Raw genomic sequence first — 53,198 nt, 5'->3', positions numbered from 1 at the left:
GCCGGCCAGCAGCGCGCCCTCCTCCGTCGTCACGCCCAGCGGCGCCAGCCGGGCGGTGTCGCGCGGCATCACGACGTCAGGCGCCTTGATGCGCACCGTGTGATCCCGCCAGCCGTCGTCGCGGTCCACCCAGGCCACCTCGATCTCCTGCGCCGACTCGCGGGTGGCGTAGTCGACGCGGAAGCTGCCCTTCTTGATGTTGGCCATGTTGATGACGGCCTCGACTGGCTGGTCATCGCGGGCCCATACCACCGACAGCCGGCCCGGGTGGTAGCTGATGCTGCCCAGGCCGGCCGTGGCCATGGCCTCGAGCATGTCCTGGCAGCTGACCATCGAGGTGAAGACGTTGTCGAAGGTGTAGCCTTTCTCGGCGCAGTGCAACATGAAGCCCTTGAGGCCCTCGATGTCGATCTGCCCGTCGGGCAGGCCCATGCCGGCCATCAGCCGACCGGTGGTGTCGAAGATGCCGCGGGCCATCTGCAGGATGTGGGCGCCAGGGTTGCGCGTGCCGGCGACGTTCACCCACCCGCCCGTGGTCCACACCGGTGTCTCGGCCTGGGTGGCCAACCAGCTCACCTCGTCGAGCGAGCCGTTCAGCTGGCCGGTGGCCTTGATGCGGATGCCGACGTGCGGATGGCTGCTGTAGTCGTTGTTGTCGAGCTGGTAGGACTTCAGCGTCAGCCAGTCGATGGTGTTCGCCGCGTTCGTCGCGGTGATGCTCTTGGTCACCTTGCGCGCCCGCACCTCGTAGGTGCCAGCGTTGAGCATGGGCGACTCGAAGGTGCGCCGCAGCTGCTTGGTTGAGTTGGACTTCAGCGTGATGCGGCCCGGCCCGGTCAGGCCGACCCAGGCGCCGGCCGGCAGCGCCCGGTACTCGACGTCGATGTCGAGGGTGGCCTCGCGCATGCTGCCGCTGCTGGACATCTGGTACAGGCTCGCGGCCAGGTCCACGCCCAGCTTGACGGTACCGGCCGAGGAGGTGCGCACTACGTAGTCGCCCGGACCCGAGTCGTCGGACGGCGACTCGAGCGTGCCGCCGGCGATGGTGTCGACATTGCTCCAGTCGAGCAGCTTGCCAGGCGCGCCAGGGAAGCCTGCCTTCGACACCGTCACCTCCTCGTAGGAGCTCAGCGGCGTGGTGCCCACCTTCAGCTCGTCGACGGCGCCGCAGTTGATGCCGGCGTGGAAGCGCACGAACTGGAACTGGTCGTCGCCCTCGAACGAGGAATAGGGCTGCGAGGCGTAGTCCGGCACGACGCGGACCTGGCCGAACACCAGGCCCAGCGGCTCGTAGGGCCGGGCCCGGTTGCGGCCGCCCGACAGCGAGTACTGCGGTGCCACCGACTCGTACTGGGGCCCCCGGGCCTTCGCCGGCGGCAGCAACTTGTTGATCAGCAGCGTGCCGACCATCATGGCGCCGGCGTTGATGAACGCCGCCCCGAGGCCGCTGAAGCCGAGGAAGCCGCCGAGGCCGCCCGCGGCCAGGCCGGTGCCCATGGTGAAGTAGGCCAGCGCGACGAAGGCGATGAACTTCAGCGCGGACTTGCCGGCCACGCGCCGGCACTCGATCAGCTGCCCGTGCTGCGGCCGCGTGCGGTCCCACATCATCCGCGTGACCTGCGCGCCACCAATGGTGATGACCCAGTCGCCCATCGACAGGTCAACGCCGTGGCGAGTCAGGAAGGTGGCCAGCGTCTCGCCCGGCAACAGCTCCGCCCCCCGCGTGATCGACTGCTCCAGCAGCACCAGCGGGTGAGGCGTGACGACAAGATCCATCAGGTGCTTTCGTGCGGCTGAACGTCGGTCCAGCGGTAGTAGCCTTCGACGCGCAGGCCCATGCGCAGCGCGTCGCGCTCGCGCTGCAGCACGCTGGCGCCGGTGGTGGCGTGTGCATGCAGCACCCAGCGCTCGCCAGCCTGCAGGAAGACGGTGCCCAGGTGGAAGCGCTCGCGCCCGTCGTCCTCGGTCTCAAAGTACAGGGCCACGTCGCCGGTGGCCGGCTCGGCGACCTTCTCTGCCAGCTGCGCCGCCAGCCGGCTGATCACTGCAGCCTGGCCACGTCGGCCGCGCGGGTGGTACAGCGGCAGCGCGACGGTGCGCCCGAACAGCTGCTGCTGCGTCAGGCTCACCAGGTGCGCGCAGTCGAAGTGGTCTTCGACGTAGGGGATGCCGACCAGCGCCTCGGCGTCCCGTAGGGTCACGGCGCACGTCATCCCGCGAACAGCCCCGGTGCGGTGGTCGGGTCGAAGCGCATCTTCACCGCCGGCGCCCGCAGTGCGTCGTCGTTGCCCACGACACCGGTGACCGTGGCCACCGTGGCGCTGACGCCCGACAGCGGCGCCGTGAACATGTAGTCGACGACGGTCGGGGACGCCCGGCTCACCACGTAGACGGTGGCCTGCAGCGCGCCGCCGGGCGGCAGCCGCTCCAGGTCCTGGATCAACGCGCGCCCGACGTTGTCGATCTCCAGCTGCGCGCGCGGCGCCTCGCCCTGCACGCTGTTGGGCAGCTTGAAGCGGAACGGCAGGCCGATCCACGACGTGCCGTCGATGACCCAGTCCCTGGTGTCGTTGACGACGCGTGCAGTCTCCATGGACGGGTGCTCGAGCATCAGCAGCACCAGCAGGCCGTCGGGGTCGTTGACCCGCTGCAGCTGCTCACGCGTCGCGGCCGTCACCATGCCGACCTCCAGTACTCGATCCGCAGCACGCGCTTGCTCAGCCCCAGCATCGGCTCCATGAAGGTCAGCTGGCCGATGTCGCCCTCGACGATCCGTGCCTGCACGATGGTGCCGAGCCGCGGGTGCTTCCAGTCGAAGAAGTCGGCGCCGGCGTCAATCTCGTTGAAGAACCAGTCTTCGAAAGCAGCGGCGCGCGCCTTGGTCTCGAAGTAGACAGTCAGCTGCACCTCGACGCGGGCGTCGCTGGCGATCCGGCGCTGCTTGGGAATGCTGCGCTCCATCTCGGACCGCTCGACCACAGGGTCGGTGGTCTCGGTCAGGTCGCGCCAGTCGCAGCGCACGTAAGGGGGGAAGGCGGCCATGGTGGTGCTCAGGCGGAGAACGTGGGCCGCAGGCCGTAGCGGCCCTCGATGGCCTTGCCGACCGGTCCGGAGCCGCCGGCGATGCCATCGGCCACCTGGTTCTGCAGCGCTTCCAGGATCACGTCGATGCCGCCGTCAGTACGCTGCTGCGCGGTGGCCGTGGCTGCGGTACCGGTGTTGTTGATCAGGTTGATCGCCGGCAGGCTGACCTTCACGACCTGCGCCGCCATGGCATGCGACATGCCGCCGCGCAGCTGCTGCATGCTCTGGTCGTGCGGCGTGATGTTGCCGCTCTGGTTGCCCATCATCAGGTACTGCTTGCCGGCCAGGTTCAGCAGCTCGGGGCCCAGCTCGTTCACACGGTACAGGCGGCCGCGCTCCACTGGGCCTCCGCCGGCCTTGGGGCCGCCGAACTTCACGCCAGACGTCGGCAGCGAGTAGTCGGTGCCCATGCTGCCGGCGCCGCTGCTGCCGCCGAACAGGCCCGAGGCCAGGTTGCCGAGGAAGTCGGTCACCCCGCTGCCGCCGAAGATCTTCGACGCTGCGGCGCGGATCTGGATGCGCACGATCTCCGTGATGATCGAATCGGCCAGGCTCTTGAAGCTGAGCTTGCCGGTGGTGACGAACGTGACCAGCGTGTCTTCCAGGCTCTGGAACGTGCGGCTGTACAGGTCCTCGGTCTGGCGCATCACGTTGGCGGCGCTGTCGCGGTAGTTTTCCCAGGCCCGCTGGGCGCCGATTGAGGCGTTCGCTTCCAGAGCGATGCGCTGGTCGAACGTGCGCTCGAAGCTGCGCAGGGCCTTGTCGTTGAACTCGTCGATGATGGCCAGCCGCGCGTTGTATTGAGTGCGGGCCTCCTCCGTGAATTTGCCTTCCAGTTCCAGCGCCGTGCGAGTGGCCTGCAGCTCCTGCCGCTGCTGCGTGTAGCGGTCATCGATCTGCTGGCGGCCTGCAGCGCGCTCGCGCGCACGGTCGCTCAGCCGAATGTTCTCCAGCTCGCGCTGGCCCTGTAGCGTCAGGGTGTCGAGATACTGCTGGGCGGCGATGCGGGCGTCGATCAGGGCTCGGGTCTCGCTGGCCCGCGCAGCTGCGCTTTGCGTCGAAAGCACGATGCCCTTGGTCGTTGCCTCGGCGCGGATCCGCACGATCTCGCTTTCGTTCTTCTTGATCTCGCTCTGGTTGCGGATGCCCTCCGCGCCGCGGGTCTTGTCGGCGGCCAGTGCGCGGTTCTGCTCTTCCATCGCTCTGACCTGCGCCTCTGCATCGAGCCGCACGAATGCCTGCTTGGCGTCGTAGTACTCCTGAAGGCCGGCCAGGCCGGCTGACCTGGTCGCCTCGAGGATCGACTCTGCGTTCTTGTAGGCGTCGGTCTCCGCGCGCAGCGCCTCCTGGATCTCATTGACGCGCGCGGTAAGCGATGCCTTCCGCTCTTGATTCGCCGCGCTGGCGGCGCCTTCGTCCTCGTACTTGGCACGAATCGACGCCAGCACCTTCTCGCGGTCGGCCGCCGAGGCGCCGGAGCGATCGGCGAGCGCATTCGCGGCCGCCAGTTCCTTTGCCAGGCGCGCCTGTTTGGACAGCGAGCCCTCCTTGAGCTTGTCGAAGTCGATCGCGGCCTGGTTGCGAGCGGCCTGGGCGGCCTGCGCCGTCACCACCTGCTCGCCCAGCGACTTCGACTCCTTCAACCGCGCGATCAGTGCATCTTCCTGCTCCAGCTGCTTCTGGAAGCCGGCCGTGGTGCGGAACTCGCCGAAGCTGGGTAGCGCCTTGCCGGCCAGTACGTCGCGGATGCGCTGCGCACGTTGCTCGGCTGCCTCCAGCTCGTCGTCGACGGTCTTCGTGCGACCGATGCTCTTGGCAGCCTCGAGGTACCGGTCCACCGCGGACTTGGCCGCATTCCATGCGCCTTCCAGGAAGCCGACGTTCTTGGCGGCGGTGTCGACGTGGCCGTTGAGCGCTGCCATGGTGATGGCAACGGCCTTCTGCCGCTCGCCCTGATCCTCCAGCGTCTTCACGTAGCGCAGCTGCTCGGCGGTGAGGAAGTTGTACTTGCGATTCAGGTCCTCGGCGCCCTTGCCCACGTTGTCGGCCAGGCTGAGGAAGTCCTTCAGCACCTCGCTGGTCGCCTGGCCCGTGGCCTTGGCCACTAGTTGCACGGAGGCGGCCGTCGCGGTCAGCGCCTCACCCGACAGGCGGCCGCTTGCCACCAGCTGCGCCAGCGTCTCGCGCGCCGAGCCGACGGTGGTGTTCGTCGACTGCGCGATGCCGCGTGCCAGTCGCTCGAACTGCCCCTGCGTGATTCCGGCGGCGTTGCCCGTCAGGGAGAGCGACCGTTCCAATGCGCGGGTCTGCTCAGCGCCCTGATATGCCGACAGCCCCAGCGTGGCCAGGACCGCGGCGGCGCCACCGACGGCGACGCGCAGGGGCGTGAAGACGGTGAGCACAGCGGAGATCGCGCCCTTCACGCCACCGAACGTGCCGGACAGCTGCGAGCCCTGCTGGATCAGCGCTGTCAGCGGGCTCTGGCCGGCCTGGACCTGCACGAAGAAGTCCTGCAGCTGGAAGCCGAGCTGCTGTGTCTGGAAGGCGGTGAGCTTCGTCTGGCTGGCAAGCGCGGCAGAGGACCGCGCGCGCGCTGATTCAGCGGCCGCGGCGGCTGCAGTTGCCGCAGCGGTGCGGCGTGCTTCGGCAGCTTGCTGCTTCGCCGCCTCGATCGTCTTGAACGCTGCGGCCGCCCGAGCCAGCTCCGACTCCGTGGCGCCGCGCTGTGCCAGGTCGAGCAACTTGATCTCGCTCGCGGTCTTGCCGGCGTTCCGAGCTGTCTGCTCTAGCTTGGCCAGGTACGCCTCGACCGAGGCCTTGGCCTTGGCCGCGCCCGCCTGCGTGCTATTTCCCAGCTCGGTGCCGAGCGACTGCGCGGCCTTCTTCGCCTCGGCGATGCTGGCCGTGAAGCCGGTAGCGTCGCCGGTCAGCTTGATGGACCCCGTACCGACTTCTTCCGTCATGGCTTTCCTTTGCCCGCCGCCCTCTTGGCAGCGGCGTGCATGGTTTGGAGCGCGGCGTCTTCAATGACGCCGATCTCCTCCTCGAGCTCTTCATAGCGCTCGGGCGTGAGCTTCATGCGGTCCATCTTGTGGAACAGCACGTTGAAGTCGAGGCCGTAGGGGCCGGCCGGGCCGACGCGCCAGTTGTTCCCCATCCGTAAGAACAGCACCGCGGCCTGCCAGTTGTCGGGGAAGACCTCGACGGTCTTCTCCAGTGCGCGCTGGGCCCGCGCTTCCTCGGCGGTGATGCCGATGTCGAGCGACTCGGCGAGGTCTTGCTCGGTCAGCCCCGGCAGCGCGAGCGCGTGGCCGACCGCTCTCAGTTTCCCAGCTTGGCGCCCATCTGGTTCCTTACGAATGCCTCCACGATGTGCGCAGGAGCCAGCTGGTAGTGCTGCACGAGCAACGCGACTGACTCTGCGTTGAAGGGAGCGTCAATTCCCTCCCAGCCGACCACGATGCTCATCACATTCGCGATCTCGTTGCCGCTGGCCTTCCATGCATCGCTCTCGATCAGCCGGTCCATCTCATCCCTGGTGTGATGCTTGAACTCGATCGTGACCTGGTGCTCGAGCCCGCCAGGCTCAGGAATCTGCACCTTCGCCTTGAAGGTGGGGTTCGGGATCAACTTCAGCATGGCGATCAGGCGGCGTAGCGCTTGAGCTGAGCGATCTGCGAGAAGGTCGCGACCACGCTCATGATCTGGTTGACGTTCAGCGAGGGCTCGCCGTCGAAGCTGACGAAGGTGTTGTAGTAGATCGAGCCGCCGCTGGCCAGCTTGAGCCACAGCGCCCGGGCCAGGCCGTCCTCGTCGGCCGCCGCCAGCACGGCGTTCCACGGCAACGACGGGTCGTCGGCCATGGTGAGTTGCAGGCCCTTGGCGTTCTTGAAGGTCGGGCGCCGGCGCTGGCGGCCGTCCTCGAGGTATACCCACTCGACGAAGTTTTGGTCGCCGCCCGAGCTCTCGCTGCCGGTGACCTGGCCAATCTGCGTCCAGGTCAGGATCTTGCGCACCGAGCCGACGCCGGTGCCGATCGGGTACTTGCCCAGGTTCGTGGTGTCGTAGCCCTCGAGCTGGAAGGTGTTTGCGGCCACGCCGGCGACGCGCGCGATGCGCTCATTGATGCCGAGCCAGCCCGAGGTGATCTCGATGATGTCGCCGTTGGCCAAGCCGTGGCCGGTCGACGTGAGCACGGCCGGGTTGGCGTTGCTGGCGATCGTCACCGGGAGCACCGGGCCGTACGTGGTGGCCAGCGAGAAGACGCTGCCGTTGGGGATCGAAGCGGACATGGTCGCCCTTTCAGGTGGAAGTCGGGCAGCGCCCGGAGAAGAACGAAAAAACCCGCCGAAGCGGGCTGGGGGGAAGCGGTGCCGGCTCTATGCCGGCGGGAACCAGATGCTGAAGTCCTGCCGCGTGCCGAACAGCCCCGTGCCGTCGAGCCATGTGGCCACCATGCCGCTGGCGGTTGTGGCGCGCATGGCGGTGCTGCCGACCAGCGCGGCCCGGGCGGCGCGGCCGATCGCGGCCGCGGTGTCGCGGTCGTCGGCCCACACGTTGATCTGGAAGCGGCCGTTGTCGAGATCCGGTACGGCGCCAGCCATGTAGTCGATCGGCTCGCCGCCCACCTGCTGGAAGGTGATGTACGGCCGCGGCGTGCTGAAGCGCGCGTTGTCCCGGTAGACGCGCTGGTCGACCAGCGGATCAAGCGCCTGGCTGATGGTGTCCTCGATGCTCACCGGCCCGCCTCCGCGGCGAAGCGCCGGCGCATGGCCTCCATGCCAGCCTGGATCGCGCGCGGCAGCGCGGCCAGGGCCGGCCGCATGAACGGCTGGGCCGGCACGAACTCCGGCTCGGGGAGGCGCTCCCGCGTGGCCACCAGGTGGCCATCCTCGTCGCGGTAGACCCGGTTGACCCGCCAGTGGCCGAACTCGATCAGGTGGCCGTGCGGTGCCTTGGCCTTGTTCCAGCTCACGCCATACGTCTTCCGCAGCTCGCTGGACGCGCGCTCGTCGAATGCCCAGTAGATGGCGCCCTGCAGCGTGCCCGGCTCGTGCGTCTCGCCGTTGACGACGACCGGCGCGCCGTCGGCGAGCTTGGCCACGTTGGCCTCCACCTCGGCGGCGATCGCGCTGGCCATGCCGGCGGCGCCGCTGCGCACCACCTTCTCGGCCACCACCGCCTCGAGGCGATCCAGGCTGGCCAACAGGTCGCCCTCGAGCTCGAAGTTGAAGTCGATCATGGTCAGGGCCCCGTCACCAGGTGGGTGGTCAGCTGCAGCCACTCACGCCGGCCCAGCTCGGCAATGTGCTTCACGTCGTGCTGCTGGCCGCGGTACAGCACGCGGTCGGCCACCACGATGTCCTCGCGGAAGCGGACCACCCAGCGAGTGATCGCTTCGGGCACCACCTGGCCGGCCTGGGCCTGCTCGCGGCCGCTGACGTCGCGCCGGGCGGCCCGAACGGTGCAGCGCTCCGGCCATGTGACCGTCTCGCGACCGCCGGCCGTGCGCACCACCTCACGGCGCTGGAGCACGATCTGGCGGTCCAGATCGCGGGCGGTGTAAAGCGGCTTCACGCAGGCGACGCGATGCGGCGGAAGGACGTGCGGCCGATGGTCAGGCAGGCGCGCGAGTTCGCGGCGCCGGCCGTCGGCAGGAACTGCCATGCGCAGCTGCTGACCGTGTAGACCCACAGCACGCCGCCATCCGACACCGTACCGGTCGCATGCGTGGGCGGCGTCGCTCCGCACGTGCCGCCAGCCGCCGTGGAATACGCGCGGCCGCCGTTGCGGCGCACCGCGCCGGCAGCGACCACTTCACCGGCGGTCCACACCGGCTCCGATGCGAGGGAGGGCAGAGTGACCTCCGGCGTCTTCAGCCGCAGCTTGGCGTTTTTGGCAATGCCGTCGTGCAGCGTGGTGGAAGCACTGAAGTCGCGCGATTGGATCTGCTCGCCGTTGGTGGTGGTCAGCACACGCAGCGTTGGGGCGTTCAAGCCCGAGCAGTTGATCAGCTCCACCTCGCCCTCGGCCTGCAAGGTCTGACCGTTCAGCACGCGGCCGGCAACCGAGTTCGTCGCGCCGAGCTGCCAAACGTCTGTCGAGCTGCCCCCTGTCCACGCCAGCACCTGCTTGCGACCAACACCGTCCGACCGATCGGCCGTGCAGACGTAGCCCGTGCCCGTCCCCTGGTTGCGTTGCACAGTCAGCAGGTCTGCGACCCCAGACAGCGCGCCGCTGCCAACGAACGTCCACACGACCGTGCCGTCGGAAGCGTCGCCCGAGGTGTGCGATGGCGCCGTGGCGCCCGTCACACCGCCGAGCGCGGTGGCGTAGGCGTTGCCGTTGGCGATGATGAGCGAACCCGCAGCGAAGGTCGTGCCGGCGACGTGCGCCTTCACGCGGATCGTGCCGGCCCCGAGAAACAGCCAGGTGACGGTGCCGTCCGAGGCGGAGCCGCTGCCGTGCACGGGGGCGGTCGCGCCGGTGGTGCCGGAGGTGGTGGCCTGGTAGGTGTTGCCACCGTTGGTCCGCATGTCGCCAGCGACCACTGCAACACCGGTCGCCCAGGCGGCAGGAGCGATCACGCCCGCGCCAGCGGTCCCGCCTTGGCCGAGGAACAGCGGGTTGTCCCACAGGTTCGGTCGCGCCGTGGTGGAAGAAACCGCATAGGTGTCCGCCGCTGACGAGATGAGCGTGGGGATCGCCGGCACGTAGCGCATCCAGATGTTGGCGATCTCCTCGCCGATGAGCTGCGAGCCACCACCGCCCTGGTGGAAGCCGCTGCCGCCGCTGCCCGAGTCCATGATCCACTTCTGGAAGCTGATCGGCGGGTTGGACGTCGGATCGCCGATCAGGCTCATTGCATCGACGGTGTGAACGTGCGACAGCCGCTGGGGCACGCGCAGGATGTAGTCGCGGACCTGGAGCAGGTTCTGCGAACGGGTGGCATTGAGCGCCACGTAGGGGGCGTACGGCGCAATGTGAATGACCTGTGCGCCGCGCTCGCGCGCATAGGCATAGACTTTCTCGTAGTCGGCGCAGATGGCCGAAGCTGACCGGTCGTCGGCCAGGTCGTTGAGATCGCACATGAAAACAAGCCACGAGAACTTCAGCGGGTCGAGGTCCGTTCGCATGCGTGCCAGGATCTCCGGCATGGTCTGGCCGGCGATGCCCTTGTTGTGCTCCGCGGGAAACACCATCCGCTGCCCAGCAAGGGCATTGGCCCAGGTCAGCATCCCCTGGATGTTGTTGTAGGCGCCGCCGGTGCCGCCGCCGGCAATCGAGGTGTTCTGGAAGATGCGCGAGTCCCCAAGCGCAGCCACCACACGCCCGGCGCGAGCCATCACAGAGTCGGCCTGGTCTGTCGTGAGTCCAGCGAGCGAACCGGCATAGCCCCAGGCCCCTGCTGCCTTCAAGTAGTAGACGCCGGCGGACCAGTCCACCGAGACGTCGCCGTTGGCTCCGGTGCCGCTGGCTGGGATGCCGGAGGCAAAGAGCACTGCATTCGTGCCCGCGGCCAGCGTCACCACGCGGCCCGGCGCGAGCGTCACGGTGCGCGCATGCGTGCCGTTCCACGTGCGGGCCACACCCGGCTCCGAGCCCAGCGTGAACGTCTGGCCGGTGGCCCAGCCGATCGGATCCGCGGCCTCAGCCGCGATCGCGGCGTTGAGCGCGGTCAGGTTCGCCAGGTGGATAGGGATTCCGGTGAGCTTTCCCAGCTGCGAAGACGCAACCAGCGGCATGCCCGCGGGAGTGGCGAGCGGCGAAGTAAGTTGAGGCATGGTCGCTCCAGACGATCAGGAAGTGGTGAACGAGCCGCCGGCCGCGGCGTAGCTTTGGCGGAAGAAGCGCCAGGTGACGCCACCGATGACCGCCGTGACGGTGGAGGTGTTGGGGCTGCTCAAGTCGTCGGCAGAGTTGTTGCCGGACGACGACGCCCCGGCCCAGCCGCCGGTACCGAGGCTGTCGGCGAAGGTGACACCGGCGCTGGACGCGCCAGCCTCGAACGCAGCCCACCCGTACTGTCCAGCGCCTGGCGCCACCGTGAACGAGCCGACTTTGGAGCCGTTCGAGCTGCCGGTCATGGCCGTCATGCCGGCCAAAAGCGCAGCCGGGTCCGTGACGCCTGCCGTGGCGGAGCCCACGCCGAAGCGCGCTCGGCTGTCGGGCGCCGGTGCTACCACCGCGCTCGTCGCGGAGCTGGTGGCCGAAGCGGAACCCGTGGCATTGCTGGCCGTCACCGTGACGGTGAGTGCCGCGCCGAGGTCGGCGTTGACGACCGTGTAGCCCGAGCTCGTGGCGCCGGCGATGTTGGCGCCGTCGCGCTTCCACTGGTACGCATAGCCCGTGGGCGAGTTGTTCCAGCTGCCGTTGGTGGTGGTCAGGGCATCGCCAACCGTGGGCGTGGTGTCGCTGATGACGGGCAGCCCGGTATTCACCGGCACCGCCGCGGCAGCCGTCACGTTGATTGAGAACGTCGCGGCGGTTGCCGTGGCGCCGACGTTGTCGGTGACGCGCACCTGCAGACCTGAGGCAGTACCGGCCGTTGTCGGCGTGCCGCTGATGGTGCCGGTCGAGGCGTTGAGCGTCAGGCCGGCCGGCAACGTCCCGGCCACGAGGCTGAAGCTGTACGGGGCGGTGCCCCCGCTTGCGTTGAAGTCGCTGCTGTACGCGGTGCCGACGGTGGCCGAGGTGGCCGGCGTGCCGCTGATGGCCAGCGCTGCGCCCGCGGCTGCGACGGCGATCGAGAAGGCGCCGGTGGAGGCAGTTGCACCAGCAGCGTCTGCAACCTGCAGCACGATGCCGGTGAGCGTCTGCGCCGTGGTCGGCGTGCCGCTGATCAGGCCGGTGCTAGCGTTGAGCGTCAGGCCGGCTGGCAGCGAGCCGGCCGCCACCGTGTAGACGTAGGGCGCCGTGCCGCCGGACGCCGTGAACTGAGCGCTGTAGGCGGTGCCCACCGTCGCGGCACCGGCCGAGCCGCTGATGGCCAGCTGCGTCGGCGTCACGACACCGTCTGCCACCAGGCCGGCCGGCGCGTACGACAGGCCGGAGGCGCGCGGCGTGATGATCACGCCCGGCACCACGTCGGCGGCTTGCTGGGTGTAGCTGGCGCTGGTGGCGCCGGCGATGGCCGTGGTGGTCCCGTTGACCGTCCGGTACCACTGCCAGCCGGTGGCGGTCCAGCCGGCGGCCAGGTTGGCGGTGGCAACATTTCCGAGTCCGGACACGCCAGTGATGAACACTAGGCCCGAGGCCGCGCCGGCCGGGCTGTTGGAGATGACGTCGTAGGTCAGCCCCGGCGCGCGGCCCACTAGGCCGAAGCGCACGTCGGCGGTGAACGGCCCGAAGGACTGTGCGCCGCTGGTCAGCACGAACTCGCGCTCGCCCTTCCCTTCGCCCGGTTCCTTGAAGTGGGCCAGGCCGGTTCCCGTGAGGTTCAGCGTGGCGCCGGTCGGCAGCAGCAAGCTGACCGACGCGCCGGCGGTGAGAAGTTGTGGCATGTCGGCCCTCAGATGGTGGTGATGCGGAAGGGCGAGAGCAGCGCGGTCTGGGCCCGCTCGAGCGAAGCGCGTTCGTCAGGCGCGTGCTTGTCGTAGAGCAGCTCGGCGCCCAGGAGCACCGCCGACTTGATGCTTTGCGGCACGTTGGCGCGCAGGTCGGGCGCCTGCGGATCCGACAGACCCGGCGGGTAGCCAGCGACATACGTCACCGCGATGGCGTCGTCGCGCGGGTAGACAGTCGGCGCCGCGAAGCCGGTGGTGAACACCAGTCGCGGCACCAGGTCCTCCGTGACGAAGTACTCGGCCGGCTGGACGGTCTGCTGTACGTTGGCCAGGTCGCGGTAGGTGACCGAAACCACCGACAGGAACGGCGGCCGGCGCAGCTCGAAGCCCGCCGAATAGGGCCGCCAGCTGCAGGCGTCCCTGCCCCAGCCGCTCAGCGTCATGCGCAGCGTCTGCTGGACGATGGCACGGCGCAGGTACTTCTCGCACTGCTCGCGCGCCGTGGCCACGTAGCCCTGAATCGTGGCGTAGTCGACGTGCTGCTCAATCGCGTCGGGGTCGGCGTCGACGCGCAGGTGCGTGAACGCCTCCTGCGTCGTCACCGGCTCAACCGCCGGCGGCGTGACGACGACGATGTTCACGACTTACTTCTGCTCGGTGGGCTTGCCCGCCGTGGCTCCACCGTCGGCCGGCGTCTGGACGGCGGCCTTCGACTTGTCGGCCGCGGCGGCGGTGTTCGCCGCCCGGGCCTTGTCGGCGTCGGCCTGCTTCTTCGCCGCCTTGGCATCGGCTTCAGCCTTCGCCTTCGCTTCGGCTTCCGCGGCGGCCGCGGCCTTGGCGTCCACCTTCTCGGCACGCGGCGGCGCCACGCGCTTCGAGGTGGGGTTCTTGGTGTCGTCGGACACCAGCGTGGCCTTGTCTCGCTTCAGCCAGTGGTCGGCTGAACCGGCGGCCATCGAGTAGGTCTCGCCGGCCAGGAGCTCTTCGCCCTCCGCACCGGTCTCGTCGGACTTCATGGTGATCGTCTTCGTGGTCATCGCGGTTCCTTGTGCGGGATGAAGAACGGGGCCCGCAGGCCCCGTGGATCAGGTCGTGGCGCGCTCGCCGTTCAGACGATCTGCACGACCGACGCGAGGTCGAAGTCGGTGGCCGGCTGGTGGCGCGGCACGCCGAGGATCGTGGCCGAGGCCGCCGAGGCCGCGCCGCCCACGGTCAGCACCAGGCGCGCGAAGCGCTTCGTGAAGGGCTTGCTGCGGCCGATGTCGAAGTTCATCAGCGCCTGCTTGTTGTCGCCGCTGGCCTTCAGGATCTGCGTCAGCGTGTTCTGGGTCGAGTCGACCGTGTTGGCGCCGGCCGCGTCGTCGGCGAGCTGCCACTTCGCATCGACGGTGGCGCCGGTGCCGAGCACACCGGTGGCGATGACGCCCAGCAGCTGCGTATACAGCGCCAGGTCGATCCAGTTGCTGTTGTTGGCGCCCACGTTGAGCGAGCCGGGCGAGATGACGCCCGCGATCGCCATGCGCTCGCTGGGCAGGGAGGTGGTGCTGGACATGGTGGTGATTCCTTGCGTTACCGGAGAGGGGACGCAGGGGCCGCCGGCCCCTGCAGGTAGCCGTCAGCGATCAGGCACGCGGGCCGAGGGTGGCGAAGAAGCCGCGGGCGCTGGAACCCGGCTGCGCGCCTTCGATCGGCGCGTTCCACCACGGCTGGCCGCCGACACGCAGTACGAAGCGGAAGGCGGTCAAGTCGTAGTCGAACCACAGGTGGATCGACACGTCGTTCTTGATGCCGCCCGTCTTCACGCCGGCCAAGTAGTTCGTCAGGTCACCGAACACGATGTCGCCCTGGTCTCCCAGCGCCGGCATGGCCTCGCTGTAGAAGATCGGCCGGCCCAGCAGCGTGCCGTACGGTGCAGCCGACAGGCCGCCCGGCGGCATGTACGCCGGCACGGCGGTGCCGGTGCCCGGGAACTGCATGTTCATCAGCTGCTGCTCGACGTCCGCGTTCATCAGCCAACGCGCGTTGCGGCGGGCCGAAGGGGTCAGCGAGCTCCAGAGCTTGGTGATGTTCTGGTAGACCACGCTGTCGGCGGCCTGGCCGGATTCCTTCGCCACCACCACGGTGCCCGGCGACTTCAGGATGCCCAGGGGCATGCCCACGCCGGTGCCGTTGATGATGGCGTCGTTGATCTTGAAGTTGATCTTCTCCGGCGCCTTGCGGTTGACGTAGCTGGCCATGGCCGGCGCGTCTTCGAGCAGCTCGTCGGTCATCGGCACGAGCGCGATGATCTTGTTCAGCTTCACGGTCTTTTCGACCAGCGCAGGCTTCGACTGCTGCTTCAGGCCGCCCTCGGATTCCCAGTAGGCCTGGATGCCACCGGAGGTCTGCCACGGCGTGGTCTCGTCGGCCGGGAAGGTGATGCTGTTGCCCGAGCTGACCTGCTGGTCGGCCAGGGTCAGCAGCGAGTCCTCGCCCATCACCTTCGTCATGATGGTGGTGCGGAAGTCGGGCGGCACCGCGAAGCCGCCGTCGGCACCGACGCCCTCCGAGCCGTAGCTGGTGGGCGCGGCGTTGGCCACCAGCCGCGGGTCCAGCTGCGCGCCCTTGCCAGAGCTCTTGAGCACGGCGTTGGTGAACTCGGCGAAGCTGCGGAAGCCCCACTTGCCGGTATCGGTCTGCCGCGGCGTGGCAAACACGCGCGCCGGCGTGCTGGCCTGGCGCTGGCGCGCGGCCGGCTGGTTGCCGGCGCCCTCGCCTTCGTCGGTGGCCAGCGGTTCGGGCGTCGTGCGCCGCGGCTGCGGGGTCGCCATCTTGTTGTTGATCTGGTCCAGGCGCTGGCGGCGCTCGATGTCGGCTTCGGTCGCCTCGAACTGGGCGAAGATGCCTTCGACCTCGCGCTGCTCGTCCTCGGTGAGGTCGCGCGCCTCCGCGTCGGCCCGGGACTGGATGTTGTTGGCCTGGTCCTTCAGTTCGAGCAGGCGGTCCTGCAGCGATTCGATGGTGACGGTGTCGGCGCACACGATGGCGGCGGCCGACGAAAAGCCGAAGGCCAGCGCGACAGCGATGGCGGAGACGGCCAGTTGGTTCTTGCGAGTCATGGTGGTCCTTTCGACTGACTCAGAAACGAAAAAGCCGCCCGAAGGCGGCTGGGGAATCGCGCGTCCGGCTGGCCGTTACGCGGTGGCGCCGGCGGGCCGGCGTGTCAGGTGCTTGGTGCGCATGTCCATGCGTGCGCACATCGTGGCGGGCAGTCGTGCCTGGCGCTTCAGCTGCTCGGGCACGTTGGTGAACTTGGCCAGCATGGCGAACTCGGCCTTCACGGCCTTGCTGCCGGTCTTCACGTCGGCGAAGCCGCGCTCGACGGCCTCGTCTGCGTTCATCCAGGTCTCGGCCGCCATCCAGCCTTCGATCTTCTTGGCGTCGCCCTTGGTGCGGCTGACGTAGGTGGTCGCGATGGTGTCGCTCACCTTCTTCAGCGAGGCGGCGTACTTCAGCATGTCGTCGTCGTTGCCGGCGCAGATGCCCCAGGCCTTGTGGATCATCATCAGGCCGTTCTCAGCGATGCGGATCTCGTCGCCGGCCATGGCGATGACGCTGGCGATGCTGGCGGCCAGGCCATCGATGTGCACCGTCTTCTTGCCACCCCAGCGCACCAGCTGGTTGTAGATGGCCACGCCGTCGAACACGTTGCCGCCCGGGCTGTTGACGAACACGTCGAGCGCCACGCCAGGCTTGAATTCCTTCAGCGCGTCGTTGACCGACTTGGCGCTGATGCCGTCGCCGAAGTAGTCCTGGCCGATGGCGTCGTAGATGTACAGCTCGGCCTTCTGGCTGGCCGCTTTTGCCCAGAACTTCATGTCGTCGTCTCCACGGCCGCAGCCATTGCCATTGATGCAGCGAACGCCGGGTCGGCGCCGCCCAGGACCTCGGCCGCCCAGGTACGCGCCGCGGCCTCGTGATCGCCCAGGAAGCGCGCCAGCATGTCGATCTGCTTGGCGGCGAAGGCCTCGGCTTCTTCTGCTTCGCCCTCGCGGCGGGCCTGGATGCGCTCGTAGGCTTCGATCAGCGCCTTCGTGCGGTGCAGGTCGCCCGGCCGCGCCGGCGCACGCTTGGCCGCTGCAGGCGCGGGTGCCGGCTCAGGGGCTGGCGCTGGTACAGGTGACGGTGCGGGCGCCGCGGCCGCTGCTTGCTTGGCGGAGTACGCATCGCCCACGCGGTCCAGCGGGATCATGGCGCCCTGCACCATGCGGATGTCGCCGGCCGGCCCGATGGTGTTCTCGCCGAGCTTGCGCAGCACCACGTTCACCGAGTAGATGCCCGAGGCGATGCCGGCGGCGAAGCCTTCGATGCGGCTCTTGAAGTCGCCTTCGCTGGCCCAGTCCAGATCGATCTCGACGAACTTGCGCGGGCCGCGGGGGCTGATCAGCTTGAAGTCGGCCTCCTGCTCGATCTCCTTCACCCACGGCCGCAGCGTGTCGCGGCTGAACTCCAGGCCCTGGTGCTCGATGTTGTTGTTCGTCGCGCGCAGCAGGTGCGCCACCTTGTGCGGCGGCACGCGGAACCAGCGGCAGATCTCCTCGACCTGCTGGTTGCGCGCGTCGACGAGCTGCGCGTCCTCGGCGTCGGTGGTCAGCTGCTGGAAGTCCATGTCGCCTTCCAGGATGCCGACCTTGAAGGCATTGCGTGAGCCGGCGTGCTTGGCGTTGAACTGCTTCTGCAGCCGATCGAACTCGGCGTCGTCGAGGTTGCTCTTCGTCTTGATCAGGCCGCCCAGCTGGGCGCCGTTGCCGAAGTAGGCGGCGCCGAACTGGTCCAGCGCCACCGACATGGCGATGCTCTGGATCGCCCGGCCGATCGGGTCGTCGCCCACCAAGCCCGTAAGCCCGGCGCCGCGGATGTGAAACACGTCAACCGGGTCCAGGTCGACGCTGGCACCGGCGCTGTCCTGCAACACCCGGTAGAACATGCCGCGTTCGTCGCGCATCGGCGTCACGCGGTCAGGCGAGATCGGCCACAGCCCGACGCACCGGCCCGCCAGGTCCCACTGGATCTCGGCGTAGCCGTTGCCGAAGCCGACGGCCGCGATCGCCAGCGCGCGCTTGGCCGACTGGGCCGTCATGTCGCCGTTGGCGCGCGAGTTGAGGATGCGGTGCAGTGCGTCCTCGGGCAGCGCCTCCTTGTTCTTCTCGGATCCGCGCACGCCGGCGTACACGTTCCAGTCGCTGGAGGCCAGCGCCGAGGCGATGGCGTCGATGCAGGCCCATACCGCCGACACCATGAAGGCGGTCTCGTGAGTGACGTGCACGCCAGCGTTGGCCACGCGCACGTGGCGGAAGGTGCTGCCTGGCGACGGCCGCGCGGGGCCGACCAGCAGGGCTGACATGGCCGCGCGGGCCCGGGCGAAGATGCTCATAGCCACCTGACGTTCGGTTTGGTCCGGCGCGCGGCCGGGTTCAGCGACAGCAGCGCCACTGCGGTGAACAGCGCCATCAGCGGATCGATCTTGGCCGTGCCGGCCGTCTGCTTCGTCACCAGGATCGCGTTGCCGCGCGGCTCGGGCTTTGCGTTGCCCACGCACCAGGCCATCAGCGGCCGGCCGGCGTGGCGCAGCGTGTTGGCGGCCAGGCGCCGCTCGGTGGTCTTGATCGGGCCCATCAGCTTCCAGCCCTGCGACACCGCCACGATGCGGCCCTGCTCGACCTTGCGATCGACGATCGCGTCGACCACAGCGCCGATGCCCTCGGGGTCCACGCCCACCTGGTGCAGCACGCCGGCCTTCTCGCACTCCTCGACCACGTCGGCCACCTGCTCGACGTCGTCGCCCACGTTCTCCACGAAGACCAGGTCGCCGTCCTTCGCGAACTGCTCGAAGCGCGAGGCCTCGCTCTTGCGCCGCTCCAGCACCACCTTGTGCGCCCAGGCCTTGCACCAAGCCAGCCACCGGCCGCTGCCGGTCTCCCGGCCCAGCACGCACACGCCCAGCAAGTCGTCCAGGCCGCCGCCGTCGATGCCCACCGTCACCACCTCGCAGCGCCGCAGCACCTCGGCCAGCGGCACGAGAGCAGCGTCTGCGCATTGCTCCCAGAACAGCGCACCGGCCCAGCCCGAGGCGGCCATGGCCATGCCGATCTCGATGTTCAGGTGCTGCGACGCCCAGGTGCGCAGTGCGCCCTCGCCCTTCGGCTCCTCATCGGCGCAGTCGGCGATCAGCCGGTCGATCGAGATGGAACGGCCGACGTTCGGCGTAACGAGCGGCCAGTTCACCGGATCGCGCCACGGCTTCTCAGGGTCCCGCTGCATCTCCTCGGGGAACTCGTACAGGACCGGAAGCACCGCGCTCTGGCGCTTGCCGTCGCGCACCTCGCGCGCCTTGATCAGGTCGTCGCGGAACACTCCCACGGGCGCCTCGTCGCTCTGCGTGGTGATGATGGTCAGGAACGCCTCGGGAAACGGCTGCATACCGCCGCGCAGCTGCAGCATCGCCTTGTCGGCCCGGGCCATGCGACCCAGCACATGCAGCTCGTCGATCAGCGCGCCGACCACCTTCTTGCCGGTGACCACCGCGGGGTCGAACGTCAGGATCTCCAGCTTCGCCTTCGTCTCCCGGTGCACGATGGTCTTCAGGTGATCGCGCACGTGCAGCTTCGCTTCCAGCACCGGGTCCAGCGCGATCGCGCCGGCGATGGCCGAGAAGGCCTCGTCGGCCGTCTTCTGGAACGGCGCCGTCAGCAGGAACGGCGCCCTCGGGCGCTCGTTCATCAGCAGCGCCGTCAGCATCAGCAGCGCGCCGTTCGTCGTCTTGCTGTTCTTCTTCGGCACCAGCAGGAACAGCTCCCGGATCATCCGGGCCTTGGTCACCGGGTCGAGCGAACCGAACAGCGCCCGCACGATGTCGCGGAACCAGTCGCCACCGGCCTCGGCCATCGCCGGCGTGCCGGGCACGTCGGCCAGGCGCAGCCGGTTGAAGATGGCCACCGCGCGGTTGCCCTCGACCAGGTCCAGTGGCAGGTCAGGCACGAGCGATCGCCCGGCCCGCAGCCGGTCTGCCCAGTCCGGGCAGGAGAGGTCCCAGGTCACTGGACGGACGGCGGTGCGGGCGTGCGCCGCAGCAGGTCATCCCAGCCGGTCCCTTGCCCAGCCGTCACCGCGTCGGCCTGCTGCTGCTCCTTCTTGCCCAGCTTCTTCCCCGGCGCCGCCTCGCTGGTGCCCGCCTCGGCCGGCGGCGCCGGCGGCACGGCCACCTGCGGCTCGACCGCCAGATAGGCCTTCGCCGCGGCAGTTGAACCGCGCTTTGCCGCCTGGTACAGGCCCTGTAGCACCTCCATGCGGCGCAGGTTGGCGCCCACCGACAGCTCGGGCTCGAAGTACTTGCGCAGCGTGTCGGTGCCGATGCCCAGCGCCAGCGCGATCTCCTCGTGCTTCATCCCGCCGCCCGCGGCCACGGACACCGTGCGGCGAGCTGCGGCCGTCGGCTTGTAGGCCGGCCTGCCGCGGGGTTTGGACGACTTAATCGGCATGAAACGGTTCCTGGCCCGAAATTCCTGACGGCACGAAAAAACCTACGCGTGAGGGACAGCGTGGTTACCGCCCCCAACCCCCTGAGGATCTGACCCACCCCCAGGAGCCGCAGGCTGGGCGGCGCGGGTCCAGAGCGCGGCGCGGAGGCCCCTACTAGGCCGCAGGCGCCTAGGTCAGAACCGCGCTATCGGTCGAAAGGCGCACGGCCTTCCAACGCGCAAAAGCGCTCGCCGCTCAAGCGCGGCGTCGAGCCGCCGCGCAGATGGCAGGAAGTCCGAGCAACGCAAGCAAGAAGGCGGCAGGCTCAGGCACCGGTGTGATGGCCACATCGCCGTAGAACGTTTGACCATAGCTGCCTCCGAAGAAGCCGCCTTGCCCATCAAAGTCGATCGTGACCGTGCTGCCACCAATGACGTAGATACCGCCAATCAAGTCCACGATCTCTTGATCTTTCGCCTCATAGCGCAAGCAGTACGACATCATTGAAGGCAGGCAGGGGGAGCGAACTCCAACGGGAAAGTGGAAGTAGTCCGTGTTCGGCGGCGAGCCGCCAAGAATCAGCCGCCCAAAATTGATCCGTAGATCCTTGGTCGAAGGCAGGACGCCGATGCCGTCGGTCTGCAGGGCGTCGCTATCGATGCTGAAGCTGCCCGTGTACGTGTCCCCTTCGTTGATGCAGCCCCAATGCGGGTAGAACGTCGTGCGCAGGCCGGGGAACGTGAAGCTCTCGAACCTACCGCAGTCGATTTGAGGTGAGCGTGAGACGCTTGTGACGTCGAACGTGATGCTGTACTGCTTCGCTTCTCCAGCGAAAGCATGAGCGATGAACATCCAGCCTATGGCTAGACAGGCGATTTGCTTCCAGAAGTGCATGAGGTCCCCATGAAAAGAGCGGGCGCCGACGCAAACTTCGTACCGCACGACGCGACAGGCACTTACGAGCGCTTACGACGTCCGGTGTAAAGGAAACCGACGGCTATGGGACTGCGTGCCCGAACCGCCGGCGCTGCTCGCCCGCCGTCTTCTCTACGTGGCAAGCCTTGCAGATGCCCTGCAGGTTGGCGTCGTCGTCGGTGCCGCCCTGCTCTAGCGGGATGCGGTGGTCCACCTGCTCGGAGGCCTGCACCACGCCCTTCGCCTGGCAGGGCACGCACAGCGGGTCACGCCGCAGGATGCGCTCCCGGATCTCGGTCCACCTGCGACCGCGGGTGCGCTGCTGCTCTACTGGCTGGGCGAGTTGCAGCCGTGGCTGCAGCTTGGCCAGCCTCGGCGCCAGCGTCTGAAGTCGGCCTTTCGTCATCGTGCTGTCCAGGTTGCCGACGCCCGCCGCGTTCGCCCACGGAGGCAGGCGCGGTCGTCACCACGTCATCGGCTGCAGCTGTTGATCCCACCTGCTGCGGGGTATCCCCTTAGGCCGGCGACCTGGCGGTCTGAGGTGGCCGAAGCGAGGAAGAGGCCCCGAATCAACAAAGCCCGCACAGGGCGGGCTTGCTCGTGATGCGGGGACGGCTCCGCTGACAGGGGTCAGCGTTGGTCCGCATCCGCGGATGGGCGCGGAGTGTACACGGGCGGGCAGGAACACCGCTGTGCGGGACACACGTTCATCGTCCGATCTATCAACGCAGACTGACAGCGGTGACGTCCAGACGCTGGACCTCTTCCATCAGCTTCCCTATGCTGTTGCGAATGGCTCCTTCGTTCGCCAACTTCAGCCGTTCCGCACCAAGGAACGCATCCGTTGCGCCAGCTGTGTAGGGCGTGCTGAGCGACTGTTCATACACGGCTTTGCCAGTTGCACGCTCATGCAGAACATAGCGGACTGTGGCAGTCACAGTCATGCTGAACCCCATCAACGGCTGCTCGAGCTTCTCCATGTGTGCTGTCAGCAGATAGCGACCAGACTGCCGATTTGCAGCAAGCAGGCCACCATTCCGCAGAGACGTCTCCAGCGCCCGCTCGAAATCACTACTGCTGACGTTGGAGACCCACATGGGATTGGTTTCTTTCCCGCCGGTGACGTCCCGAACTGCGATGTTCGTCTTGAGAGCTTCAGGCATCGGTCGTGACTGTCCTGCCGGGCCGCCAACGGCCATCTGGTCGACGCGTGCGGGGGTAGCGCAGCCAGCTAAGACTGACACGGACAAAGCAATGACGAAGAATTTCATGGCAGTAGTTCGTTGCTCTAAAGCACGGCCGAAGCCGGCGCGGCCGGCGCGGGAGTTGCGATAGGCAAGGCTGCGGGAATCGCTTGCGGAGCCGACGCCGTACCAGCAGGTGCATTGACCTGTTGAACTCCGGCCGTTCCCTCACACTTCTTGACGATCGCGGTCTGCGCGATTGCTTCGTGCTCACCCTTCAGCCGGGCGTACTCGGCTTCCTGTTCCTTTGTTCCTCCAAGTGCGAACAGGGCAGGCCAGAACAAGATGGCGCCGACACCCACTATTGCTTTGTCATTCTGCGCAGCCTGATCGAGCCGTCCGCCCAGCTGCGTCACCCGTTGGTGGACTCGGACGGACTCGGCCGTCAGTTGGCTGCAGTCGTACCCTTGGAACTGCAGGGGCGACACGTACGCTGTAGCGATGTCCTTGGAAGCCGTAGCACAGCCTCCAAGGAGAACTGTTGCGGCTATGAGGGCCGCCGCGCTACGCAGTGCGGCCGGGTTGAAGCGATTCATGAGTACTCCGGTGTGTAGTCTTTTGCCTACAGGCGTTCCAAGGCGGCCGGAGAGTAACTGAAAGTCACCGCATGTTTCTGAAAATTTCGTGGTGAATACTGCGTTTGCGGGGTCCCATGGCGTCTGATAGGAGCCAAGGACGCCCGCCCAAGCCGCGGCCTGCGGATCGCTATGCAATGTCGAGCTTTGGCCTCAGAGCGGCCATGGCCGCCGGACCGGCCACGTTCATCTCGCGCTCCATCTCGGCCACCAGCCAGCGCGCAAGGTGCAGCCGCTCCATGCTGAAGAAGCGGTCGAACAGCAGTCGACCGGTACCGCGGCAGGCAGTGCAGCGCTGATCTCCCAGCGTCGGCGTGCCCCGCATCACCAGCACGCCGTGGCCGCCGCAGGGCTTGCACACGCCATCGCGGTGCCAGGCCAGCACCGCGCGCGCCATGTCGGCGGCCTCGGTGCGCGGCAACTCGATGCGGTCGCCATGCCAGGCCTTGCCCACCAGCATGCCGGCCAGGATGTTCACGATCTCGCCAGCGGCGGCGTTGTCGCCGACGAACAGCCGCTCCAGCGCCATGCCCAGCGGCGTGCGCTTCGCAGCCAGCCCCGCGGCGCCGAGCACGTCCACGGCGCCCTGCACGTCGGACTTGCCGCGGAGGTTGCTGCTGCGGACGGCTGAGGCGTAGCGGTCTTCAAACGTCATGAGGTAATCCTGCAAACACGCCACACCACGCCGCCGAGCTGCACGCGCTCGCCGACCTTCCAGAGCAACGGCGCGGTGTGGCGCCCGTCGTAGCTCAACGTCATCGAGGTCCAGTTGCCCGGGCCGACAGGCTTCATCAGCACCGTCACGTGGCCGGGCCCTTCGGCGCCATGCCCGCTTTCAGCGCCTGGATGCGGTCGAACTCCGCCCTCACCTCGCGGCGCAGCGCCCGGGCGGCCTCCAGGTCCTGCACGGCGGCGGCATCGAGCGCTTCGTCGCGGCGTTTTTTCGGCATCGTGGCCAGGTCGCGGATCTCGCAGCCGCGACAGCCGAGGCGCGTGCCGCCCCAGTGCCAGGTCGCTGCCGCCTTGGTGCAGTCGTGGCATGCGCTCATGCGACTGCCTCGACTGCTGCAGGCGCTGCGACCAGCTCGCCCTGCTCCACCGGCTCCACTGCGGTCTGCACCCAGATCTGCACGCGCGGCGCGGCCGTGTAGCGCTTGCGCACCGCCACGTCGATCACCTGCACGTCGTCCTTCCACACCACGCCGTTGCAGCCGTCGAAGATCGCCTTCACGACGTTGTCAATGTCGGGCTTCGTGGTGGGATGCAGCTCGCCGGCCAGGGCCATGCGTTGCTTCTTCCCGCTCCAGCTCGCCGGCACCTGGCAGTCGATCGCCATCACCACCTCGAGCGGGCCTTCGAGCAACTGCTGCCTGGCCGCGGCCATCGCCTTGCCGGCGGCGTGCGCCACCAGGTTTTCGTAGAAGACAGTCTTTTGCGGCGTGGCCATGCGGCTGAAGCCGCCGATCTTGACGATCTTCGGGCGGCCCTTGCCCTGCGGCTGGCCTGGGACGATGAACACGATCACGCCGGCAACTCCGCCTTCCGCCGCGACGGGTTCGGCGCTGTGGCGAGGGCGAACACGCTCGCCTGCTGCAGTGGCGTCTCGCGCCACAGGGTGTTGTTGCGGATGTCGTAGATCACGCGGTGGTGCACGCCGTACTGGGCGGCCAGTACGCGCGCCGGCGTGTCGCATGCGCGGATGCTCCGGGCGATCTCCATCGACAGCTTGCCTGCGGCGCGGGCGCCGGCGATGCGCTTGGCGTTGTTCTCGGGACGGTTAAACACGCCCTTGACGCGCAGCTGGTCGATCAGCTGCCGGCGCGTTAGCGGCGACAGGTGCTTCGGCTCCAGGCAGGCCGGGTTGCTGCAGGTCACAGCCACCACGCGGCCGGGGGCGATTCGCTTGCCGCTGAGCGCGTAGGCCAAACGCCGCACGTTGACGGTCTTGCCCTCGTGCCAAGCGTAGGGGGAGCCGGTGCCGCCGTTGACCGCCTGCGTCCACAGCAGGCAGTCGCCATCCTGCTGGCAGCGGTCGTGGATGGCTTTCAGCGTCAGGCTGCGGCCGGTGCGAGGTGTCGCGCTCACGCCGGACGCTCCATCGCCTCGAGGTCGGCCTGCATCTGCGGCGGCAGCGCATGGCGCGGGATGATGCTGGCCACGCTGACCGCCTCCTGCACCGCAGTGCGCTCCTGCAGCGCCTCGCGCCAGGCGCTGCGCTGGGCTTCCGTCAACGGCCTGCCGGCCTTTTCCTGGGCCTGCAGGTCGATCGCCCACTGCAGCGGGTTGGCCGGGCCGCGGCCGATGCGACGCAGCTGCTGTGCGGCGTTGCGGGCCTGGTCGGGCTTGGGCTTGGGCATCGGCAGCGCCTGCTGCCGCTCTTCCCGCAGCGCCGTGTTGCACAGGGCGCGGAACTGGCCGGCGGTGGGCGCCTCGCGCTCCGGCAGGTGCTCGAGGCCGTACAGCAGGGCGTCCGGGTTGGCGTCGAGGCCGCCCAGCGTGCGGGCCCAGTCGGCCTTTACGGCCGCCATGTTCATGCCCTCCCACCGGCGCAGAAAGTCGTGGCCATAGCGCAGCGTGAGCTGCTCGAAAATTTGGTCAACCCAGACGGCGGGCAGAGACATCGAAGACCTCCGTGAGTGGTGCTGAGGCTGCGGGCGCAGCCGGTTGAGCGGCCAGGCCTGGCACGGCTGCAGCGATGCGATCGGCTGCAGCCTGCTGGCCGGCGGTAAGGCGTTGCGGCAAGGCGCCGCGGTGGAGCTGCCCGGCGAGCTGCTTGGCGTCGGCCCGGCGGCCCGCGACGACCTTCAGCACGTAGGCAAACGGGTCGTTCTTGTCCCGGGCGCTGGGCACCGCATCGACGAACTCCTCGACGGTGGCGCCAGCAGCCAGAAGCGTCGCGAGCGTCGGGTGGCTCGGGTTCGTCGACGCGACGCCTGCTGCACGGAGGGCTCTGCACACGGCGCCGGCCGGGGTCGGGGTGTGCCCAACGGTCTCAGGGTCGTCGCCCGGGGCCCGCGCAGCAGCCTGTGCAGGAGAGCGGGCCTTTGTCTTTACTGTCTCTGTCCCTGTCTCTGTCCCTGTCAAAGCCATCTCAGCAGCGTCTCGTGTAGACGTCTCTGCACCGTCTCGTCGAGACGCTTGGGCGTCTCGCAGCATCGTCTCCAGCGTGTGCAGGTTGGCGTTGCGCGGCGGCGTGCAGCCGAGGTCGCGCAGCTGCTGCGACAGGTCCTTTACCCGCTGACGCCAGCGGTCCTGGCGCGTCTGCTGGTTTTCCTTCACCTCGCGAAACTCCTCACGCCGCGCCCAGGCATCGATGGCAAGTGGCGCCAGTACCGGGTGGTAAAGCCGGCCGTCCGAGCAGAGCAGCCAGCCGTGCATCGCGCGCACCCGCACCTTCTTCCAGGCTTTGGCGCGGGACAGGTACTCCAGCATCTCTTCGTCGTTGGGCAGACTGCCGGCCGGCTTCTCAGCCCAGCTGGCGCACCACAGCGCGAACGCCGCCTTGAACTCGTCGCCGGTGGACTTCGCGAACAACGTGGACTGCATCACGCGCTGGTGCTGCAGCGGCAGGAACCCGTAGCCGGTTAGATCGACCTCAGCGGGCACCAGCGGATCAGGGAGCGCGTCTTTCATCTCGGTAGCTTTCAGGGTCACGCTGCCTCGGGAAACAGGCCACCGCGGCCGCTGGCCAGCGCGGCGCTACAGACCGGGTTGAGCCAGACGACTTCGGTCCGCTTGCGGGCGCCGTCGGCCAGGGCGACGCGCTCGTGTCGCTCCCAGCCGGCGAAGAGCTCGCGGTCGTAGAGGTCGCAGGGGTAGCCCGACAGGACGACCATCCCCTCCAGGTCCTGCAGCACATCGGCGAGGCGGCGGTGGTCGTCGTCGGTCAGCTCTTGGGCGTACTTTTGGCGCACGCCGCTGGCGCTGCCGCGGGTGCTGTGCGGATACGGCGGATCCACATAGAACAGCGCGTCAGGCCGGTCCGTCCTGGCCATGAGGTACAGGGCATCGCGCGACTCGATGGTCACGCCGCGCAGCCGCTCAACGAACGCCGGCACCTCGGCTGGCCAGGAGAGCAGGTCTGCTGCGGCGGATTGGTTTCGCTCGCCACGCACACCGGTGCGGAAGCCGGTCGCATGCTTCGAGAAGGCCGCGCCGCTGCCGAACCCCATGAAGGCCCGGCAGATGGTGCGGCGGGCCTGCTCGATGGGGTCGTCGCTGGGCTCGTCGGCCAGTTCGAACTCGGCTCGCGCGAAAGGCGTGAGCTCGACGGCGCGCGCGAGTCGGGCAGCCTGCGCTGGGTCGCGCAGCACACGGAAGACGTTGACGATCTCGTCGTTCACGTCGTTGTAGACCTCGCAGCGAACGCGCTGCTTGTGCAGCAGCACCGACGCGGCGCCGCCGAACGGCTCCACGTAGATCGCGTGCCGAGGGAAGAACGAGGCGATCCACGGCGCCAGCCTGAACTTGCCGCCGTGGTACCGCATCACCGGCCTGGCGATCGTCATGCGTCGGCCTCGCTGAAGAGCAGCGGCTGCACAGCGCCGTTCTGGTAGACGGTGGCCATCACGGTGTCGGCCGTCGGCTCGTCGCCGTCCCAACCCTCGGGCCAAGTCTCGGCAGCGATCAGCTCGCGGATGCGGGCCTCCTCCTCGACATTGATCAGCGAGATCTGCGGCCTTCCCTGCGCGATTGCAGCGGCGTTGCAGGCGCCCTGGATGCCGAGCACGCGGTCCAGCGCCATGGAACGCGCCTCCAGCGTAAGCGGGCCCATGCGCTGGGGGTTCTTGGCGATCGACCCGTCCTTCAGCCGCTCCAGGCCAGCCTTCTTCAGGCGGTGCTGCGGCTCGCGCAGCTCCCGCCACAGCGGCTTCAGCCCGCGCAGCGGCGCCAGGTACGTCCAGTGCGGCAGGGCCAGCACCGTCTCCAGCGCCTTCTCTTCCTGAGCCAGCGGGCAGCCGATGCAGCCGGTGCGCGCGTTGATCTCTTCCGCCTCGTCGCCGCCGTAGGCGTCGGCGATCATGGCCGTGGACCAGTCGCCGAAGTCGGCCTGCGGCGCCCAGTGCTTCAGCCACTCCCACACGTGGCACACCCGCCAGTGCAGCAGCGGCGCCAGCGTAGCCAGTCGGCCGCGCAGGCCCTTGGCGCTCGGCAGGACCTGCTGGTACCAGCCCTGGCCGCACTCGGCGCCGTCCTTGCTGCACGACATCTCGATGCGGCGGTCGCGGATGGCGCTCTCGCCCTGCCGCACGCCGGTGATCATCAGCACCTGGCCGTCGAGCTGCTCGAGGCGCTCGCGCAGCGCCTGCTCCATCGGGTCGATCTTGATCTGGCGCGTGCACCAGCGCAGCGTGTTGTTGTTCGGCGGCGGCACGCCGCGGCCGAGGATGTAGACCATGAAGCGCTTGTCCATCGGCGCGGTGACCACCTCGACCTGGATGCCGCGCTCCCGCAGCTCGTCCATGATTTGGGCGGCCGCGATGGCCAGCGGCGGCAGCTCTTGCCGGGTGTCGGCGTAGAAGACGGTCAGCGTCTGCGGCGCCTTGATGCGGCCGGTGTCGATCAGCCAGCAGATCATGGTCAGCGTGGCCGAGCTGTCCTTGCCGCCCGACCAGGCGATGCCCCAGTGCGGGTGGTCTGGGCCGTAGGCCTGCAGCGACTCCATGGTGAGCTCGATGCTCTCGGTCATCTGCAGGCGCTGGCCGCCGTCGAAGAAGGTGGACTGCTTCATACGGCCACCTGCCCCAGCGCCGCTGCCAGCGCGATCGGCCGCACCCAGATCGGCTGCGCGCTGAGGACAAAGGTCTCGCCGCTCCAGGCGAGCAGCAGCGTGGTGCCCATGACGTGCGCGATCGCCTCGGCTGCATGCGGCGGCACCGCGTTGCCGATGCGTTCGCGCCAGGCGCTGTCGCTGAGGCCATCGAGCTCGAGCTGCTCCTCGGGGTCGACCAGCGACTGCAGCGCGCCCAGCTCGAAGGTGGTGAACGGTCGGTGCCAGGTGCCGTCCTCAGCGCGGATCACCACCACCAGCTTCTCGTCGGCGCGCGGCATGCGGGGATCGGCCACCGACCAGCGGCCGTTGTCGTGGCCGGCGGCCGCGCTGACGGCGCCGCTCGGCTGGTCCCACGGCACCACGCCGTAGTGCCCGCCGGTCAGGTAGGCGTCCCCGGCGTCGCGCTGCAGGCCTGGCCGCGGGTCGGCCACCGCGAAGGCGCCATTGCCGGTCGTGCTGGCTGCGATCACCGTGTTGGCCGGTTCATCGAAAGGCGTCACGATGTACTTGCCCTTGCCGGCGAAGGTCGACGTGCTGCGCGGATCGGCCACGCACTGGCCGGTGCCGTGCGCGCCGGTGACGGCGCAGGCCTCGCGCTCCCAGCGCACGACACGGAACTCGTTGGAGTGCTTGGCCGGGCCGTTGTGCCGAGGGTCGGCCACCTGCTGCGCGCTCGATCCCGGCGCGTTGGCGCCACCGGTGACGGTGCCGGCGGTCTGATCCCACTGCAGCACCCGGAAGCCGGCATGCGAGAACCGCGGGTGCTCAGCGATGCGCGGATCCGCGACCGAGAACGCGCCGTTGCTGGGCCGGCTCTCGCTGGCCACCACGCCAGTCGGCTCGTCCCACGCCCGCACGCCGTAGCCGCCGCGGTGCATCTCGGGCACCAGCAGGTAGTCGCGCAGCTGGCCGCCCTCCACTGCCAGCCGGTTGAGGCTGCGCCAGTCGGTGCCGGCCTCGACGAAGGCGAGCCGGACCCACGTCTTCCACTGCAGCTGGGGCACGCGGTGCATAGGACCGGCGCGCAGGTCACCCGGCAGCGGCATGCGGCCCAGCACCGAGCCGACAGCCTGCAGCGGCCGGCGCTCGGGCTCGTACAGGAACGGCGCCACCTTCTCTATGTGGCGGGCCACCAGCAGGAAGCGCTTGCGGCTCTGGGCCAGGCCGCCCAGCTCGCCGCAGTCGTGCGTGGTTTCGGCCACCGCGTAGCCGTAGGCGCGCAGCAGGTCGACGATCTGGTCCAACAGGTGCCGCCCACGGGTGGCGATGCGCGGCACGTTCTCGAAGACGATCAGCTCGGGCGCATCGTCCTTCCAGGCCTCGAGCATGAGCCACACACCGCGCAGCGTGAGGCGGTTCAGCGCCTGGTACTTGTCGGTGCGCGAGCGCGTCTCGCTGAGCAGGCCGGAGAAGCCCTTGCACGGTGCCGACAGGAACACGATGTGCGGCCGCTCGTGGCCGGCCGCGCGGTGGATGTCGGCGGTGGTGGCTTCCTGCCAGTCGACCGGCGGCTCAGCGTCGTGGAAGGCCCGGTACTGATCGCGGTCGAACAGGTCCAGCACGGTGCCGGGCACGCCGGCCAGGCGGTGGAAGTCGCGCATCGCCGCCGGGTCGACATCGATGCCACCGATGCAGCGAAAGCGCGCCTGCAGGTTGCCGACGCGTGGCTGTGCGCGGTTGAAGCCCTTCGCACCGCCGCCCAGGCCGGCGAAGAGGTGGAAGTGGCGGATCTCGACGGGGGTCATTGATCGCACCCCCTGCCCACGGCGCCAAAGTCGTTGGGGTCGGTGAACTTCTCCCAGTGCACCCAGCCCTTCTGCGGGCAGTGGAAGCCCCAAGCCCGGTACCGCGGCCCGGTGATGAACAGTGTCCAGCACGGCCCATCGGCGAGCTCGACGCGGTGCGCCAGGCGGCCGGTCAAGCGCAACCGAATGGCGCCGGCGTGCAGCTGCTGCCGGTGCTCGATGCCGCCCGCGGCGATGGTGTGCTCGACGTAGCTGCCGCGCAGCAGCACGCTGCAGTTGGCCCACGGGTGGTCGTGCAGCGCCCGGTCGTCATCGCTGCGCAGGAACTCGTGCAGGTATACGTTGACGAAGCGGTTGCGCGGGATCACCCACCAGCGGCGCAGGTACGGCCGGTCGTGGCCGCCGATGACGACGTCGGGTGTACGGCGCGTGATGCGCGCAATGAGGCGGTCGGCGAGCTTCATGCGGCGGCCCGCCGAGTGGCCTGCATCTCTTCAAGCACAGTGAGCTGCGCGCGGCCGGCGTGCCACTGCGAGATCGCCGTGTTGCCCAGCACCGCCTCGATCGCCTGCACTGCATCACCGGGCAGGTCGCGGCGCATCGGCCTGTCGTCTTCGTTGAAGTAGTCGCCAACGTGCTGGTAGACCAGTCCGGCCTCGGCGGCCAGTTGGCGGAAAGTCAGGTTGCGCACGCGGCGCAGCTGCCACGCCAGACGGCAGGCCTGGCGATACGTCTTCACGGTGCGCATGAGTTCCACCGGCACGACGGCCGGCGCCTCCATGCGAGCGAGCAGCGGGAATTCGCGCTGCAGCGGGTGCTCTTGCAAGGGGGCCTCCTTGAAGAAATTCAATGGGGTAACCGGTTGAGTAACCGGTCGCGGGAGGGCGAAAGTGAAGGCATGCGATGCCTTCAACACATCACCTTTTGGGTGCACCCCAGCCACTCCACCGCGCAACGCGGAGGCCCCCGAATCACGGGCTTCGTGGTGAGGTGCACTCAAAAAGACCTGGGCGCGCACGCCCAGGGAAGGCCATGCGCCGTGAGGGAGGAGACGGAACGGGGAGCGCATGGCGGCCAAACGGATGGCTCAGGCCTGGATCTGGTCGCGGACCTGCACCCAGCCCTCGGCCTTCGGCAGGTAGCGGATGCGGCCGGCGTCGTTGAGGCGCAGCAGGTGCTGCGCGAGGACATCGGAAGGACGGGCACCGGCCGCGCGGGCGACCTGCTGAATGGGCGCGGCCAGGTGGCTGGCCAGCTGCTTGGCGTTCACCGGTGCGTGGCGCACGGCGGCCAGGATCTGGGCGTCGAGGGTGGTGGTGGACATGTAGTTCGAGGTCAGCGGTTGCGCCGGCGCTGGATGGCAGACAGCACGATCAGCGGTGCGACGTACACCGTGCAGATGAAGAGGAAGAAGCCGAAGGCCTGCATGGCGGCGGTCTTTCAGCGCGACGCCGGCGGCGTGCGGGCCTGGCAGGCCACGCAGTACCGGGCCAGCTCGCGGCCGCCGAGCCAGGCCACGGCCACCATCGGGCGGCTGCAGGTGGTGCAGGGCTTCGTGGCCGGCTGCGCGGGCTGCACCGGGGTGGAAGCGCGCGGGTGCATGTCAAGCACCCTGCTCAGCGGCCGGTTCGGGGATGGCGGGCGCGCCATCGGCGCCGATCAGCTCCGGCCAGATGCGGTGCCAGTCTTTCGGCCGCAGATCCCATCGCCGGACCTTGTTGTCCGTCTCACGTTCGAGATCAACGCACAAGGCTGCGCTGGGCTCGCGTCCGTCTTGGCGCGCGGCAAGCTGGGACAGGTAGATCGGCTTGATTCCCAGACGGGATGCGAGCTCGGACATACCGCCTCGCGGCAGGTCGGATGTGTATGTGCGGAGGTCCATTGTTATGCGCTTTGCGTAACTCAGGCGTGCAGCATAGTGCGTAACGCCTTGGTATGCAATGCGCCTAACCTCGCGCCGTGAAGATTTCCAGCACACGGCACCTGCGGCGCCGCGACAACCTGCTCAAGCTCATTGCCGAAGCCGGGAGCGCGTCTGCGCTGGCTCAGGCCATCGGAACACCCAAGTCACATGTCAGCGCGCTGGTAAGCGGCACGCGCGGGCTCGGCGACGATCTGGCTGCCAAGATTGAGAGGCGGTACGACCGCCCTGCAGGGTGGCTGGACCAAGACGGCGGCAACCGTCAAGACGTCACGGCCTCAGCGGCGAATAGTGACCAGCCGTTTCCTCAGGCTCATGGCGTGAGCCAGCCAGCACCGATAGTTGAGGTTCCACACCTCACCTGGGAAGCGCTGATGGCCGGGCCCCTGCCTGCGACGTTCGAGATCACGATCACAGACGACTCCATGGCGCCGGAATTTCCCGCCGGCACGCTAGTTCGGTTCTCCACCGATGTTGGAGACGCCCGAGCACGGGATGCGGTGCTTGTGGGGGACCGCGACGGCAACGTGTTCTTCCGTGAGTACCGGTTCAAGAAGCCGGGCCATTGGCAGGCGGTGGCGCTCGCGGACGGATATGAGCCGCTCGACTCGATCGCGGATCACCTCGAGGTGCGAGCGATCATGACCAGCTACGTGAAGGTCGGGCGTCGTTCGCGTTGACGCCAGAAGAGGAGACCGGATGGACTTTGGACTATGGCTGTTCGTGTGGCTGCTGCTCTCGGCGGGCGTCGGCTTCATTGCGGAGGGCCGCGGCCGCAGCGGGCCGGGCTTCTTTCTCCTGGCCGTTGTCACGTCCCCACTGATCGGCATCATCGTGGTGCTCGTCACCAAGGACCTGAAGCTGGAGCGGGCGGAGGAGGAGCGCAGGAAGCTGGATCACGAGCGCGAGATCGAGTCCATACGGGCCATCGCGGCCGCTGCTGCGGCGCCGGCCGCTCCGCCGGCGCCTGAACGTCGAGACGGAGTGCCGCCAACGAACGTGGGGGTGGCAGACGAGCTCACCAAGCTCGCGGCGCTCAGAGAGACTGGGGTCCTCACGCAGGATGAGTTCGACACTCAGAAGCGACGTTTGCTTGGCTTGTAGATTCCTCGACCCCTAGATTGAAGCCGCCACGGGGCGGCTTTTTCTTTGCCGGCGCCGGGCGCAAGTGCAGAAGTTATGCAGACCGCTTGCGCATAAGTTATGCGTTGTGCATACTGCCCCTCCATACACACGGAGGTGCAGATGGGACAGCAACAGGCGACGGCGACGCCCCTCGTCGACGCACGGTGGCAGAGCCACCTCAAGTTCAAGGGCCGAGAGCCGCGCACGCTCGAAGAGGTGACGATCGCCCGGGCGGACTACGAGCACCGCGCACGACTTGGCACGATCAAGAAGCTGAGCGCCAAGCTGGCGCTGCTGCACACCTTCCTAGATCCCCTTCGCGCGGCCGGCGTCGATCTGGCCAAGCGCGAGTTCGACACGCTCGACAGCGGCAAGTCCCTGCGCATCCGGTCCGTCCTGTTCTCGGCCGAAGACCAGCTGCACGTCGAGTTGCTCAAGCTGGGCTTCCGTGAGCTCGAGCGAAAGGACTGGGGCAGCAGTGACCTGGTGCGACTGAAATACGGCCGTTCGCTCGTCGTCGAGATCAACGTCACCAAGGCCCAGCCGGTTGCCGCGGCGACCGAAGCTCAGCAGGTGCCGGCGTGACTGCCCGCTTGTGTGACCTGCCTGCCATCACTCCGGCGCGCGTGCTGGAACTGAAGCTGGAAGCCAAGGCGCTGAAGGTCGAACGCGGCCTGAAGCAGGCGGCTGCCCTCGCCCAGCTGGCCCAGCGAGAAGGCTTTGCCAGCTGGGAACGTCTCGTCGCCCGCGCCGGCGGCGCCGATGCCCTGCGCGACGCGAAGTACGAGCACCCGACCGAAGCACTGGTGCGTCAAGGTGAGCGCAAAGCCTCCCGTGCGCTGCGCTACAGAGGGCAGTCATGACCGCCCTGCGCCAGGCTGTGGCCGCCAAGCGCCACGACCCCGACTGCAGCGCCGAGCTGCGGCCCGAGGCCTTCACCCACATCCCGCACCCTGTCGACGCGCGCCGCGTGCCGGCGCTGCTGACGGGCACCGACCTGCTGCTGGACCAGCGCTTCAAGTCCGCGGTGCACAGCTTCGCCGAGTGGCTGCACTTCGAGTGTGAGGGCCACGACGACGTGACGGGCACCGACTGGATTGCCAGCATGCCGCTGCGCATGCCCGAGCGGCTGGCCGCGGCGACCGTCGCGCAAGTGGTGCACCTGCAGCGCACGACGCGTGACCCGCGTGTGTTCGCCGCCTGCCGGGCTGAGCTCGAGCAGCGCTGGGCCGCGAGCGAAGACGGCCAGGCGTTGCGCGAATCGCTGGCCGACCCACGGCAAGAGGACGGTGCCGCATGAAGGCCGTGCTGCAAACCGCCCTCGGCGTGCTGCTGGGCCTGCTGGCCACGGCCGGCCTCGTGGGCATCGTCTTCGTCGGCATCGACGCCCTGCTCGAACAGCACGTCGAGCGCGCCCTGCAACGCACCGCGGCGCCGGCCGCATCGGGAGCACTGCTGTGACCCATCACGACGATCTGCAGTGGATGGCCTTCCACCGCCGCGTGCGCGACCTCGTCATCACCGCGGCCCAGGCCCTTGGCGCCGTTGGCCTTGCCCTCTTGGGGCTGTGGTGGTCGATGTGAAGGCGCAGCTGCTGCTCCACGCGGTGCTGATCGCAGCGCTGGCCTCGCTGCATTGGCTGTGGCAACGCCGCGGCCAGGCGGTGCTGGGCCTGCTGGTCTTCGGCATCGGCATCGGCGGCTCGGCCCTGCAGCCTGGCCACTGGTGGGCGCACTGACATGGCGAAGGTCATCCCCCTCCACCGCGGGTTCGTGGCCAACGGCTGCGACGACGACTGCCAGCACGGCGCCCGCCCCTGCGAGTGCGGCATCGGTGCGCTGACCGAGGCCGACGTCGATCGTCACATCGCAGAGCGCTACGAGTTCGAGCGCCTCCCTCGCACGCTGGCCGAGGCGTTCCCGCAAGAGCACGCCAACCCCATAACGCATTACCGCCGGCCGTCGTTCCTTCGGCAAGCCGCCAATGCGATCCGCGCCGCGTGGCGCACCACGCTGGAGGGCACACGCTGATGGCGGCTCCTAGCCTCACCGTGCGCGCCAGCTCCTGGGGCGGCCTGTTCGACTGCGCCTACAAGTGGGAGGGCGAGCACCTGCTGGGCATGCGCAAGCCCAGCGGCATGCGCGCCCACCTCGGCACGTCGATCCACGCCAGCACGGCCGCCTTCGACAAACGGCCGGCTGCCGGGCGCATCGCCGCTCTCGGTCGATGACGCCGCCGGCGTGTTCATCGAGACGCTGCACACGCCGCGCTACGAGCTGGACCGCAGCCAGGACGACCTGAGCATGTGCGACGCCGAGCGCATCGGCCTGCAGCTGCACACCGCCTACTGCTTCGATCTGTCGCCGCGCTTCACCTTCCGCAGCGTGGAGGCGCAGCTGCAGCCGCTCGACATTGACTGCGGCGGCGGCATCGTGGTGCGGCTCACCGGCACGATGGACCGGGCCCGCGTCGCCGAGACCGACGCCGGCGTGGTGATCCCTGACATCAAGACCGGCTCGCGCGTCATCGAGCATGGCCAGGCGAAGACGAAAGGTCGCAGCGCGCAGCTGGGCACCTACCAGCTGATGTTCGAAGCCGACACCGGCGAGCAGACCGCCGGCGCGCAGGTCCTGGCGCTGCAGACCAGCAGCAAGCCGCAGGTCGCGGCCTCCGAGGTCTTCGACGCCAAGCGCGTGATGGTCGGCACCGAGACCAGCCGCGGGCTGATCTCCCACGCCGCCGAGATGTTCCGAACCGGGCTCTTCGCGCCCAACCCCCAGTCGATGCTGTGCTCGCCGAAGTACTGCGCGCGCTGGGACACCTGCAGCTACCACGAGTGAAAGGCACTCCATTCATGAACACATCCCTCGCCGAGATCCAGCGCACAGGCGGCGCCGTCGCCCAGGCGGCCGACCAGGTCATCGACATGTTCTCGCTGCGCGGCTTCGAGCTGGCCCAGCGCATCGCCAAGGCCTTCGCCACCTCCGACGCCGTGCCGGCGCAGTTCCGCCTGCAGGTCGAGAAAAAGGGCCGCAACGGCTCGACCTGGGTCGACAACCCGGCCGCGCTGGGCAACTGCCTGGTGGCGATCGAGACGGCCCGCGCGGTGGGCATGAGCATCACCTCGGTGATGCAGCACGCCAACGTGATCGAGGGCCGGCTGTCTTGGTCGGCGCAGTTCCAGATCGCGGCCATCAACGCCAGCGGCCGCTTCACGCCGCTGCGCTTCCAGATGCGCAACCTGGGCCGCATGAAGGCCAAGTACCGCGAAAAGCAGGGCTGGAACGATGCCAAGCGCGGCTTCGACTTCATCGACCGCGAGGTCGAGATCGAGAACATCGAGTGCATCGCGTGGGCCTACATCCGCGAGAACGGCCGCACCACCGAAGAGCGTGTCGAGTCGGCGCCGGTGAGCATGCAGATGGCCGTCGAGGAAGGCTGGTACAGCAAGCCGGGCTCGAAGTGGCAGACCACGATGCGCACGCTGATGCTGCAGTACCGCGCCGGCGCGTTCTTCGCGCGCATCCACGCGCCGGACGTCGTGATGGGCATGGGTCGCTCGACCGAAGAGCTCCAGGACATGACGACCATCGACGTGGCGCCGGACGGCACCGTGCGATCGGTGACCACCGAAGAGCTGCGGCGCGACCCCGCCGCCGCACCGATGAAGGTGGTGGAGCAGGTCGGCGAGCCGCGCACGGCAGCCGACGACGCCGACGGGGAGACCGGCGAGACGACCCGGCCGCCGGCCGGCACCGGCGCTTTAAACGCGAAGCAGAAACAGGAAGCGCCGGCCTTAGACGCCGAGGCCTTTGCCGACAAGCTGGCCGCGTGCAAGGACGTCGACGCGCTGGACCTGCTGGCCGACGAGATCCGCGGCGTGGCCGACGCCGACACCGCGCAGTCGCTGAGCGATGTGTACCAGCGCCGCCGCGCCGAACTGCTCGACGCGGCCGGGCAGCAGCAGGCAGCCAGCACCGGCCAGGCCGGCGCCAGCTCCAGCGCGAGCACCACCGCCGCCGCACCGGCCAGCCGTCGCCGCACGGCGCCGCCCGCCGGCACCCAGTCCACGATCGAGTAAGGCACCAGCCGTGAAGATCAACACCATCACCGCCGAGAACTTCCTCGGCCTGGTCAACGTGAACGTGGTGCTGGACACCACCGTCACCCTGTTCGGCGGCGCCAATGCTGCAGGCAAAAGCAGCATCAAGGAAGCCGTGCGGCTGGCGCTGGCCGGCGAGGCCGTGCGGGTTCAGTACAAGAAGGACTGGACCGCCCTGGTGCACGACGGTGCCAAAACCGGCTTCGTCGAGATCGGCGTGGTCACCGGCGACGAGCCCGGCCTGGCCGCGGTGGTGCTGCCCAGCGGCAAGACGAAGCTGTCCGGCTACCAGATGCCCGACGCCCTGCCCTTCGTGCTCGATGCCCAGCGCTTCGCCAGCATGAAGCCGGACGAGCGCCGCAAGTTCCTGTTCGGGCTGATGAAGGTGAAGATGGACGCGGCCAGCGTGAAGGCCCGGCTTATCTCGCGAGACTGCAACGCGGCAAAGGTCGAGCGCATCGCGCCCATCCTGCGCGCAGGCTTCGAGGCGGCCGCCGAGGACGCCAAAGCCAAGGCCACCGAAGCGAAGGGCGCCTGGCGGCAGGTCACCGGCGAGGCCTACGGCGAGGTGAAGGCCGAGGAGTGGCGGGCGCCGGTGCCGGCATTCGACGCCAAGGCCGCGGCGGCCGTGGTCACCGAGCTGCAGCACCTGGACGTGGCGATCGAGCAGTGGGTGGGCGAGATTGCGAAGCTGCAGGCGGTGCGCGATCGGCGCACGCAGCTTCTGGACCGACTGCCGCAGCTGCGCGGCGTGGCCGAGCTGCTCAAGCGGCGAGAGACGAAGCTGGGCGTCGACGAGGCCGAGCTGAAGCGCCTGGACGCCGAGATCGAAAAGACCGCCGCGGCTGCCGGCGGCGGCCCGCGGATCGGCCTGGTGCACACCATGGCCCGCGCGCTTCAGTCGGCCCGAGACGAAGTGGAAGGCACGTCCGCGGAGGCTGACGTGGCCGCCGCGCTGACGCTGTACGAAGCCGAGCACGGCCCGCTGTCGGCCATGGGCGGCGACCCGGCGGCAGCAAGCCGGCTGAAGGAGCTGCAGGCCGCTCGCGCCACCTGCGCCAGCGCGGTGGCCAACGACCGACGCGACATCGACGCCTCCAAGGCAGCGGCCACCGAGATCGGCACCATCGAGGCGGAGCTGGCAGAGCCGCACGCCGCCGACGCGCTGGCCGCGGCGCGGCTGCAGATCGACCAGCTGAAGGCGCAGCGCGCCGAGAAGCAGGGCCGCATGGATGCGCTCAAGGTGGCCAAGCGGGACGCTGACGCTGCCGCGGAGAAGACGAAGGCCGCCGCCGGGCACCACTTTGACGTGCTGCAGTGGACGGCGATCGGCGACGCGCTGTCGCCCAGCGGCATCCCGGCCGACCTGTTGTTCGAAGCGCTGGAGCCGATCAACGCCCGGCTGCAGCAGAGCGCGCTGGACACCGACTGGCTACGCGCCGGCATCGGCGCGGACATGGAGATCACCTGCGGCGACGGCCGCCAGTACCGGCTGCTGAGCGAGTCGGAGCAGTGGCGCGTGGACGCCATGGTGGCCGAGGCCGTTTCGCACCTGTCCGGGTTGCGGCTGATCGTGCTGGATCGCTTCGACGTGCTGGACCTGCAGGGCCGCAGCGACCTGCTGGCCTGGCTGGATGTGCTGGCCACCCAGGACGAGATCGACACCGCGCTGGTATTCGGGACGCTGAAGAGCGTGCCGGCCAGCTTGCCGGCCAGCACCGCGGCGATCTGGGTCGAGGGCGGCAAGGCCGCCACCGAAGGGGCGCAGCTCGCGCAGGCCGCCTGATCACCACCCACACGGAGACGACGCATGTCCCTCGCGCAACACGAACGCAAGAAGGCCGAGCTGCTGACGGCGCTGGCCAACGAGAAGGTGCAGCACGACAAGACGGTGGCTGGCATCCGGCGATCGCTCGAGACCGTGAACGCCGCCATCCTGCTGGCCACGGCCGGCCTTGACGAAGCCAAGCTGCAGCTGGCCGAGTCGGTGCTCGATGTCTTCAGCGACTACAACAATGCGGGCGAAGACCGCGCGCTGGTGCTCGAGCAGGCCGTGCAGCTGGTGCTGGCGAAGGGCAGCCTGCTGAAGGTGCGCTTCGTCGGCACCAAAAACTACGCGCACTGGCACGGCCAGGCCGTCGAGATCGAGTACGGCTACGGCCCGAAGCACGGCTGGGTGATCTTCCGCATTGGCCTGCATGAGGCAGTGCGCCGGCGCACAGGCACCGAGCTGCTGACGGACGACGAGGTCGAAGCCGCCGTCTACTACCTGCGCAACCTCGAGCGCATCCATGCCGCGCGGAGGGATGCCAAGGCGGCGGCTGCGGCGGTGCCAGCGTGAACGACACCACCATGCTCAACGCTGACCGTATCCAGCCGGTCGAGGCCTGCGGCCATGTGCGCAAGTGCATGGGCAGCCCACAAAGCTACGCCTCGAGCTTCTCGTACGGGAAGCCGACAGCCCTGCAGGTCGCGACGAAGGCGCTGCAAGAGCTCGAGGCGGCCCGCCAGCGCGACATCGCGGTGCACGAGCGCAACAAGGCCGCGATCGAGATCAACACGGCCATCCATGATCGCGTCGTGCAGCTGATGGAGGCCATCGGCATGCCGAGGCGGTACAGCCTGCGCGACACGTCGTCGCGCTCAGCCCGGCCGCGCACCGTGACGCTGGACGCCGGCTACCTCACCGATTTGAAGCGCGAGTGCAGGACCGACGACGGCTTCGACTTCGCGACGAGCAGCTACGAGCAGATGCTGCGCCAGTACCGCGCCTATGAAGAGCAGGCGAAGCGCGAAGACGAGCAGGCCCGCCGGGCCGAAGAGCAGCGCAAGGCGGCCGAGGTCGAGCGCCGGAAGGCCGACATGGTCCTGGCGGCAGTCCTGCTGCGCTACGGTCTGCCCATCGAGTCGACCTGGTCGGACGTGATGGACGCTCTGCGCGTCCGCGACCAGCGCCTCGACTTGGCCGTGGCCATGGAACAGACGCGCGGCGACTGGAGCGAAGGCGCGTACCGCGTCCGCGATGCCCTGGACCGCTTCGAGATCCGCTGCACCGAGGACAAGGACATCGCCAACGACGTGCTGGCGGGCCTGACCGACTTCTGCGATGGCCGCGTGTTCCGCGACGCCACCTGGAGCTACGACCGGCTGTACGCCTCGGTCGCCGACCAGCAACTTGCCACCGACGTGCGCACCGCGGCGCGACACGTGAACGACTGACCCACCCAGGAGACCCTGATGACCTTCGAGTTCCACGAACCCATCGAGGCCACGCTGAAGAGCGTCACGCCGCGCACCGAGAAGCACGGCGAGGACGATGTGCTGGCGTTGAGCATGGGCCTGGCCATCACCGGCCCGAACACGCTGCTGGACCGCGCCTTCCCTGGCCTGCGGCACTCCATCTACATGGCCGTCGAAGGTCAGCCCCAGCTGCCCGGCGTCGAAGAGGCGACGCCGAAGCTGCGCACCAACCTCATGGAACTGGTGCAGCTGTCGGCGAAGTACGAAGGCTGGACGCTGACGGTCGACCACGGGATCGATGAAGACGATCCGATCGCGCTGGGCGGCTGCCGCGTCGACAAGTTCCGCGTGCGGCCGATGGAAGGCGGTAGCGTCGAGCTGCTGTTCCGCATCGGCAGCAACGACATCGACAGCGAGGAGGCCGGCCAGCTGTTCGGCAAGCTGCACCAGACGATCAGCATCCGGCTGAAGGCGCCGGAGAAGCCGGCCGACGTTATCGACGGCACAGTGGGCCACCCGGGCCTTGCCGCGCAGCGGGCCGAGGATGCCGGGCAGCAGCGTCTGGACGTCGACACCGAGGCCGAGCGCCACGCCGACGATGCCACCGGTGCATTCCTGGGTCTTCACGGCAACGGCGACGACGGCAGCGACGGCACGGGCGGCGCCGACGGCGACGACACCGGCGATGGAGCAGGAGAAGGCGGCGCCGACCTGGCCGGCGCGTCGCCTGCCGAGCGTGCGGCTGCCGAGCCGGCCGCGCCGGCGCGCAGCCGCCGTCGCACGGCCGCCCAGCAGTTCATCGACCAGCACGCGCCGATCGAGTGACGCATGGCCCGGATCACGCGCGCGGGCACCGAGCCGCTGCCGGCCTTCGGCGTGATCCGCGGCGGCCGGCTCGACGGCTGGCGCTTCCACTTCATCCGCTTCGAGGCCTATGCCGACGAGCTGCTGATCTTAGCCAAGTGCTCGGCGCCGAAGTGGCCGTTCCCCTGCGACATCGCGCTCGACCACACGCTGTTCCGGAAGCTGCGGGCCGTGCCAGGCGAGCGAGCGAAGCGGCTGCCCACCGCTGATCTGATCCAAGCCGCATACCGCGGCGCCGGGCTGCCAGTTCCGGCCTGGCTGACCACCGACAAACGAATGACTGTCCGCGCCTGCGTGAAGCGCGCGGCCCACGGAAGGAGAACGCTTTGACCATCATCGAACGCCAGAAGGTGCAGGCCGCCGTCGATCGCGCGCTGCAGCTGCACCCGGACCGCGACGCGGCGGTCTCGGCCACGGCGGCGGCGCTGTGCCTGCCGCACGAAGCCGTGCTCGACGCGATCGAGCCGGACCCGGTGGACAGCGAAGGCGGCGAGCTGGACCTGGTGTCATGAGCGACCCCACCACCGAAGACAAGCTGGCCGAGGCCCAGCGCCGCGCGGCGAACTGGCAACCGAGCTGCAGGCCACGAAGATCCTGCTGCAGGACGCCGAGCGCCAGCTCGCCCTGGCCACGGCCGAGCGCGACGCCACCAAGGTGCGGCTGCAGGACCTGCGTGCGCTTCTGGCCAAGCGGCCCGCCGGCCCGGGCGGCCTGCTCGAGGCCTACATGCGCTGGAGCGGCGAGGTGCACGCCTTCGAGAGCCGCAACATCATGGACACCTCGGGGGGCACGCCGAATGGCTGAGACTACTGAGATCGCCTCGTGCGACGCCACCTGGTCGCCCTGGGAGGGCTGCCAGAAGGTCGGGCCCGGATGTGACCACTGCTACGCCGAGGCGCGCAACAAGCGCTTCGCCGCCGGCGCCAACTGGGGCCCGGGCGCGCCGCGCCGGCGCACCGTCGACTGGTCGAAGCCGCGGCTGTGGAACCGCGCAGCGGGCCAGGCCGGCCGGCGCATGAAGGTGTTCCCGTCGCTGTGCGATCCGTTCGACAACGCGGTGCCGGTGGAGTGGCGCCTGGCGTTCTTCCAGTTGATCGCCGCGACGCCGCACCTCGACTGGCTGCTGCTCACGAAGCGCATCGGCAACGTCGCCGGCATGCTGGGCGACTGGAAGACGGTGCCGCTGCTGCCGAACATCTGGCTGGGCATCACGGTGGTGAACCAGGCCGAAGCCGACCGCGACATCCCGAAGCTGTTGGCGGTGCCGGCGCGCGTACGGTTCTTGTCAGTCGAGCCGATGCTGGGACCGATCGACCTGTCGCGCTGGCTTGTGCCATGCGATCAAGGATCTCGACCGGGCCCCGGGGGTGTCGGCGGCGTGACCTGTGCCGACTGTCATGGCGTCGGGCACCGCTGCCAGGCGCTAGCCTGGGTGATCGTTGGCGGCGAGAGCGGCCCGCACGCGCGGCCTATGCATCCGGACTGGGCCCGCGGCCTGCGCGACCAGTGCGCAGCTGCCGGCGTGCCCTTCCTCTTCAAGCAGTGGGGCGAGTGGAGCCCTGGCTACGCTGAGCACGGCAACGACCTCGGATACGAGACGATCGTTCAAGCGGACCAGCAGGAATGGCCAGAGGGGCACTGCGCATTCAAGGTGGGCAAGCGCGCCGCCGGCCGCCTGCTCGACGGCCGCACTCACGACCTGTCTCCGGAGGTCCACCCATGAAGGAACGAGGCATCCTGTTCAGCGCGCCGATGGTGCGAGCACTGCTGGCCGGAACGAAGACCCAGACGCGCCGCCTGGTGAAGCCGCCACCCACGCACTTCGTCGGCGGCCCGGGCGTGATCGACAGCCACGGCAAGCCGGTGCCGCGCGCGCCAGCGGTCGACGACGGCGTGTCGAGCCGCGAGATCGTGTGCCCTTACGGGGTACCGGGGGACAGGCTCTGGGTTCGCGAGACCTGGGCCCACCACGTGCAGGCGCAGGCTGCTGCGCGCGACGAGGACGGCCCCTTCGTCTATGCGGCTGACGGGCCCAGCGCGCTGGAGCACCGGTTGCAGACGAAGTGGACGCCGGGCATTTACATGTTCCGCTGGGCCAGCCGCATCACGCTGGAGATCACCGACGTGCGCGTGGAGCGGCTGCAGGACATCAGCGAGGCCGACGCCTGGGCTGAAGGCTGCGTGCGCGGCGCCCTGGACGACAACGGCGACCCCTTCCCAGCCGAGGAGCCGCACTCGAGCGGCGTTGGCATGCGCGGCTGGGACACTGCACGCGATTGGTACGCCGACCTGTGGGAAGAGATCAACGGCGCAGGCAGCTGGGACACCAATCCATGGGTGTGGGTCCTGTCGGTCGGGAGGGTGTGATGGCCACGCCGTACCTCACCGACGACGAGATCGCTGACATCTGCGCGCCGCTGGTGATGCCGGCGGCGCAGCGGCGCTACCTGGCCGGCCTGGGCCTGATCGTCAACAAGAAGCCGAACGGCCGCCCGCTGGTGGCCCGGGGCGAGTTCGAGCGCGTGCTGATCGGCCGGCAGCCGGAAGCCGCGGCGCAGAATGCCGCCGGCGGCCAGCCGAACCGCGCCGGGCTGCTGAAGCTGTTCACGGGAGGCAAGCGTGGGGCGCAGGCGCAAGGACGATAGCCAGGGCCTGCCCGAGCGCGTGTACATGCGCTCGGGGTCGCTGTACTACGTGCACCGCGACACCGGCAAGTGGGAGAACCTGGGCAAGGACCTGGCCGCGGCCAAGAAGCGCGCCGAGCACTACAACGACCCGACCGGCACCTACGGGACCATGACCTGGTTCCTCGACCAGTTCCTGATCCACTTCCGCGAGTTGGTGGCAGCTGGCCAGCGCTCGAAGCGCACGCTTGAGGACTACGAGGCCGACGTCGTGCCGCTGAAGGTGTTCTTCGGCGCCATGCTGCCGACGGAGATCGGCCCGCACCACGTCAGCGAGTACCTGGAGATCGGCGAGAAGGCGAAGCGCGGCGTGCGGGCCAACCGCGAGCGGGCCTGCCTGTCGTCGTGCATCAGCTGGATGCTCCGCAGCAACCTCGGCGGCATGAAGGGCCAGCCGAACCCGTGCATGCGCGCCAGCGGCGTGCAGCGCAATCCGGAGAGCGAGCGGGAGCGCTACGTCACGCACGAGGAGTACCGGGCCGTCTACGAGGCCGGCAACCGAGCGGTGCGGCTAGCCATGGAGCTGGTCTACCGCACGCTGCAGCGGCCCGAGGTCGACGTGCTGGCCTGGACGCCGGCAAACGTGCGCACGAAGGACGGCGGCAAGGTGCTGCACTTCCGGCAGTCGAAGACCGGCCGGCTGATCGACATCGCCCTCACCGGTGCGCTGGGTGACCTTGTGCTGGGCGCGATCGGTACGGTGCCGCAGCTGCACCAGCCGATCCTGCACCGGCTCGACGGCGACGCCTACACCTACGACGGCCTGTCGGCCATGCTGAAGCAGGCGCAGGAGCGCGTGCGCAAGCAGCACGCCGCGAAGAACGGCCCCCTGGCCAACATGCCGTCTTTCGGCCTGCGCGACCTCAAGGGCAAGGGCGCCACGGACCTGTGGCTGAGCGGCGAGCCCATCGAGCGGATCCAACTGCTGTGCGGCCACAAGACGAAGGCCACCACGGAGAAATACATCAAGGCGCGCTGGCGCGAAACGGCCCAGCCGAACGGGCTGATCGTGGGCCTCTAAGCGTTCCAATATCCAGTAGTTTCGGCCTGGCCGTCCCAGGGAAATCGAAGCGCCCCGGACTTCAGAATATTGGAAACTGCCGACCCCGAAAGCGAGTATTCATGCGGGCTGCAGCGAGATTCGAAGCGGGGCCTGTTAATCCGTAGGTCCCTGGTTCGAGCCCAGGTCGGGGAGCCAAGAACAGAAGAAGAAGGCCTTGCAGCGATGCAAGGCCTTTTTTCTTTGCCCGGCCGCCGAACCTGCGCGGTCCGGCAGCGCAGTTCAAACGCGACGTCACACGTCCACTTCCACGTCGTCGCCGCGCAGCTCCATCAGCTCACGACGCGCCGCGGCTTCGCCCTTGCCCATCAGCTTGGTCAGCGACTGCACCGTGCTGCCGAAGTCCAGCGCACCGAAGTCCACCCGCAGCAGGCGGCGCGTGTCAGGGTTGAGCGTGGTGTCCCACAGCTGCTCGGCGCTCATCTCGCCCAGGCCCTTGAAGCGGCTGATCGTCCAGCTGCCCTCGCGCGCACCTTCCTTGCGCAGCTTGTCCAGTGCGGCGACCTGCTCGCCTTCGTCCAGCGCGTAGATCTTGGCCGCGGGCTTCTTGCCGCGCGCCGGTGCGTCGATGCGGAACAGCGGCGGCTTGGCGATGTAGATGTGGCCGCGCTCGATCAGCTTGGGGAAGTGCCGGAAGAACAGCGTCAGCAGCAGCACCTGGATGTGCGAGCCGTCGACGTCTGCATCGCTGAGGATGCACACCTTGCCGTAGCGCAGGCCCGACAGGTCCGGCGTGTCATTGGGCCCGTGCGGGTCCACGCCGATGGCCACCGCGATGTCGTGGATCTCGTTGTTGGCGAAGAGCCGGTCGCGCTCCACCTCCCACGCATTCAGCACCTTGCCGCGCAGCGGCAGCACGGCCTGCGTCTCCTTGTCGCGGCCCATCTTGGCGCTGCCGCCGGCGGAGTCGCCCTCCACCAGGAACACCTCGTTGAGCGCCAGGTCGCGGCTCTCGCAATCGGTGAGCTTGCCCGGCAGCACGGCCACGCCGGAGCCCTTGCGCTTTTCCACCTTCTGGCTGGCGCGCTGGCGGGTCTGCGCCTGCTTGATCACCAGCTCGGCCAGGCGCTTGCCGTGGGCCACATGCTGGTTGAGCCACAGCTCCAGCGCCGGCTTGGTGAAGGCCGACACCAGCCGCAGCGCGTCGCGGCTGTTCAAGCGCTCCTTGATCTGGCCCTGGAACTGCGGGTCGAGCACCTTGGCCGACAGCACGAAGCTCGCGCGCGAGAACACGTCCTCGGGCATCAGCTTCACGCCCTTGGGCATCAGCGAATGCATCTCGATGAAGCCCTTGATCGCGCCGAACAGGCCGTCCTTCAGTCCGGCCTCGTGCGTGCCACCGGCCACCGTGGGAATCAGGTTGACGTAGCTCTCGCGCAGCGTGGCGCCTTCTTCGGTGTAGGCCACGCACCAGGAGGCGCCCTCGCCTTCCGCGAAGTTCTCGGTCTCCGCCGCGCCGGCGAACTGCTCGCCTTCGAACAACGGAATCACCGGGTCGGCCGCCAGGTGCTGCATCAGGTAGTCGCGCAGGCCGCCCTTGTACAGCCACGTGACGGTCTCTCCGGTCTTCTCGGTGGTCAGCGTGACCGTCACGCCCGGCATCAGCACGGCCTTGCTGCGCAGCAGGTGCAGCAGCTCGCCGCGCGGCAGCTCGGCACTCTCGAAGTACTTGGCATCGGGCCACACGCGCACGCTGGTGCCGTGCTTGCGGTCGCCCGACGCGGCCTTGGCCACGCTCAGCGGCTCCACCACGTCGCCACCGGAAAACACCAGCCGCGCGTTCTGGCCTTCGCGCCACACCGCCACTTCAAGTCGCCTGGCCAGGGCATTGGTGACGCTCACGCCCACGCCATGCAGGCCGCCCGAGAAGCTGTAGGCCCCGCCCGAGCCCTTGTCGAACTTGCCGCCCGCATGCAGCCTTGTGTAGACGATCTCGATCACCGGCACCTGCTCTTCGGGATGCAGGCCGAACGGAATGCCGCGGCCGTCGTCGTCCACGCCGATGGAGCCGTCGGCATGCAGCGTCACCGCGATGCGCTTGCCATGGCCGGCCAGGGCCTCGTCGGCCGCGTTGTCGATCACCTCCTGCACGATGTGCAGCGGGTTGTCGGTGCGGGTGTACATGCCCGGCCGCTGCTTGACGGGCTCCAGGCCCTTCAGCACGCGGATGGACGCTTCGCCGTAACTGGATTGCTTGCTTGCCATATCGGCGCGGATTCTAGGGACCGACCCTGGCCGGGCCCTGCGACGGCAGGTCCTTGTCCGCGCCCGCACCAATGTGAAGCTGTGTTTCGGATAGATTCGGCGGCATGAAGTCCACCGCCGCCGCACGTCCGTTGTCGATGAACCAGGTGCTGCTGTGCGGCGCGTTGATCGTCACGCTGTCCATGGGCATCCGCCACGGCTTCGGCCTGTGGCTGCAGCCGATCACCATGGACCGTGGCTGGACGCGGGAGACCTTCGCGCTGGCCCTGGCAATCCAGAACATCTCCTGGGGCATCGCCGGGCCCTTCGCCGGTATGCTGGCCGACCGCTTCGGCGCCTTCAAGGTGCTGCTGGTGGGCGGGCTGCTGTATGCGCTGGGGCTGGTGCTGATGGCGCTGTCCACCTCCGGCCTGGCCTTCGCAGGCAGCGCCGGGCTGCTGATCGGCATGGCGCAATCGGGCACCACCTATGCGGTGATCTATGGCGTGATCGGCCGCAATGTCGCGCCCGAGCGGCGCTCATGGGCGATGGGCGTGGCGGCTGCGGCCGGGTCCTTTGGCCAGTTCCTGATGGTGCCGGTGGAGAACTGGTTGATCAGCGGCTTTGGCTGGCAGAACGCGCTGTTCCTGCTCAGCATTGCGGCCATCGCCATCCTGCCGCTGGCCTTCGGCCTTCGCGAGCCGGCGGTGGCAGCACCCACCGGGCCGCGCCAGAGCCTGCCGCAGGCGCTGCGCGAGGCCTTCGGCTATCCCAGCTTCCGCTACTTGATGGCGGGCTACTTCGTCTGCGGCTTCCAGGTGGTGTTCATCGGCGTGCACCTGCCCAGCTACCTCAAGGACCACGGCCTGTCGCCACAGGTGGCCACCTATGCGCTGGCGCTGATCGGCCTGTTCAACGTCTTTGGCACCTACACCGCCGGCGTACTGGGCCAGCGGCTGGCCAAGCGGCACATCCTGGCCACCATCTACGCGGCGCGCACGGTGGCCATCGTCATCTTCCTGTTCGTGCCGCTGTCGCCGGGAAGCGTCTACGTGTTCGCGGCGGTGATGGGCTTCCTGTGGCTGTCCACCGTGCCCCCGACCAACGCGGTGGTGGCGCAGATCTTCGGCGTGCAGTACCTGTCGACACTGGGCGGCTTCGTCTTCCTCAGCCACCAGGTGGGCAGCTTCCTGGGCGTCTGGCTGGGCGGCAAGCTCTACGACACCACCGGCAGCTACGACGTGGTGTGGTGGCTGGCCGCCGCACTCGGCCTGTTCGCCGCGGCCATCAACCTGCCGGTGCGCGAGCACGCCATCGCCCGGCCTGCACCGGTGCCGGCATGACCCACCGCACCCGCCGCCTGCTGGCCTGGGCCGGCGCCGCCGCGGCACTGGCCGCGGTGTTCATGGCCTACCTGCAGCCCAGCCTGATGGTGGAGCTGGCCAACCAGGTGTGGAGCTGCTTCTGATGCCGCACGGCAGCGGCGAGCCATCGGCCTGGGTGCGGCGCTGGGCGCCGCTGGTGCGCCCGGGCGGCTCGGTGCTCGACGTGGCCTGCGGCAGCGGCCGGCACCTGCGCTACCTCGCGGCGCGCGGCCATGCGCTCACCGGCATCGACCGCGACGCCGATGCGCTGGCGCCGCTGCAGCCGCTGGGCAGCCTGATCGTCGCCGACATTGAGGGCGGGGCCTGGCCGCTGCCCGGCGAACGCTTCGACGCGGTGGTGGTCACGCATTACCTCTGGCGGCCGCTGCTGCCCACGCTGGTGGCGTCGCTGGCCCCCGGCGGCGTGCTGATTTACGAAACATTTACCGCCGGCAACGAGACCGTGGGCAAGCCCTCGCGACCCGATTTCCTGCTGCGCCCGGGCGAACTGCTGCAGGCCTGCGCCGGCCTGCGCACCGTGGCGTACGAGGACGGATTCATCGATGCGCCGGCCCGCTTCCTGCAGCGCATCGTGGCCGTGCGGCCCGACCCGGATGCCCCGGCGCCGGCGCGTTATCCCCTGTGAGGCGCCCCGGCCCCGACGGTTAAACTCCGTCGATTAGGAAGAAGCCGGTACCGCTATGAAACCGATTGTTGGCAGCATCGTCGCGCTGATCACGCCGATGCAGGAAGACTGCAGCGTCGACTATCCCGCGCTGCGCGCCCTGATCGACTGGCACATCGCCGAAGGCACCGACTGCATCGGCGTCGTCGGCACCACGGGCGAATCGCCCACCGTGTCGGTCGAGGAGCACTGCGAGATCATCCGCGTGGCGGTGGAACAGGCGGCGGGCCGCGTGCCCATCATGGCCGGCGCCGGCGCCAACTCCACCCAGGAAGCCATCGAGCTCACCCGCTTCGCGAAGAAGGTGGGCGCCGACTGCTCGCTGCAGGTCGTGCCCTACTACAACAAGCCGACGCAGGAAGGCATCTACCGCCACTTCCGCACCATCGCCGAGGCGGTGGACCTGCCGGTGGTGCTGTACAACGTGCCCGGCCGCACCGTGGCGGACATGAGCGTGGACACCACGCTGCGCCTGGCCCAGGTGCCCGGCATCGTCGGCGTGAAGGAAGCCACCGGCAACATCGAGCGCGCGGCCTGGCTGGCGCGGCAGAAGCCCGATGGCTTCTCGCTGTATTCGGGCGACGACGGCACCGCCGTGGCGCTGATGCTGCTCGGCGGCCAGGGCAACGTGAGCGTCACCGCCAACGTCGCGCCGCGGCTGATGCACGAGATGTGCATGGCCGCCGTGGCCGGCGACGCCCGCCGTGCCACGCAGATCCACATGCAGCTGCTGCCGCTGCACAAGCAGCTGTTCTGCGAGCCGAACCCCATCCCCGTGAAGTGGGCGCTGCAGCGCATGGGCCGCTGCGGCCCGGCCATCCGCCTGCCGCTCACGCCGCTGGACCCGGCCCTGCAGCCGCTGGTCGAGCAGGCGCTGCGCGAAGGCGGCGTGCTTTAGGCGCGCGCTGCTCCCTCTCCCCATCTCCCGACAGACCACTTATCGCCCGCGCCCTGCGTGCCGGCGGCCTCACCCGATGCGTCAACTGAACCGTTCTACTTCTTCGCTGGCCGTCCTGGCGCTCGTGGCCACGCTGGCCGGGTGCTCGAGCGTCGAGAACCTGATGTCGGGCGACAAGATCGACTACCGCAGCAAGTCCAGGCAGTCGCAGACCCCGCTGGAAGTGCCACCCGACCTGACGCAGCTGGCCCGCGACGGCCGCTACCAGGCCGCGTCCGGCAGCGTGAGCGCCGCGGGGTACCAGGCCAATGCCAACGTGCCCGGCGCAGTGGCGCCCGAGGCCACGCAGACGGTGGCGCCGCAGGCCGTGGGCGACATCCGCGTGCTGCGCGACGGCAACCAGCGCTGGCTGTTCGTGCCCGCCACGCCCGAGCAGCTGTGGCCGCAACTGCAGCAGTTCTGGCAGGAGCGCGGCTTCGTGCTCACCACCGACACTCCCTCGGCCGGCGTGATGGAGACCGACTGGGCCGAGAACCGCGCCAAGATCGCCGACGACATCATCCGCCGCACGCTGGGCCGCGTGCTGGACTCGCTGTATTCCACCGGCGAGCGCGACAAGTTCCGCACCCGCGTGGAACGCGTGGCCGGCGGCACGGAGATCTACATCAGCCACCGCGGCATGGAAGAGGTGTACACCAGCCGCGAGCGCGACCAGACCAGCTGGACCGGCCGCCCGAGCGACCCGCAGCTGGAAGCCGAATTCCTGCAGCGCCTGATGGTGAAGCTGGGCACCGACAAGGCCCGCGCCGACCAGGCCATCGCCAACGCAGCGCCGGGCACGACCACCGCCGCCACGGCCACGCCGGGTGCTCCCGCGCCCAGCCGCGCCCGCATCGTCCCGGGCGAGGCCGCCGCCACGCTGCAGATCGACGAAGGCTTCGACCGCGCCTGGCGCCGCGTGGGTCTGGCCCTGGACCGCGGCGGCTTCACCGTGGAAGACCGCGACCGCGCCGGCGGCATCTACTACGTGCGTTATGCCGACCCGAAGATGGCCGGCAAGGAAGAACCGGGCTTCTTCTCCAAGCTGTTCAGCTTCGGCGACGACAAGGGCAAGAACTCGCTCACCGGCCCGGGCCGCTACCGCATCAACCTGAAGTCGGCCGGCGAGCGCACCACCGCGGCGGTGTACACCTCCAGCGGCCAGCCCGAGAACGGCGACATCGGCCAGCGCATCGTGCGCATCCTGGCCGAAGACCTGAAGTAGGCCACGCAGGGCGGCCGCAGCACACATGCTGAGATTTCGCAGCCTGGGCAGCGGCAGCACCGGCAACGGCACGTTGATCGAGTCCACCCGCAATGGCCGCACCACGCGGCTGCTGGTGGATTGCGGCTTCTCCTTGCGCGAACTCACGCGGCGCCTGGCCCCGGCGGGCCTCACGCCTTCGATGCTGGACGCGGTGTTCATCACTCATGAACACAGCGACCATGTGGGCTGCGCACTGCAGCTCACCCGCCGCCATGGCGTGCCGGTGTGGGCCAGCCTGGGCACGTGGCAGGCCATGGACCGCAAGCCGGCGCCAGTGGGCGCCGTCACCGTGCGGCATATCGCGCTGGAAGGCGTGCCCATCCACTTCGGCGGCTTGCAGATCACGCCCTTCGGCGTGCCGCACGACGCGGCCGAACCGCTGCAGCTGCGCTGCACCGACGGCGTGGCCCGGCTGGGCGTGCTCACCGACATCGGCGAGCCCACCGACAGCGTGCTTGGCCATCTGAACGATTGCCATGCGCTGCTGCTCGAGTGCAACCACGATGCACAAATGCTGGCCGACGGCCCCTACCCGTGGTTCCTCAAGCGCCGCGTGGGCGGCGTGCGCGGCCACCTGGCCAACACCCAGTCCGCGGCCATCCTGGAGGCCTGCAAGCATGCCGGCCTGCGCCATGTGGTGGCAGCCCACCTGAGCCAGAAGAACAACACGCCCGAGCTGGCCGCGGCCGCACTCAGCGCGACGCTGGGCTGCGCCGCCACCGAGATCGTGGTGGCCGACGCGCTGCAAGGCAGCCCCTGGCTGGACGTCGCCTGAACGGCTGAAGCCGCAGCCGCATGCGGCACGAGATGGGCGGCTTAACTCGGCCAGCTTCGGCGATGGGGCTGGCACCGGGGCGGCAGACTCGCTAGGTTGTGTTCAACCTACGCTTCTGCCATGACCCCGCAGTACCGAACCGCCCTGCCTGCCCTCGCCTTAGTGCTGCTCTTGGCCGCCTGCGCCGCGCCGCCCGTGGCGGAGCCGCTCGGCCCGCCTGCCAAGGAAACTCTTTTCGCCGTCACCGCCGGCAAGCGGCTGGTCAGCTTCAATGGCGGCCAGCCGCAAAAGCTGCTGAGCAACCAGGCCCTCACCGGACTGGCGCCCGAGGAACAGCTCCTGGGCATCGACTTCCGCGTGGCCCGTGGCCAGTTGTTCGCACTGGGCAGCAGCGGTCGGCTCTACCGCATCGACACCACGACGGCGGCGGCCACGCCGGTCGGCGGCCCGTTGGCCGTGCCGTTGGCCGGCCGGCACTTCGGCGTGGACTTCAATCCCACCGTCGACCGCCTGCGGGTGGTGAGCGACAGCGGCCTGAACCTGCGCCTGCATCCCGACACCGGCGCCGTGGTGGATGCCGATGCCAACACCCCGGGCCTGCAGCTCGATGGCCCGCTGGCCTATGACGCCAGCGACGTGAACGCCGGTCGC

71 protein-coding genes (2 of these 71 cut by a window edge) are annotated in these 53,198 nt (G+C 68.9%); 30 read left to right on the top strand and 41 right to left on the bottom strand.

All coding sequences use genetic code 11. The features are described 5' to 3' along the window. The 40 genes from VO99_RS28640 to VO99_RS05550 form a co-directional block, all read right to left on the bottom strand. A protein-coding gene (locus tag VO99_RS28640; protein WP_157039449.1) for a host specificity factor TipJ family phage tail protein crosses the window boundary here: on the bottom strand, positions 1-1,776 show its 5' end (the start). The gene continues 2,700 nt to the left of window position 1, outside the view; the window shows 1,776 of its 4,476 coding nt (coding positions 1-1,776); it begins with the start codon at positions 1,774-1,776; its stop codon lies off the left edge, out of view. Continuing rightward, complete coding sequence (locus VO99_RS05720) at positions 1,776-2,201, bottom strand: hypothetical protein (RefSeq protein WP_046111824.1); 426 nt, start codon at positions 2,199-2,201, stop codon at positions 1,776-1,778. The genes VO99_RS28640 and VO99_RS05720 overlap by 1 nt, the downstream gene beginning before the upstream one ends. Before the next feature lie 8 nt (positions 2,202-2,209). Further along, positions 2,210-2,680 carry a DUF1833 family protein gene (locus VO99_RS05715; RefSeq protein ID WP_046111823.1) on the bottom strand — a complete coding sequence of 157 codons (471 nt, stop codon included), beginning with the start codon at positions 2,678-2,680 and terminating at the stop codon, positions 2,210-2,212. Then, on the bottom strand, positions 2,674-3,042 hold the full coding sequence (locus tag VO99_RS28635) for a hypothetical protein (RefSeq protein WP_052736112.1): 369 nt from the start codon (positions 3,040-3,042) through the stop codon (positions 2,674-2,676). Before VO99_RS28635 ends, VO99_RS05715 begins: the two co-directional genes overlap by 7 nt. 8 nt (positions 3,043-3,050) lie before the next feature. Beyond that, positions 3,051-6,047 (bottom strand): phage tail tape measure protein, encoded by a 2,997-nt coding sequence (locus tag VO99_RS05705; RefSeq protein ID WP_046111822.1) that lies wholly within the window; start codon positions 6,045-6,047, stop codon positions 3,051-3,053. Then, a complete protein-coding gene (locus tag VO99_RS05700; protein WP_052736111.1) occupies positions 6,044-6,301 on the bottom strand; it encodes a DUF1799 domain-containing protein in 258 nt (85 codons plus the stop codon). Before VO99_RS05700 ends, VO99_RS05705 begins: the two co-directional genes overlap by 4 nt. 104 nt (positions 6,302-6,405) lie before the next feature. Continuing rightward, positions 6,406-6,723: a phage tail assembly chaperone gene (locus VO99_RS28630; protein ID WP_052736110.1), complete on the bottom strand. Its 318-nt coding sequence runs from the start codon at positions 6,721-6,723 to the stop codon at positions 6,406-6,408. 5 nt (positions 6,724-6,728) lie between these two features. Beyond that, positions 6,729-7,376, bottom strand: coding sequence for a phage tail protein (locus VO99_RS05695; protein WP_046111820.1), 648 nt, complete (start codon positions 7,374-7,376; stop codon positions 6,729-6,731). Positions 7,377-7,463: 87 nt separating this feature from the next. Next, positions 7,464-7,823 carry a tail completion protein gp17 gene (gene gp17 / locus VO99_RS30765; protein ID WP_046111819.1) on the bottom strand — a complete coding sequence of 120 codons (360 nt, stop codon included), beginning with the start codon at positions 7,821-7,823 and terminating at the stop codon, positions 7,464-7,466. Then, a complete protein-coding gene (locus tag VO99_RS30760) occupies positions 7,820-8,326 on the bottom strand; it encodes a hypothetical protein (protein ID WP_046111818.1) in 507 nt (168 codons plus the stop codon). Before VO99_RS30760 ends, gp17 begins: the two co-directional genes overlap by 4 nt. Positions 8,327-8,328: 2 nt before the next feature. Then, a complete protein-coding gene (locus VO99_RS05680) occupies positions 8,329-8,661 on the bottom strand; it encodes a phage head closure protein (protein ID WP_046111817.1) in 333 nt (110 codons plus the stop codon). Continuing rightward, positions 8,658-10,829 carry an SGNH/GDSL hydrolase family protein gene (locus VO99_RS30120; protein WP_046111816.1) on the bottom strand — a complete coding sequence of 724 codons (2,172 nt, stop codon included), beginning with the start codon at positions 10,827-10,829 and terminating at the stop codon, positions 8,658-8,660. Before VO99_RS30120 ends, VO99_RS05680 begins: the two co-directional genes overlap by 4 nt. Positions 10,830-10,883: 54 nt before the next feature. Then, complete coding sequence (locus VO99_RS05670) at positions 10,884-12,587, bottom strand: beta strand repeat-containing protein (protein ID WP_083440376.1); 1,704 nt, start codon at positions 12,585-12,587, stop codon at positions 10,884-10,886. Between the two features lie 8 nt (positions 12,588-12,595). Next, positions 12,596-13,231, bottom strand: coding sequence for a head-tail connector protein (locus VO99_RS05665; RefSeq protein WP_046111814.1), 636 nt, complete (start codon positions 13,229-13,231; stop codon positions 12,596-12,598). A gap of 3 nt (positions 13,232-13,234) precedes the next feature. After that, positions 13,235-13,627: a hypothetical protein gene (locus tag VO99_RS28625; RefSeq protein WP_052736109.1), complete on the bottom strand. Its 393-nt coding sequence runs from the start codon at positions 13,625-13,627 to the stop codon at positions 13,235-13,237. A 71-nt stretch (positions 13,628-13,698) separates the two neighbouring features. Then, a complete protein-coding gene (locus VO99_RS05655) occupies positions 13,699-14,142 on the bottom strand; it encodes a hypothetical protein (RefSeq protein WP_046111813.1) in 444 nt (147 codons plus the stop codon). A 70-nt stretch (positions 14,143-14,212) separates the two neighbouring features. Further along, positions 14,213-15,688, bottom strand: coding sequence for a phage major capsid protein (locus VO99_RS05650; RefSeq protein ID WP_052736108.1), 1,476 nt, complete (start codon positions 15,686-15,688; stop codon positions 14,213-14,215). 75 nt (positions 15,689-15,763) lie between these two features. Next, positions 15,764-16,447, bottom strand: a complete 684-nt coding sequence (locus VO99_RS05645; RefSeq protein ID WP_052736107.1) for a head maturation protease, ClpP-related — start codon at positions 16,445-16,447, stop codon at positions 15,764-15,766. Then, the gene (locus VO99_RS05640; RefSeq protein WP_052736106.1) at positions 16,444-18,003 is read right to left on the bottom strand and encodes a phage portal protein; all 1,560 of its coding nucleotides are present in this window, start codon (positions 18,001-18,003) and stop codon (positions 16,444-16,446) included. Before VO99_RS05640 ends, VO99_RS05645 begins: the two co-directional genes overlap by 4 nt. After that, entirely contained in the window at positions 18,000-19,607 is a 1,608-nt protein-coding gene (locus VO99_RS05635) for a terminase large subunit (RefSeq protein WP_083440375.1), read from the bottom strand. Before VO99_RS05635 ends, VO99_RS05640 begins: the two co-directional genes overlap by 4 nt. 56 nt (positions 19,608-19,663) lie before the next feature. Further along, on the bottom strand, positions 19,664-20,107 hold the full coding sequence (locus VO99_RS05630; RefSeq protein ID WP_157039447.1) for a hypothetical protein: 444 nt from the start codon (positions 20,105-20,107) through the stop codon (positions 19,664-19,666). 235 nt (positions 20,108-20,342) lie between these two features. Beyond that, entirely contained in the window at positions 20,343-20,981 is a 639-nt protein-coding gene (locus tag VO99_RS05625) for a PEP-CTERM sorting domain-containing protein (protein ID WP_046111809.1), read from the bottom strand. 103 nt (positions 20,982-21,084) lie between these two features. Continuing rightward, a complete protein-coding gene (locus tag VO99_RS05620; protein ID WP_083440374.1) occupies positions 21,085-21,408 on the bottom strand; it encodes an HNH endonuclease in 324 nt (107 codons plus the stop codon). Positions 21,409-21,724: 316 nt separating this feature from the next. Further along, the gene (locus tag VO99_RS30115; protein ID WP_046111808.1) at positions 21,725-22,273 is read right to left on the bottom strand and encodes a hypothetical protein; all 549 of its coding nucleotides are present in this window, start codon (positions 22,271-22,273) and stop codon (positions 21,725-21,727) included. 17 nt (positions 22,274-22,290) lie between these two features. After that, entirely contained in the window at positions 22,291-22,782 is a 492-nt protein-coding gene (locus tag VO99_RS29375; protein WP_198156876.1) for a hypothetical protein, read from the bottom strand. A gap of 169 nt (positions 22,783-22,951) precedes the next feature. Beyond that, on the bottom strand, positions 22,952-23,476 hold the full coding sequence (locus VO99_RS05610; protein ID WP_046111807.1) for a hypothetical protein: 525 nt from the start codon (positions 23,474-23,476) through the stop codon (positions 22,952-22,954). Further along, the gene (locus VO99_RS30110) at positions 23,473-23,625 is read right to left on the bottom strand and encodes a hypothetical protein (protein ID WP_157039446.1); all 153 of its coding nucleotides are present in this window, start codon (positions 23,623-23,625) and stop codon (positions 23,473-23,475) included. The genes VO99_RS05610 and VO99_RS30110 overlap by 4 nt, the downstream gene beginning before the upstream one ends. After that, a complete protein-coding gene (locus VO99_RS05605) occupies positions 23,622-23,870 on the bottom strand; it encodes a hypothetical protein (RefSeq protein WP_046111806.1) in 249 nt (82 codons plus the stop codon). The genes VO99_RS30110 and VO99_RS05605 overlap by 4 nt, the downstream gene beginning before the upstream one ends. Then, entirely contained in the window at positions 23,867-24,340 is a 474-nt protein-coding gene (locus VO99_RS05600) for a RusA family crossover junction endodeoxyribonuclease (protein ID WP_232315271.1), read from the bottom strand. Before VO99_RS05600 ends, VO99_RS05605 begins: the two co-directional genes overlap by 4 nt. 2 nt (positions 24,341-24,342) lie before the next feature. After that, positions 24,343-24,906: a hypothetical protein gene (locus tag VO99_RS31180; protein ID WP_046111804.1), complete on the bottom strand. Its 564-nt coding sequence runs from the start codon at positions 24,904-24,906 to the stop codon at positions 24,343-24,345. Next, complete coding sequence (locus tag VO99_RS28615) at positions 24,903-25,442, bottom strand: hypothetical protein (RefSeq protein ID WP_052736104.1); 540 nt, start codon at positions 25,440-25,442, stop codon at positions 24,903-24,905. Before VO99_RS28615 ends, VO99_RS31180 begins: the two co-directional genes overlap by 4 nt. Then, positions 25,417-26,454 carry a DUF1376 domain-containing protein gene (locus VO99_RS28610; RefSeq protein WP_052736103.1) on the bottom strand — a complete coding sequence of 346 codons (1,038 nt, stop codon included), beginning with the start codon at positions 26,452-26,454 and terminating at the stop codon, positions 25,417-25,419. The genes VO99_RS28615 and VO99_RS28610 overlap by 26 nt, the downstream gene beginning before the upstream one ends. A gap of 17 nt (positions 26,455-26,471) precedes the next feature. Further along, entirely contained in the window at positions 26,472-27,329 is an 858-nt protein-coding gene (locus tag VO99_RS05580; RefSeq protein ID WP_046111803.1) for a DNA adenine methylase, read from the bottom strand. Then, the gene (locus VO99_RS05575; RefSeq protein ID WP_046111802.1) at positions 27,326-28,552 is read right to left on the bottom strand and encodes a phosphoadenosine phosphosulfate reductase domain-containing protein; all 1,227 of its coding nucleotides are present in this window, start codon (positions 28,550-28,552) and stop codon (positions 27,326-27,328) included. Before VO99_RS05575 ends, VO99_RS05580 begins: the two co-directional genes overlap by 4 nt. Then, positions 28,549-30,339 (bottom strand): DNA cytosine methyltransferase, encoded by a 1,791-nt coding sequence (locus tag VO99_RS05570; protein WP_046111801.1) that lies wholly within the window; start codon positions 30,337-30,339, stop codon positions 28,549-28,551. Before VO99_RS05570 ends, VO99_RS05575 begins: the two co-directional genes overlap by 4 nt. After that, a complete protein-coding gene (locus VO99_RS05565; RefSeq protein ID WP_046111800.1) occupies positions 30,336-30,803 on the bottom strand; it encodes a hypothetical protein in 468 nt (155 codons plus the stop codon). Before VO99_RS05565 ends, VO99_RS05570 begins: the two co-directional genes overlap by 4 nt. Then, complete coding sequence (locus VO99_RS05560; RefSeq protein WP_052736102.1) at positions 30,800-31,165, bottom strand: helix-turn-helix domain-containing protein; 366 nt, start codon at positions 31,163-31,165, stop codon at positions 30,800-30,802. The genes VO99_RS05565 and VO99_RS05560 overlap by 4 nt, the downstream gene beginning before the upstream one ends. A 261-nt stretch (positions 31,166-31,426) precedes the next feature. Then, positions 31,427-31,663, bottom strand: a complete 237-nt coding sequence (locus VO99_RS05555; RefSeq protein ID WP_046111799.1) for a hypothetical protein — start codon at positions 31,661-31,663, stop codon at positions 31,427-31,429. A 116-nt stretch (positions 31,664-31,779) separates the two neighbouring features. Then, positions 31,780-31,941 carry a hypothetical protein gene (locus VO99_RS30105; protein ID WP_157039444.1) on the bottom strand — a complete coding sequence of 54 codons (162 nt, stop codon included), beginning with the start codon at positions 31,939-31,941 and terminating at the stop codon, positions 31,780-31,782. 1 nt (position 31,942) lies between these two features. After that, positions 31,943-32,179, bottom strand: coding sequence for a transcriptional regulator (locus tag VO99_RS05550; protein ID WP_052736101.1), 237 nt, complete (start codon positions 32,177-32,179; stop codon positions 31,943-31,945). Positions 32,180-32,298: 119 nt separating this feature from the next. Between VO99_RS05550 and VO99_RS30100 the strand changes: the two genes are divergently transcribed. The 23 genes from VO99_RS30100 to VO99_RS05460 all read left to right on the top strand — a co-directional run bounded on the left by VO99_RS30100 (position 32,299) and on the right by VO99_RS05460 (position 45,296). Further along, complete coding sequence (locus VO99_RS30100; protein WP_157039443.1) at positions 32,299-32,940, top strand: hypothetical protein; 642 nt, start codon at positions 32,299-32,301, stop codon at positions 32,938-32,940. 19 nt (positions 32,941-32,959) lie between these two features. Next, on the top strand, positions 32,960-33,364 hold the full coding sequence (locus VO99_RS05540; RefSeq protein ID WP_046111796.1) for an SHOCT domain-containing protein: 405 nt from the start codon (positions 32,960-32,962) through the stop codon (positions 33,362-33,364). A gap of 141 nt (positions 33,365-33,505) precedes the next feature. After that, positions 33,506-33,970 carry a hypothetical protein gene (locus VO99_RS05535; RefSeq protein ID WP_157039442.1) on the top strand — a complete coding sequence of 155 codons (465 nt, stop codon included), beginning with the start codon at positions 33,506-33,508 and terminating at the stop codon, positions 33,968-33,970. After that, positions 33,967-34,248 carry a hypothetical protein gene (locus tag VO99_RS05530; RefSeq protein ID WP_157039441.1) on the top strand — a complete coding sequence of 94 codons (282 nt, stop codon included), beginning with the start codon at positions 33,967-33,969 and terminating at the stop codon, positions 34,246-34,248. The genes VO99_RS05535 and VO99_RS05530 overlap by 4 nt, the downstream gene beginning before the upstream one ends. Then, a complete protein-coding gene (locus VO99_RS05525) occupies positions 34,245-34,685 on the top strand; it encodes a hypothetical protein (protein WP_046111793.1) in 441 nt (146 codons plus the stop codon). Before VO99_RS05530 ends, VO99_RS05525 begins: the two co-directional genes overlap by 4 nt. Continuing rightward, positions 34,682-34,846, top strand: coding sequence for a hypothetical protein (locus VO99_RS30095; protein ID WP_157039440.1), 165 nt, complete (start codon positions 34,682-34,684; stop codon positions 34,844-34,846). The genes VO99_RS05525 and VO99_RS30095 overlap by 4 nt, the downstream gene beginning before the upstream one ends. Beyond that, on the top strand, positions 34,843-34,968 hold the full coding sequence (locus VO99_RS31720; RefSeq protein WP_259374788.1) for a hypothetical protein: 126 nt from the start codon (positions 34,843-34,845) through the stop codon (positions 34,966-34,968). The genes VO99_RS30095 and VO99_RS31720 overlap by 4 nt, the downstream gene beginning before the upstream one ends. After that, the gene (locus VO99_RS30090; protein WP_157039439.1) at positions 34,956-35,123 is read left to right on the top strand and encodes a hypothetical protein; all 168 of its coding nucleotides are present in this window, start codon (positions 34,956-34,958) and stop codon (positions 35,121-35,123) included. The genes VO99_RS31720 and VO99_RS30090 overlap by 13 nt, the downstream gene beginning before the upstream one ends. 1 nt (position 35,124) lies before the next feature. Next, complete coding sequence (locus tag VO99_RS05520; RefSeq protein ID WP_046111792.1) at positions 35,125-35,415, top strand: hypothetical protein; 291 nt, start codon at positions 35,125-35,127, stop codon at positions 35,413-35,415. After that, positions 35,415-35,615 (top strand): hypothetical protein, encoded by a 201-nt coding sequence (locus tag VO99_RS31175; protein ID WP_232315270.1) that lies wholly within the window; start codon positions 35,415-35,417, stop codon positions 35,613-35,615. The genes VO99_RS05520 and VO99_RS31175 overlap by 1 nt, the downstream gene beginning before the upstream one ends. A 10-nt stretch (positions 35,616-35,625) precedes the next feature. Next, positions 35,626-36,225 (top strand): PD-(D/E)XK nuclease family protein, encoded by a 600-nt coding sequence (locus VO99_RS05515; RefSeq protein WP_232315269.1) that lies wholly within the window; start codon positions 35,626-35,628, stop codon positions 36,223-36,225. 14 nt (positions 36,226-36,239) lie between these two features. Next, positions 36,240-37,466, top strand: coding sequence for a hypothetical protein (locus tag VO99_RS05510; RefSeq protein ID WP_046111791.1), 1,227 nt, complete (start codon positions 36,240-36,242; stop codon positions 37,464-37,466). A gap of 10 nt (positions 37,467-37,476) precedes the next feature. Continuing rightward, complete coding sequence (locus VO99_RS05505; protein WP_046111790.1) at positions 37,477-39,273, top strand: AAA family ATPase; 1,797 nt, start codon at positions 37,477-37,479, stop codon at positions 39,271-39,273. 24 nt (positions 39,274-39,297) lie between these two features. Further along, a complete protein-coding gene (locus VO99_RS05500; protein ID WP_046111789.1) occupies positions 39,298-39,828 on the top strand; it encodes a hypothetical protein in 531 nt (176 codons plus the stop codon). After that, complete coding sequence (locus VO99_RS05495) at positions 39,825-40,706, top strand: hypothetical protein (RefSeq protein WP_046111788.1); 882 nt, start codon at positions 39,825-39,827, stop codon at positions 40,704-40,706. The genes VO99_RS05500 and VO99_RS05495 overlap by 4 nt, the downstream gene beginning before the upstream one ends. Before the next feature lie 18 nt (positions 40,707-40,724). After that, positions 40,725-41,552, top strand: coding sequence for a hypothetical protein (locus VO99_RS05490; protein WP_046111787.1), 828 nt, complete (start codon positions 40,725-40,727; stop codon positions 41,550-41,552). Between the two features lie 3 nt (positions 41,553-41,555). Next, positions 41,556-41,921 (top strand): hypothetical protein, encoded by a 366-nt coding sequence (locus VO99_RS30755; RefSeq protein ID WP_046111786.1) that lies wholly within the window; start codon positions 41,556-41,558, stop codon positions 41,919-41,921. After that, the gene (locus VO99_RS05480; protein ID WP_046111785.1) at positions 41,918-42,103 is read left to right on the top strand and encodes a hypothetical protein; all 186 of its coding nucleotides are present in this window, start codon (positions 41,918-41,920) and stop codon (positions 42,101-42,103) included. The genes VO99_RS30755 and VO99_RS05480 overlap by 4 nt, the downstream gene beginning before the upstream one ends. A gap of 142 nt (positions 42,104-42,245) precedes the next feature. Continuing rightward, complete coding sequence (locus tag VO99_RS30080; RefSeq protein WP_157039438.1) at positions 42,246-42,395, top strand: hypothetical protein; 150 nt, start codon at positions 42,246-42,248, stop codon at positions 42,393-42,395. Continuing rightward, positions 42,388-43,314, top strand: coding sequence for a phage Gp37/Gp68 family protein (locus VO99_RS05475; RefSeq protein ID WP_046111784.1), 927 nt, complete (start codon positions 42,388-42,390; stop codon positions 43,312-43,314). The genes VO99_RS30080 and VO99_RS05475 overlap by 8 nt, the downstream gene beginning before the upstream one ends. Next, positions 43,311-43,958 carry a hypothetical protein gene (locus VO99_RS05470; protein WP_046111783.1) on the top strand — a complete coding sequence of 216 codons (648 nt, stop codon included), beginning with the start codon at positions 43,311-43,313 and terminating at the stop codon, positions 43,956-43,958. Before VO99_RS05475 ends, VO99_RS05470 begins: the two co-directional genes overlap by 4 nt. Beyond that, positions 43,958-44,236, top strand: a complete 279-nt coding sequence (locus tag VO99_RS05465) for a hypothetical protein (protein WP_046111782.1) — start codon at positions 43,958-43,960, stop codon at positions 44,234-44,236. The genes VO99_RS05470 and VO99_RS05465 overlap by 1 nt, the downstream gene beginning before the upstream one ends. Beyond that, the gene (locus VO99_RS05460) at positions 44,211-45,296 is read left to right on the top strand and encodes a site-specific integrase (protein WP_198156875.1); all 1,086 of its coding nucleotides are present in this window, start codon (positions 44,211-44,213) and stop codon (positions 45,294-45,296) included. Before VO99_RS05465 ends, VO99_RS05460 begins: the two co-directional genes overlap by 26 nt. Positions 45,297-45,569: 273 nt before the next feature. On the opposite strand, the gene VO99_RS05455 is transcribed toward VO99_RS05460, so the two are convergent. Next, entirely contained in the window at positions 45,570-47,540 is a 1,971-nt protein-coding gene (locus VO99_RS05455) for a DNA topoisomerase IV subunit B (protein ID WP_046111781.1), read from the bottom strand. Between the two features lie 104 nt (positions 47,541-47,644). Here VO99_RS05455 and VO99_RS05450 point away from each other — a divergent pair, with 104 nt between their 5' ends. From VO99_RS05450 to VO99_RS05425, 7 genes are all read left to right on the top strand, one after another. Beyond that, on the top strand, positions 47,645-48,862 hold the full coding sequence (locus VO99_RS05450) for an MFS transporter (RefSeq protein ID WP_046111780.1): 1,218 nt from the start codon (positions 47,645-47,647) through the stop codon (positions 48,860-48,862). Beyond that, the gene (locus VO99_RS31715; RefSeq protein WP_257799211.1) at positions 48,859-48,987 is read left to right on the top strand and encodes a hypothetical protein; all 129 of its coding nucleotides are present in this window, start codon (positions 48,859-48,861) and stop codon (positions 48,985-48,987) included. Before VO99_RS05450 ends, VO99_RS31715 begins: the two co-directional genes overlap by 4 nt. Continuing rightward, entirely contained in the window at positions 48,987-49,529 is a 543-nt protein-coding gene (locus VO99_RS05445) for a class I SAM-dependent methyltransferase (protein WP_046111779.1), read from the top strand. Before VO99_RS31715 ends, VO99_RS05445 begins: the two co-directional genes overlap by 1 nt. Before the next feature lie 55 nt (positions 49,530-49,584). Beyond that, positions 49,585-50,466, top strand: coding sequence for a 4-hydroxy-tetrahydrodipicolinate synthase (dapA, locus tag VO99_RS05440; protein WP_046111778.1), 882 nt, complete (start codon positions 49,585-49,587; stop codon positions 50,464-50,466). A gap of 76 nt (positions 50,467-50,542) precedes the next feature. Continuing rightward, positions 50,543-51,730, top strand: coding sequence for an NlpB/DapX family lipoprotein (bamC, locus tag VO99_RS05435; RefSeq protein WP_046111777.1), 1,188 nt, complete (start codon positions 50,543-50,545; stop codon positions 51,728-51,730). Positions 51,731-51,755: 25 nt separating this feature from the next. Further along, positions 51,756-52,547, top strand: coding sequence for an MBL fold metallo-hydrolase (locus VO99_RS05430; RefSeq protein WP_046111776.1), 792 nt, complete (start codon positions 51,756-51,758; stop codon positions 52,545-52,547). A gap of 162 nt (positions 52,548-52,709) precedes the next feature. Next, positions 52,710-53,198, top strand: partial view of a DUF4394 domain-containing protein gene (locus VO99_RS05425; RefSeq protein ID WP_232315268.1) — the 5' portion only. 360 nt of this gene lie beyond the right edge of the window; 489 of the gene's 849 nt are visible here — the first part of the coding sequence; it begins with the start codon at positions 52,710-52,712; its stop codon lies off the right edge, out of view.

The sequence above is a fragment of the Aquincola tertiaricarbonis genome, assembly GCF_000969605.1.
Taxonomy (GTDB): domain Bacteria; phylum Pseudomonadota; class Gammaproteobacteria; order Burkholderiales; family Burkholderiaceae_C; genus Aquincola; species Aquincola tertiaricarbonis.
Note: the sequence above shows the minus strand (reverse complement) of the source record. Positions and strands in the feature narration are given on the sequence as shown.

Excerpts from the sequence above, each read along its gene's own strand:
- VO99_RS05465 (WP_046111782.1), top strand. The coding sequence starts at position 43,958 with ATGGCCACGCCGTACCTCACCGACGACGAGATCGCTGACATCTGCGCG.
- VO99_RS05490 (WP_046111787.1), top strand. The coding sequence starts at position 40,725 with ATGACCTTCGAGTTCCACGAACCCATCGAGGCCACGCTGAAGAGCGTC.
- VO99_RS05695 (WP_046111820.1), bottom strand. The coding sequence starts at position 7,376 with ATGTCCGCTTCGATCCCCAACGGCAGCGTCTTCTCGCTGGCCACCACG.
- VO99_RS30115 (WP_046111808.1), bottom strand. The coding sequence starts at position 22,273 with ATGAAATTCTTCGTCATTGCTTTGTCCGTGTCAGTCTTAGCTGGCTGC.
- VO99_RS05580 (WP_046111803.1), bottom strand. The coding sequence starts at position 27,329 with ATGACGATCGCCAGGCCGGTGATGCGGTACCACGGCGGCAAGTTCAGG.
- VO99_RS05430 (WP_046111776.1), top strand. The coding sequence starts at position 51,756 with ATGCTGAGATTTCGCAGCCTGGGCAGCGGCAGCACCGGCAACGGCACG.
- VO99_RS05550 (WP_052736101.1), bottom strand. The coding sequence starts at position 32,179 with ATGTCCGAGCTCGCATCCCGTCTGGGAATCAAGCCGATCTACCTGTCC.
- VO99_RS05570 (WP_046111801.1), bottom strand. The coding sequence starts at position 30,339 with ATGACCCCCGTCGAGATCCGCCACTTCCACCTCTTCGCCGGCCTGGGC.
- VO99_RS28625 (WP_052736109.1), bottom strand. The coding sequence starts at position 13,627 with ATGACCACGAAGACGATCACCATGAAGTCCGACGAGACCGGTGCGGAG.
- VO99_RS28615 (WP_052736104.1), bottom strand. The coding sequence starts at position 25,442 with ATGTCTCTGCCCGCCGTCTGGGTTGACCAAATTTTCGAGCAGCTCACG.
- VO99_RS05670 (WP_083440376.1), bottom strand. The coding sequence starts at position 12,587 with ATGCCACAACTTCTCACCGCCGGCGCGTCGGTCAGCTTGCTGCTGCCG.
- VO99_RS05445 (WP_046111779.1), top strand. The coding sequence starts at position 48,987 with ATGCCGCACGGCAGCGGCGAGCCATCGGCCTGGGTGCGGCGCTGGGCG.
- VO99_RS05535 (WP_157039442.1), top strand. The coding sequence starts at position 33,506 with ATGGGACAGCAACAGGCGACGGCGACGCCCCTCGTCGACGCACGGTGG.
- VO99_RS05640 (WP_052736106.1), bottom strand. The coding sequence starts at position 18,003 with ATGAGCATCTTCGCCCGGGCCCGCGCGGCCATGTCAGCCCTGCTGGTC.
- bamC (WP_046111777.1), top strand. The coding sequence starts at position 50,543 with ATGCGTCAACTGAACCGTTCTACTTCTTCGCTGGCCGTCCTGGCGCTC.
- VO99_RS05650 (WP_052736108.1), bottom strand. The coding sequence starts at position 15,688 with ATGACTCGCAAGAACCAACTGGCCGTCTCCGCCATCGCTGTCGCGCTG.
- VO99_RS31715 (WP_257799211.1), top strand. The coding sequence starts at position 48,859 with ATGACCCACCGCACCCGCCGCCTGCTGGCCTGGGCCGGCGCCGCCGCG.
- VO99_RS05470 (WP_046111783.1), top strand. The coding sequence starts at position 43,311 with ATGAAGGAACGAGGCATCCTGTTCAGCGCGCCGATGGTGCGAGCACTG.
- VO99_RS05450 (WP_046111780.1), top strand. The coding sequence starts at position 47,645 with ATGAAGTCCACCGCCGCCGCACGTCCGTTGTCGATGAACCAGGTGCTG.
- VO99_RS05630 (WP_157039447.1), bottom strand. The coding sequence starts at position 20,107 with ATGCCGATTAAGTCGTCCAAACCCCGCGGCAGGCCGGCCTACAAGCCG.
- VO99_RS05455 (WP_046111781.1), bottom strand. The coding sequence starts at position 47,540 with ATGGCAAGCAAGCAATCCAGTTACGGCGAAGCGTCCATCCGCGTGCTG.
- VO99_RS29375 (WP_198156876.1), bottom strand. The coding sequence starts at position 22,782 with ATGAATCGCTTCAACCCGGCCGCACTGCGTAGCGCGGCGGCCCTCATA.
- VO99_RS28635 (WP_052736112.1), bottom strand. The coding sequence starts at position 3,042 with ATGGCCGCCTTCCCCCCTTACGTGCGCTGCGACTGGCGCGACCTGACC.
- VO99_RS05620 (WP_083440374.1), bottom strand. The coding sequence starts at position 21,408 with ATGACGAAAGGCCGACTTCAGACGCTGGCGCCGAGGCTGGCCAAGCTG.
- VO99_RS30105 (WP_157039444.1), bottom strand. The coding sequence starts at position 31,941 with ATGCACCCGCGCGCTTCCACCCCGGTGCAGCCCGCGCAGCCGGCCACG.
- VO99_RS05705 (WP_046111822.1), bottom strand. The coding sequence starts at position 6,047 with ATGACGGAAGAAGTCGGTACGGGGTCCATCAAGCTGACCGGCGACGCT.
- VO99_RS05525 (WP_046111793.1), top strand. The coding sequence starts at position 34,245 with ATGACCGCCCTGCGCCAGGCTGTGGCCGCCAAGCGCCACGACCCCGAC.
- VO99_RS30120 (WP_046111816.1), bottom strand. The coding sequence starts at position 10,829 with ATGCCGCTGGTTGCGTCTTCGCAGCTGGGAAAGCTCACCGGAATCCCT.
- VO99_RS05555 (WP_046111799.1), bottom strand. The coding sequence starts at position 31,663 with ATGTCCACCACCACCCTCGACGCCCAGATCCTGGCCGCCGTGCGCCAC.
- VO99_RS05645 (WP_052736107.1), bottom strand. The coding sequence starts at position 16,447 with ATGAAGTTCTGGGCAAAAGCGGCCAGCCAGAAGGCCGAGCTGTACATC.
- VO99_RS05540 (WP_046111796.1), top strand. The coding sequence starts at position 32,960 with ATGGACTTTGGACTATGGCTGTTCGTGTGGCTGCTGCTCTCGGCGGGC.
- VO99_RS30760 (WP_046111818.1), bottom strand. The coding sequence starts at position 8,326 with ATGATCGACTTCAACTTCGAGCTCGAGGGCGACCTGTTGGCCAGCCTG.
- VO99_RS30095 (WP_157039440.1), top strand. The coding sequence starts at position 34,682 with ATGAAGGCCGTGCTGCAAACCGCCCTCGGCGTGCTGCTGGGCCTGCTG.
- VO99_RS05575 (WP_046111802.1), bottom strand. The coding sequence starts at position 28,552 with ATGAAGCAGTCCACCTTCTTCGACGGCGGCCAGCGCCTGCAGATGACC.
- VO99_RS05655 (WP_046111813.1), bottom strand. The coding sequence starts at position 14,142 with ATGTCCAGCACCACCTCCCTGCCCAGCGAGCGCATGGCGATCGCGGGC.
- VO99_RS05520 (WP_046111792.1), top strand. The coding sequence starts at position 35,125 with ATGGCGAAGGTCATCCCCCTCCACCGCGGGTTCGTGGCCAACGGCTGC.
- VO99_RS30755 (WP_046111786.1), top strand. The coding sequence starts at position 41,556 with ATGGCCCGGATCACGCGCGCGGGCACCGAGCCGCTGCCGGCCTTCGGC.
- VO99_RS05475 (WP_046111784.1), top strand. The coding sequence starts at position 42,388 with ATGGCTGAGACTACTGAGATCGCCTCGTGCGACGCCACCTGGTCGCCC.
- VO99_RS05625 (WP_046111809.1), bottom strand. The coding sequence starts at position 20,981 with ATGCACTTCTGGAAGCAAATCGCCTGTCTAGCCATAGGCTGGATGTTC.
- VO99_RS31175 (WP_232315270.1), top strand. The coding sequence starts at position 35,415 with ATGGCGGCTCCTAGCCTCACCGTGCGCGCCAGCTCCTGGGGCGGCCTG.
- VO99_RS05500 (WP_046111789.1), top strand. The coding sequence starts at position 39,298 with ATGTCCCTCGCGCAACACGAACGCAAGAAGGCCGAGCTGCTGACGGCG.
- VO99_RS05715 (WP_046111823.1), bottom strand. The coding sequence starts at position 2,680 with ATGGTGACGGCCGCGACGCGTGAGCAGCTGCAGCGGGTCAACGACCCC.
- VO99_RS05565 (WP_046111800.1), bottom strand. The coding sequence starts at position 30,803 with ATGAAGCTCGCCGACCGCCTCATTGCGCGCATCACGCGCCGTACACCC.
- VO99_RS28630 (WP_052736110.1), bottom strand. The coding sequence starts at position 6,723 with ATGCTGAAGTTGATCCCGAACCCCACCTTCAAGGCGAAGGTGCAGATT.
- VO99_RS05510 (WP_046111791.1), top strand. The coding sequence starts at position 36,240 with ATGAACACATCCCTCGCCGAGATCCAGCGCACAGGCGGCGCCGTCGCC.
- VO99_RS28610 (WP_052736103.1), bottom strand. The coding sequence starts at position 26,454 with ATGAAAGACGCGCTCCCTGATCCGCTGGTGCCCGCTGAGGTCGATCTA.
- VO99_RS05610 (WP_046111807.1), bottom strand. The coding sequence starts at position 23,476 with ATGACGTTTGAAGACCGCTACGCCTCAGCCGTCCGCAGCAGCAACCTC.
- dapA (WP_046111778.1), top strand. The coding sequence starts at position 49,585 with ATGAAACCGATTGTTGGCAGCATCGTCGCGCTGATCACGCCGATGCAG.
- VO99_RS05605 (WP_046111806.1), bottom strand. The coding sequence starts at position 23,870 with ATGAGCGCATGCCACGACTGCACCAAGGCGGCAGCGACCTGGCACTGG.